Source organism: Mesorhizobium sp. USDA 3734, assembly GCF_056279665.1.
In genome coordinates, this window is record NZ_JBWCCW010000001.1 from 1,083,639 (window position 1) to 1,141,309 (window position 57,671).

At 61.1% G+C, this 57,671-nt stretch carries 49 protein-coding genes and 1 pseudogene (2 of these 50 cut by a window edge); 34 read left to right on the plus strand and 16 right to left on the minus strand.

Annotation, left to right across the window (positions count from 1 at the left end; genetic code table 11):
- The 5 genes in view from ACZ89F_RS05125 to ACZ89F_RS05145 are tightly spaced (each overlapping or abutting the next) and all read left to right on the plus strand, a layout consistent with a single transcriptional unit that may run on beyond the window.
- Nucleotides 1-1,236: the 3' portion of an ABC transporter permease gene (locus ACZ89F_RS05125; protein ID WP_476090691.1), read on the plus strand. It extends 879 nt beyond the left edge of the window; the window shows 1,236 of its 2,115 coding nt (coding positions 880-2,115); its start codon lies beyond the left edge, outside the window; it ends in the stop codon at nt 1,234-1,236.
- On the plus strand, nt 1,233-1,649 hold the full coding sequence (locus ACZ89F_RS05130; RefSeq protein WP_476090692.1) for a hypothetical protein: 417 nt from the start codon (nt 1,233-1,235) through the stop codon (nt 1,647-1,649). The genes ACZ89F_RS05125 and ACZ89F_RS05130 overlap by 4 nt, the downstream gene beginning before the upstream one ends.
- Complete coding sequence (locus ACZ89F_RS05135; protein ID WP_476090693.1) at nt 1,573-2,376, plus strand: hypothetical protein; 804 nt, start codon at nt 1,573-1,575, stop codon at nt 2,374-2,376. The genes ACZ89F_RS05130 and ACZ89F_RS05135 overlap by 77 nt, the downstream gene beginning before the upstream one ends.
- Nucleotides 2,373-3,875: a sugar ABC transporter ATP-binding protein gene (locus tag ACZ89F_RS05140; protein WP_476090694.1), complete on the plus strand. Its 1,503-nt coding sequence runs from the start codon at nt 2,373-2,375 to the stop codon at nt 3,873-3,875. The genes ACZ89F_RS05135 and ACZ89F_RS05140 overlap by 4 nt, the downstream gene beginning before the upstream one ends.
- On the plus strand, nt 3,875-4,729 hold the full coding sequence (locus tag ACZ89F_RS05145; protein WP_476090695.1) for a hydroxymethylglutaryl-CoA lyase: 855 nt from the start codon (nt 3,875-3,877) through the stop codon (nt 4,727-4,729). Before ACZ89F_RS05140 ends, ACZ89F_RS05145 begins: the two co-directional genes overlap by 1 nt.
- A 214-nt stretch (nt 4,730-4,943) precedes the next feature.
- On the opposite strand, the gene ACZ89F_RS05150 is transcribed toward ACZ89F_RS05145, so the two are convergent.
- Entirely contained in the window at nt 4,944-5,360 is a 417-nt protein-coding gene (locus ACZ89F_RS05150) for a MarR family winged helix-turn-helix transcriptional regulator (RefSeq protein ID WP_476090696.1), read from the minus strand.
- A 103-nt stretch (nt 5,361-5,463) separates the two neighbouring features.
- On the opposite strand from ACZ89F_RS05150, the gene ACZ89F_RS05155 reads away from it, so the two are divergent.
- The 9 genes from ACZ89F_RS05155 (at nt 5,464) to ACZ89F_RS05195 (ending at nt 14,794) form a co-directional block, all read left to right on the plus strand.
- Nucleotides 5,464-6,678 carry a substrate-binding domain-containing protein gene (locus ACZ89F_RS05155; RefSeq protein ID WP_476090697.1) on the plus strand — a complete coding sequence of 405 codons (1,215 nt, stop codon included), beginning with the start codon at nt 5,464-5,466 and terminating at the stop codon, nt 6,676-6,678.
- A gap of 325 nt (nt 6,679-7,003) precedes the next feature.
- Nucleotides 7,004-8,221: an urea ABC transporter substrate-binding protein gene (locus ACZ89F_RS05160; protein ID WP_476090698.1), complete on the plus strand. Its 1,218-nt coding sequence runs from the start codon at nt 7,004-7,006 to the stop codon at nt 8,219-8,221.
- A gap of 56 nt (nt 8,222-8,277) precedes the next feature.
- Nucleotides 8,278-9,144 carry an ABC transporter permease subunit gene (locus ACZ89F_RS05165; protein ID WP_476090699.1) on the plus strand — a complete coding sequence of 289 codons (867 nt, stop codon included), beginning with the start codon at nt 8,278-8,280 and terminating at the stop codon, nt 9,142-9,144.
- On the plus strand, nt 9,141-10,181 hold the full coding sequence (locus ACZ89F_RS05170) for an ABC transporter permease subunit (RefSeq protein WP_476090700.1): 1,041 nt from the start codon (nt 9,141-9,143) through the stop codon (nt 10,179-10,181). The genes ACZ89F_RS05165 and ACZ89F_RS05170 overlap by 4 nt, the downstream gene beginning before the upstream one ends.
- A complete protein-coding gene (locus tag ACZ89F_RS05175) occupies nt 10,178-10,900 on the plus strand; it encodes an ATP-binding cassette domain-containing protein (protein ID WP_476090701.1) in 723 nt (240 codons plus the stop codon). The genes ACZ89F_RS05170 and ACZ89F_RS05175 overlap by 4 nt, the downstream gene beginning before the upstream one ends.
- Nucleotides 10,890-11,624, plus strand: coding sequence for an ABC transporter ATP-binding protein (locus ACZ89F_RS05180; RefSeq protein ID WP_476090702.1), 735 nt, complete (start codon nt 10,890-10,892; stop codon nt 11,622-11,624). The genes ACZ89F_RS05175 and ACZ89F_RS05180 overlap by 11 nt, the downstream gene beginning before the upstream one ends.
- A 14-nt stretch (nt 11,625-11,638) precedes the next feature.
- The gene (locus ACZ89F_RS05185) at nt 11,639-11,938 is read left to right on the plus strand and encodes a putative quinol monooxygenase (RefSeq protein ID WP_476090703.1); all 300 of its coding nucleotides are present in this window, start codon (nt 11,639-11,641) and stop codon (nt 11,936-11,938) included.
- 218 nt (nt 11,939-12,156) lie between these two features.
- A complete protein-coding gene (locus ACZ89F_RS05190; protein WP_476097215.1) occupies nt 12,157-13,476 on the plus strand; it encodes an aldehyde dehydrogenase family protein in 1,320 nt (439 codons plus the stop codon).
- 70 nt (nt 13,477-13,546) lie between these two features.
- Complete coding sequence (locus ACZ89F_RS05195; RefSeq protein WP_476090704.1) at nt 13,547-14,794, plus strand: Zn-dependent hydrolase; 1,248 nt, start codon at nt 13,547-13,549, stop codon at nt 14,792-14,794.
- Nucleotides 14,795-15,843: 1,049 nt separating this feature from the next.
- Here the strand turns inward: ACZ89F_RS05195 and ACZ89F_RS05200 are convergent.
- The 7 genes and pseudogenes from ACZ89F_RS05200 to ACZ89F_RS05230 all read right to left on the minus strand — a co-directional run bounded on the left by ACZ89F_RS05200 (nt 15,844) and on the right by ACZ89F_RS05230 (nt 24,331).
- A complete protein-coding gene (locus ACZ89F_RS05200) occupies nt 15,844-15,993 on the minus strand; it encodes a hypothetical protein (protein ID WP_476090705.1) in 150 nt (49 codons plus the stop codon).
- 174 nt (nt 15,994-16,167) lie between these two features.
- On the minus strand, nt 16,168-16,629 hold the full coding sequence (locus tag ACZ89F_RS05205) for an RrF2 family transcriptional regulator (protein ID WP_126067885.1): 462 nt from the start codon (nt 16,627-16,629) through the stop codon (nt 16,168-16,170).
- Nucleotides 16,630-16,690: 61 nt separating this feature from the next.
- A complete protein-coding gene (locus tag ACZ89F_RS05210; RefSeq protein WP_476090706.1) occupies nt 16,691-17,155 on the minus strand; it encodes a group III truncated hemoglobin in 465 nt (154 codons plus the stop codon).
- Between the two features lie 132 nt (nt 17,156-17,287).
- Nucleotides 17,288-18,472: a glycosyltransferase family 9 protein gene (locus ACZ89F_RS05215; RefSeq protein ID WP_476090707.1), complete on the minus strand. Its 1,185-nt coding sequence runs from the start codon at nt 18,470-18,472 to the stop codon at nt 17,288-17,290.
- A 218-nt stretch (nt 18,473-18,690) separates the two neighbouring features.
- Nucleotides 18,691-21,729 (minus strand): annotated as a pseudogene (locus tag ACZ89F_RS05220) (efflux RND transporter permease subunit); the annotation flags it as partial.
- On the minus strand, nt 21,726-22,799 hold the full coding sequence (locus ACZ89F_RS05225; RefSeq protein ID WP_476090708.1) for an efflux RND transporter periplasmic adaptor subunit: 1,074 nt from the start codon (nt 22,797-22,799) through the stop codon (nt 21,726-21,728). The gene ACZ89F_RS05225 and the pseudogene ACZ89F_RS05220, both read right to left, overlap by 4 nt.
- The gene (locus tag ACZ89F_RS05230) at nt 22,799-24,331 is read right to left on the minus strand and encodes an efflux transporter outer membrane subunit (RefSeq protein ID WP_476090709.1); all 1,533 of its coding nucleotides are present in this window, start codon (nt 24,329-24,331) and stop codon (nt 22,799-22,801) included. Before ACZ89F_RS05230 ends, ACZ89F_RS05225 begins: the two co-directional genes overlap by 1 nt.
- A 317-nt stretch (nt 24,332-24,648) precedes the next feature.
- Between ACZ89F_RS05230 and ACZ89F_RS05235 the strand changes: the two genes are divergently transcribed.
- The 11 genes from ACZ89F_RS05235 to ACZ89F_RS05285 all read left to right on the plus strand — a co-directional run bounded on the left by ACZ89F_RS05235 (nt 24,649) and on the right by ACZ89F_RS05285 (nt 37,889).
- Complete coding sequence (locus ACZ89F_RS05235; protein ID WP_476090710.1) at nt 24,649-25,404, plus strand: response regulator; 756 nt, start codon at nt 24,649-24,651, stop codon at nt 25,402-25,404.
- Entirely contained in the window at nt 25,401-26,813 is a 1,413-nt protein-coding gene (locus tag ACZ89F_RS05240; RefSeq protein ID WP_476090711.1) for a sensor histidine kinase, read from the plus strand. Before ACZ89F_RS05235 ends, ACZ89F_RS05240 begins: the two co-directional genes overlap by 4 nt.
- Nucleotides 26,814-27,687: 874 nt before the next feature.
- The gene (locus ACZ89F_RS05245) at nt 27,688-28,803 is read left to right on the plus strand and encodes a porin (protein ID WP_476090712.1); all 1,116 of its coding nucleotides are present in this window, start codon (nt 27,688-27,690) and stop codon (nt 28,801-28,803) included.
- Nucleotides 28,804-29,155: 352 nt separating this feature from the next.
- Nucleotides 29,156-29,947 (plus strand): antitoxin Xre/MbcA/ParS-like domain-containing protein, encoded by a 792-nt coding sequence (locus ACZ89F_RS05250; RefSeq protein WP_476090713.1) that lies wholly within the window; start codon nt 29,156-29,158, stop codon nt 29,945-29,947.
- 476 nt (nt 29,948-30,423) lie between these two features.
- Nucleotides 30,424-31,383: an aspartyl/asparaginyl beta-hydroxylase domain-containing protein gene (locus ACZ89F_RS05255; RefSeq protein ID WP_476090714.1), complete on the plus strand. Its 960-nt coding sequence runs from the start codon at nt 30,424-30,426 to the stop codon at nt 31,381-31,383.
- Between the two features lie 305 nt (nt 31,384-31,688).
- Nucleotides 31,689-32,555, plus strand: a complete 867-nt coding sequence (locus tag ACZ89F_RS05260; RefSeq protein WP_476090715.1) for a MipA/OmpV family protein — start codon at nt 31,689-31,691, stop codon at nt 32,553-32,555.
- Nucleotides 32,556-32,852: 297 nt separating this feature from the next.
- On the plus strand, nt 32,853-33,341 hold the full coding sequence (locus ACZ89F_RS05265; protein WP_476090716.1) for a class I SAM-dependent methyltransferase: 489 nt from the start codon (nt 32,853-32,855) through the stop codon (nt 33,339-33,341).
- 355 nt (nt 33,342-33,696) lie between these two features.
- Nucleotides 33,697-34,869: a patatin-like phospholipase family protein gene (locus ACZ89F_RS05270; protein ID WP_476090717.1), complete on the plus strand. Its 1,173-nt coding sequence runs from the start codon at nt 33,697-33,699 to the stop codon at nt 34,867-34,869.
- A 52-nt stretch (nt 34,870-34,921) separates the two neighbouring features.
- Complete coding sequence (locus ACZ89F_RS05275) at nt 34,922-35,800, plus strand: DUF3313 domain-containing protein (protein WP_476090718.1); 879 nt, start codon at nt 34,922-34,924, stop codon at nt 35,798-35,800.
- A gap of 151 nt (nt 35,801-35,951) precedes the next feature.
- Complete coding sequence (lpxD, locus tag ACZ89F_RS05280) at nt 35,952-36,980, plus strand: UDP-3-O-(3-hydroxymyristoyl)glucosamine N-acyltransferase (RefSeq protein WP_476090719.1); 1,029 nt, start codon at nt 35,952-35,954, stop codon at nt 36,978-36,980.
- A gap of 735 nt (nt 36,981-37,715) precedes the next feature.
- Nucleotides 37,716-37,889 carry a hypothetical protein gene (locus ACZ89F_RS05285; protein WP_476090720.1) on the plus strand — a complete coding sequence of 58 codons (174 nt, stop codon included), beginning with the start codon at nt 37,716-37,718 and terminating at the stop codon, nt 37,887-37,889.
- A gap of 47 nt (nt 37,890-37,936) precedes the next feature.
- On the opposite strand, the gene ACZ89F_RS05290 is transcribed toward ACZ89F_RS05285, so the two are convergent.
- Together ACZ89F_RS05290 and ACZ89F_RS05295 are read right to left on the minus strand one after the other, a co-directional pair.
- Nucleotides 37,937-39,655, minus strand: a complete 1,719-nt coding sequence (locus ACZ89F_RS05290) for a dihydroxy-acid dehydratase (RefSeq protein ID WP_476090721.1) — start codon at nt 39,653-39,655, stop codon at nt 37,937-37,939.
- Nucleotides 39,656-39,703: 48 nt separating this feature from the next.
- A complete protein-coding gene (locus ACZ89F_RS05295; protein WP_476090722.1) occupies nt 39,704-40,414 on the minus strand; it encodes a GntR family transcriptional regulator in 711 nt (236 codons plus the stop codon).
- A gap of 267 nt (nt 40,415-40,681) precedes the next feature.
- Between ACZ89F_RS05295 and ACZ89F_RS05300 the strand changes: the two genes are divergently transcribed.
- The 9 genes from ACZ89F_RS05300 (at nt 40,682) to ACZ89F_RS05340 (ending at nt 50,238) form a co-directional block, all read left to right on the plus strand.
- Nucleotides 40,682-41,626 (plus strand): cyclase family protein, encoded by a 945-nt coding sequence (locus ACZ89F_RS05300; protein WP_476090723.1) that lies wholly within the window; start codon nt 40,682-40,684, stop codon nt 41,624-41,626.
- 116 nt (nt 41,627-41,742) lie between these two features.
- Entirely contained in the window at nt 41,743-42,651 is a 909-nt protein-coding gene (locus ACZ89F_RS05305) for an NAD-dependent epimerase/dehydratase family protein (protein ID WP_476090724.1), read from the plus strand.
- 9 nt (nt 42,652-42,660) lie between these two features.
- Nucleotides 42,661-43,422 (plus strand): SDR family NAD(P)-dependent oxidoreductase, encoded by a 762-nt coding sequence (locus tag ACZ89F_RS05310; RefSeq protein ID WP_476090725.1) that lies wholly within the window; start codon nt 42,661-42,663, stop codon nt 43,420-43,422.
- A 2-nt stretch (nt 43,423-43,424) separates the two neighbouring features.
- Entirely contained in the window at nt 43,425-45,029 is a 1,605-nt protein-coding gene (groEL, locus tag ACZ89F_RS05315) for a chaperonin GroEL (RefSeq protein WP_476090726.1), read from the plus strand.
- A gap of 95 nt (nt 45,030-45,124) precedes the next feature.
- On the plus strand, nt 45,125-46,249 hold the full coding sequence (locus ACZ89F_RS05320) for an ABC transporter ATP-binding protein (RefSeq protein WP_476090727.1): 1,125 nt from the start codon (nt 45,125-45,127) through the stop codon (nt 46,247-46,249).
- 65 nt (nt 46,250-46,314) lie between these two features.
- Nucleotides 46,315-47,514: an extracellular solute-binding protein gene (locus ACZ89F_RS05325; protein ID WP_476090728.1), complete on the plus strand. Its 1,200-nt coding sequence runs from the start codon at nt 46,315-46,317 to the stop codon at nt 47,512-47,514.
- A 64-nt stretch (nt 47,515-47,578) separates the two neighbouring features.
- On the plus strand, nt 47,579-48,496 hold the full coding sequence (locus ACZ89F_RS05330; protein ID WP_476090729.1) for an ABC transporter permease: 918 nt from the start codon (nt 47,579-47,581) through the stop codon (nt 48,494-48,496).
- Nucleotides 48,497-48,506: 10 nt separating this feature from the next.
- A complete protein-coding gene (locus ACZ89F_RS05335; RefSeq protein ID WP_476090730.1) occupies nt 48,507-49,364 on the plus strand; it encodes an ABC transporter permease in 858 nt (285 codons plus the stop codon).
- Between the two features lie 49 nt (nt 49,365-49,413).
- Nucleotides 49,414-50,238: a carbon-nitrogen hydrolase family protein gene (locus ACZ89F_RS05340; RefSeq protein ID WP_476090731.1), complete on the plus strand. Its 825-nt coding sequence runs from the start codon at nt 49,414-49,416 to the stop codon at nt 50,236-50,238.
- A gap of 285 nt (nt 50,239-50,523) precedes the next feature.
- On the opposite strand, the gene ACZ89F_RS05345 is transcribed toward ACZ89F_RS05340, so the two are convergent.
- The 6 genes from ACZ89F_RS05345 to ACZ89F_RS05370 all read right to left on the minus strand — a co-directional run.
- Complete coding sequence (locus ACZ89F_RS05345) at nt 50,524-51,786, minus strand: D-tagatose-bisphosphate aldolase, class II, non-catalytic subunit (protein WP_476090732.1); 1,263 nt, start codon at nt 51,784-51,786, stop codon at nt 50,524-50,526.
- Nucleotides 51,786-52,772 (minus strand): tagatose kinase, encoded by a 987-nt coding sequence (locus ACZ89F_RS05350; protein ID WP_476090733.1) that lies wholly within the window; start codon nt 52,770-52,772, stop codon nt 51,786-51,788. The genes ACZ89F_RS05345 and ACZ89F_RS05350 overlap by 1 nt, the downstream gene beginning before the upstream one ends.
- Nucleotides 52,773-52,809: 37 nt before the next feature.
- Nucleotides 52,810-54,018: an ROK family protein gene (locus ACZ89F_RS05355; protein WP_476090734.1), complete on the minus strand. Its 1,209-nt coding sequence runs from the start codon at nt 54,016-54,018 to the stop codon at nt 52,810-52,812.
- Nucleotides 54,019-54,190: 172 nt separating this feature from the next.
- The gene (locus ACZ89F_RS05360) at nt 54,191-55,204 is read right to left on the minus strand and encodes a substrate-binding domain-containing protein (protein WP_476090735.1); all 1,014 of its coding nucleotides are present in this window, start codon (nt 55,202-55,204) and stop codon (nt 54,191-54,193) included.
- Between the two features lie 44 nt (nt 55,205-55,248).
- The gene (locus ACZ89F_RS05365; RefSeq protein WP_476090736.1) at nt 55,249-56,217 is read right to left on the minus strand and encodes an ABC transporter permease; all 969 of its coding nucleotides are present in this window, start codon (nt 56,215-56,217) and stop codon (nt 55,249-55,251) included.
- Nucleotides 56,218-56,248: 31 nt separating this feature from the next.
- Nucleotides 56,249-57,671, minus strand: the 3' portion of a protein-coding gene (locus tag ACZ89F_RS05370) for a sugar ABC transporter ATP-binding protein (protein ID WP_476090737.1). Its footprint extends 101 nt past the window's final position; only the last 1,423 of its 1,524 coding nucleotides appear in the window; its start codon lies off the right edge, out of view; its stop codon occupies nt 56,249-56,251.

The window sequence follows — 57,671 nt, forward strand, 5'->3', positions numbered from 1 at the left end:
GTTGTCGTGCTCATTCTGACTGACAGCATGGTTCGCGTCGGTATCAGCGGCGGCATCAGTTCCATGATCCTCGGAATTGTTCTGCTCGTCGTGGTGGCCATCGACGTCCGTTGGCTGAAGAACCGGCACAAGCTTCTGAACAAGGTGTATGTGTCACCCGGGTATTTCCGTCTCCCGGCACTTCCAGAGACCGACGCGGGATCTGACAGTCCCTACGCGCTCAACGATCGGCTGAAGGATGTTTCGCTCATCGGCAAGGGCGAGATCGAAGGCCCGGAGGACGTCATTTTCGATCGGAACGACAATCTCTATTGTCCAAATCGGCACGGCGATATCGTTCGCTTCTTCGCGCCGGACTACACCAAGTGGGAGATATTCGTTCATATTGGCGGTCATCCGCTGGGGCTGGCTTTTGACGCCAACGAGAACCTGAATGTCTGTATTGGCGGGATGGGTCTCTATCAGGTTTCGCCGGATCGGCAGGTCACAAAGCTGACCGACGAGACCAAGCGGACGGTCCTTTCGGTGATCGACGATTCCCGTTTGAAGCTTGCCGACGACCTCGACATCGCGCCGGACGGCCGCATCTTTTTTTCTGAAGCAACCATCCGTTACGACATGCACGACTGGGCGACAGATGCGCTGGAGAGCAGGGGCAACGGCCGCCTGATCTGCTTTGACCCACGCGATCGTTCGACCAAAACGATCCTCAGAAATTTGCAATTCCCAAATGGGGTCTGCATGGCCGGCGACGGACAATCGTTCTTCTTTGCCGAGACCTGGGGCTGCCGTGTAAATCGATACTGGTTCGACGGTCCCAAGAAGGGCACCTGCGAAACGACGATCCCGAATCTTCCGGGGTATCCCGACAACATCAATCGAGCCTCGGACGGAAGTTTCTGGGTGGCTCTTGTCGGCATGCGATCGCCGGCTCTCGACCTGGCGATGAGAATGCCGTCGCTGCGCAAACGCATGGCCAAGCGTGTCGCCCGCGACGAATGGCTGTTCCCGAACATCAACACGGGGTGCGTGCTCAAATTCAAGCCGAACGGCGAAATCGTGGAATCCTATTGGGACCTTGGAGGCAAGAACCACCCAATGGTGACGTCGATGCGCGAGCACAAGGGATATCTGTATCTCGGCGGGCTCTACAATGATCGGATAGGTCGTCTCAAGCTGCCCGACGCTGATCCAACCTGGACGTCACAAGCGTCCTATTGGGGAGCAAACGCATGAGCATGTCTGGTCGCATCGGCAGTATCTTCGACAAGTTCATGGGTGGGCGCGGCGATCATTCCATCACGGTTCCGGTCATGGACGGCGCGCTCAAGCCCAACAACTACCTGGAGCGCATTGCCAGCGTCTCGATGATAGATGGAGCGGACAATCTGACGATTGCGAAGGGGCAAATGCTGCTCACCTCTGGCAACCGGCTGGTTGAACTTCACGACGACGGAAGTACCTCCATTCGGAGCACTTGCGATACCGAGATCACCTTCCTATCCGCATCACCGCAAGGGGCCCTTGCCGTGGGCTTGGACAATCTTGGTATCGCGATCGTCGGTGGTCGGCATGACGGCAAGCGACTTGCCGCGAATCTGTCCGGCCCAGCAGCTCAACTGTCCAACGGCAGCCGTTTTCCTGGATGAAGACACGCTGGTCGTTTGCAATGGTTCGAGCGCCCATTCGGCCCTCGAATGGAGTCGGGATCTCTTGAATCTTGGCCGCAGCGGAAGCGTCGTGAGAATTGATCTGGGAGCCGGAAATGCGAGCCTCATCAAGGGAGGCCTAGGATTTCCCTCGGGCGTCACAGTAGCCAGGGACGGCAAGCTGGTCATTTCTGAAGCCTGGAAACATCGCCTTTTGGTGCTGGACGTTGTCGACGGCAGCGTCGCAACGGTGCTTGCGGATTTGCCCGCATATCCCGGACGGATTCAGCCAGCCAGCCAGAATGGATACTGGCTAACGATGTTTGCGGTCCGCTCCCAGCTGCAGGAATTTGTGCTGCGCGAAAACCGCTACAGGCGCGAAATGATGGAAACCATTGCGCCGGAATATTGGATCGCACCTACGCTTTCGAGCGGACGCAGCTTCAAGGAACCGCTGCAAGCGGGTAGCGTCATCCGACTGGGCATCCACAAACCCTGGGCACCGAGCCGTTCCTATGGTCTCCTGCTTCGTCTCGATGACAGCTTTCAGCCAATTTGGAGCGCCCACAGCAGGGCTGATGGCCGCCGGCACGGCATCACATCCTGTGTTGAAATCCGCGATAGGCTGTTCATCGCCTCCAAAGGTCGCGGCGAAATCCTTGCGCTCGATCATCTCTCTCCGACCGAGCCGGACGACCTCTCGGTTCTCATGGGGTCGGCAGCATGACACCGATTGTCGAACTCAAGGCCGCTACAAAGGATTTTCGCGGCAATCCCGCTTTCTCGGATGTCGACTTTCAGCTGCTGCCCGGTGAGATTCATGCGTTGCTCGGCGAGAATGGCGCCGGAAAGTCGACACTGACGAAGATCATCGCCGGCGTCTATCCGCTCAGCAGCGGCAAGATGTTCATCAACGGCCGTGAGGAGAAGCTCGCAACCCCGGCTGAGGGGCTCGCGAAAGGGATAGCCATGGTCTACCAGGAAAACAGCCTGGTTCCGTCGATGTCGGTCGCTCAGAATATTTATCTGGGAAAAGAGAAGCCTCTGAACCGGCTTCGCGGCATTTACATTTCCGCTCAGCAATTCCTCCAGTCCCTGAACTTCCACGTCGATCCTTCAGCCATCGTGGGCTCTTTAGGCGCCGCACAGAAGCAGATGGTCGAGATCGCGCGAGCGGTGCATCACAAGGCAAAGGTAATCATCTTCGATGAACCGACGGCGACCCTTACGCCGGAGGAAAAGAGCTACTTCTTCAAGCTGATCAGGAAGCTGAAGGACGAGGGGGTCTCCATCATATTCATTTCGCATGCGCTTGAAGAGGCGCTCATGGTTGCGGATCGGATTACCATCCTGAGAGATGGCAGGCTGGTGGCCTCGGACAAGGCCGCCGCGTTCGATAGGCAGAAGATCATTCAGGCCATGGTCGGTCGAACGCTGACAGATGAGATCTACAGCGGTGCCTCGCGCATGCGCGCTCCAAGGCCGCGTGGCGCAAAAGTGCTCTCGGTCGAAAATCTCTCGATGGGCAACATGGTGCGCAACACGTCGTTTTCGCTGTATGCGGGGCAGGTGACCGGGATTTTCGGCCTGGTCGGCTCCGGCCGGACCGAGACGCTGAAGGTGGTATGCGGGGTTCTGAAACGCGATTTCTTTCATGGCGGAGAAGTCAAGATCGACGGCCAATCCAAGCGCTATCTGGTGCCCGCGCCGGCTGTGCGCGACGGCATTGTCTATGTGACCGAAGAGCGAAAGGCGGAAGGCTTCTTCGAGACGATGAGCATTGCCGAAAACATCTATATGGGCCAGCTCGGCGGACAATCCTTTGGCGGCTTCAACATCGTGTCCATGAAGCAAGCACGGTCCGTTGCCGAGGAATGGCGTAAACGTCTCAATGTGAGGGCCATCGACCCGGACGCGAAAGTCATCGAACTGTCCGGCGGCAATCAGCAGAAGGTCGTGATTGCCAAAGCGCTCGTCCAGAAGCCAAGACTTGTGGTCTTCGATGAGCCGACGCGGGGCGTCGATGTCGGCGCTATCGCCGAAATCCATACCTTCATAAACCAGCTTGCTGACCAGGGGATCGCAGTCGCGGTAATCTCGTCTTACCTGCCGGAGATACTCAGCCTTTCCGACCGCATCCTCATTGCCCGCCAGGGCAAGATCGTCGAGGAAATGGACCGCCGGATTGCCACGGAAGAAACGATCATGTACGCGGCCGTCCATTAATGAGCGGCGATCGCAAGGTCACGATTGTCGAGGTGGGCCCTCGTGACGGCCTGCAAAATGAGAAAAATATCGTCTCGACCGAGGACAAGCTGAAGCTCATCCGTTTGCTGGCAGATGCGGGTCTTTCTCGTATCGAGGTCACCGCGTTCGTCTCGCCAAGATGGGTGCCCCAGATGGCCGATCATGACGCGGTGATGCGACGGACGCCGGCGCGGAAAGGCTTGATACGCTCCGTGCTGGTGCCCAACGACAAGGGTGCCATCGCCGCGATTGCCGCGGGCGCTGACGAACTGGCCGTCTTTACCAGCGCCTCGGAAACTTTCGCGTCCAGAAACATCAACTGCACCATAGCCGAAAGCCTGGAACGATTCGTGCCGGCGATAAGCCTCGCGAGGTCGCATGGCATTCCAGTTCGCGGCTACGTGTCTTGTGCCGTCGATTGTCCTTACGAGGGCGAAATCGCACCCGAAGCAGCCGCAATTGTTTCTTCGCAACTGATGGACCTGGGTTGCCATGAGATCTCGGTAGCGGATACGATCGGCCGGGGATTGCCGGAACGCGTAAGTCTCATGCTGGAACGCGTACTCGACCGGGTTCCAGCACCGATGGTAGCCTGCCACTTCCATGACACTTCCGGGCGAGCTCGTGCGAATGTGGACGTCGCGTTGGATTGGGGCATCGCTACGTTCGATAGTTCCGCGGGCGGCCTAGGGGGCTGTCCTTATGCTCCAGGTGCTGCAGGCAACATTGGCACCGGAGTTATCAACTCCCATCTAACACAAAAAGGTTACGCGACGGGGGTTGATCCCGACGGACTTCGACTTGCTGAAGAATTTGCTCTTGGCTTGAGGTAGGGCAACCACCCGCTAACTGTTTGTTTTCGTTGAAGAGATGACCTCCCTCAGCGATCAGCATGATCGTTATCTATCAATAACTTAAGAAGCGGTTCGCCAATGGCGACACAAGAGGTGGTCCAGCCCCTCGCCGATCGCATTTTGGCAGCTTGCGCCTCATGCCGGACCTAGTCCGGCCATGCGGAAGGAGAGTTTGGAAACCTGCGCTTGGCCTCTAGCTGATCTGCTTGATAAACGTTTCAAGCATATCGCGAAGCCTCTGGGCGTCTTCGTTTCCATACGACCCTTCAACACGTGCTTCGTGGTCCTGCACGCGCCGATTCTGGCTTTCCAACAGGGCAGCGCCTTTATCGGAAAGAAACATCCTCACCTTGCGACGGTCGTTCGGATCAGGAACGCGGTAGGCAAGCGCCTCCTCGACCATGCGGTCGACGAGTTTCGTCAAGGTGGGATGATTGATCGCCAGCTCGTCGGCCAGCTTGCCCATGGTGGAGCCGCCGCCCTCGGACAGCGCCATCATCAGCCGCCACTGGTCGAGTGACACGCCTTCGGCGTTTAGCTGCCGGCTGATGTGCCGATTTGCCTGGGCCAGGAGGTGTGAGAGATGATCGGCGAGGGGACGGCGTTGCATGGTCTTTGATTCTGCAATTGTTTAATCGGAAACTATGTATATTATTTGCTGTGGAAGTGGAAGACGACCACTCCATGAACTGCTCGAAAAGGCAGCACGCGCAATGTCCCACGAAGGCAGGGGCTCCCCGGCAAGGCATGTCGACAGGCTCGAAGTCGACCGGAATATGCTTGTCCCAACGGATACTCTTGCCCGGCCGGCTAGGCCGGCGCCACGGCGATGGAATGTCGGGCATTCCGATCCGCGCTCTTTCCACGTCGTTTCGAAACGACCGGTCCGGGTCGGGCTGCTTGTGCCGTTCCAGGGCGCGGATGCGATCTGGGGTCCCTCTTGCCAATATAGCGCCGTCTTGGCGGCGGCCGAACTCAACGAGCGCGACGGGATTCTTGGTCGTCCGATCGAATTGCTCGCCGCCGATGCCGGCGGCAGCCCTGCCGCGGTTGTCGAGCGCGCGCGTGAACTGGTCGAGCGCGATGGCGCCGAAGTGCTGGTCGGGGTGCACCTGTCCTCGGTACGCGTGGCGCTGAACGAAGCCTTCGCGGGGAAGATCCCGTATGTCTTCGCGCCTCTCTATGAAGGCGGCGAGGAACGGGCCGGGGTCTTCGCGATAGGCGACGTACCCGAGCAGCAATTTCCTGGGCCTGTGCGCTGGCTGATGGAAAACCGCAAGGCACGGCGCTGGTTCCTCGTCGGCAACGACTATGTCTGGCCTCGTGCCTCGCACCAATGGGTGCGGCGGTTTGTCGAGGAAAATGGCGGCGAGGTCGTCGGCGAGGAATATGCCGGTATTGGCCAGGGCCAGACCGAACGCCTGATCGATCTCGTCGCGCGGGCCCGTCCCGACATCGTCTTCGAATCCCTGGTCGGCGCGGAATGCGTCCCGTTCAACCGCGGCTTCGCCAGCAGGGGCCTGAGCGAACAGATCATCAGGCTCTCCGGCGCGATCGAGGAAAACACCCTGATGGCCATAGGGGCGGACAACACAACCAATCTCTATTGTGCCGCGGGCTATTTCAACGCGCTCCGTACACCTGATAATCTCCGCTTCCTCAAACGCTATCGCGATGCCTTCGGTGTGACGGCACCGGTCCAGGGCGTGCTCAGCGAGGCCTGTTACGAGGCATTGCAGTTTTTGCATGCGCTGGCCAACAAAGCGCGAAGCCTGTCGATACCCAACCTCGCGGCCGCGCTCGAAGGATTGAGATACCGCGGCGCAAGGGGAGAGGTCGTGATCCGCAACGGGTCGGCCTGTGGCGCAACGTTCCTGGCGCGTGCCGACGGCACCGAATTCCAGATCCTGCAATCCTTCAATCTCTAACGCCGTTCGGCATCCATTGACCGGCCGACCGCCAAGCGCGGTGATGCCTGTTTGCGGGCGATGCCGAGGGCCCTCGTGCCCGTCTGCCGTCACTTTGGCGCGTCCATTTCTTTTTAGCCGACTGTCGCCGATGGACAGGTTTCGCCGCCTGGTTGACTCGTCAAAAAAGTACTTGAAAAGTGAAATATTGAATATATAACAAATCGGCACGCTTCTCTCTCGCAATTCAAGGCTGGGCCGACCAGGCCAGCCGCGGACGACATCATGTCGGCCGGAGAGGAGGCTTGTCCGATCGACGACAAGAAACAAGAAAAGAGGGTGAACAATGAAGATGAACAGACGTGGTTTCCTGGGCGGGACGGCATTGACCATCGCGGCGCCCTGGATCATGCGGGCGAAGGCCGAGGGCACCATCAGCGTTGCCAGCATCTACGACCTTTCGGGCGGGCTCGAGATCTACGGCCAGCCGATCGACGCCTGCCTCGATCTGGCGATCTCGGAGCTCAATGACGGCGGCGGACTGCTGGGGCGCCAGATTGCGCTGCAGAAATACGACCCTCAGTCCAACATCCAACTCTACACGCAGTTCGCCACCGAGGCAGCCACAAGCCTGAAGGCGTCTGTGGTGTTCGCCGGCATCACCAGCGCCTCGCGCGAAGCGATCCGGCCGATCCTGCGCCGCTACGAGACGCTCTATTTCTATTCGCCGCTCTATGAAGGCGGCGTCTGCGACCGCAACATTTTCTGCACCGGCTCCACGCCCGCCCAGACGATCGGCAAGCTGATGCCATTCGCCGTCAAGAACTACGGCAAGAAGGTCTATGTGCTGGCGGCGGACTACAATTACGGCCAGATCTCGGCGAAGTGGGTCAAGGATTATACCGGGCAGTCAGGCGGCGAGGTGATCGCGGCGGAATTCTTCCCGCTCGACGTCACCGACTTCAGCGCCGCGATCCAGAAGATCCAGGCGGCCAAGCCGGACGTCATCTACACGCTGCTGGTCGGCGGCAACCACATGTCCTTCTTCCGGCAGTGGGCAGCCGCCGGCATGGCCAACAAGATCCCGATCGTCTCGACCTCGTTCGGCGGCGGCAACGAGCACATCGTGCTGACGCCGGCGGAGTCCGATGGTGTCGTCTCGGCCTTCGGATATTTCCAGGAGATCAAGTCGGAAGCCAACGACGCCTTCGTCAAGCGCTACCACGCCAAGTTCGGCGACAAGGCGCCCTACGTCACCGAACATGCGTCGGCGACCTACAATGCCGTCCATCATTGGGCCAATGGCGTCCGAAAGGCCGGAACGGTCGACCGCATGGCCGTCATCGAAGCGATCGAGAGCGGCTCGACGGTGCAGGGGCCGGGCGGTCCCTCGACAATCGATCCCAAGACCCATCACTGCGCCACCGACGTCCACATCGCCAAGGTCAAGGACCACGCCTTCGAGATCCTCGAAAGCTTCCCCAACCAGCCGCCGGCCGACACGGCCGCGGTCTGTGACCTGACCAAGAACCCCGACGACACCCAGCAATACGTCATCGAGTGATCTTGTGCCGGCGGGGCTGCCGCGCCCCGCCGCCTCCGGCTTTGGGAATTTCAGCAGTGGATTTTTTTATTGTCGTCTTGCTCCAGATCGTGGGCACGATCGGAAACCTGGCTCTCGTCAGCGTGGGCCTCGCCGTCATCTTCGGGATGATGCGGGTCATCAATCTCGCTCATGGCGAGTTCATCATGCTCGGCGGTTTCGCGACGATCTTCAGCGTGCATGCCGGCATCAACATCTGGGTCGCCATGCTTCTGGTCGCCCCGCTCGCGGTCGCCTGCGTCGGCGTGGTCGTCGAGCGGCTGATCATGCACCGTCTCTACGGCCGCATGGTCGATACCATGCTTGCCAGCTGGGGGCTCAGCCTGCTGCTCATCGGGCTTGCCACGACTTTCTTCGGCAACCGGGTGGTGGGGGTCGCGGCGCCTGTCGGCAGCTTCCGCATCGGCGCCTACAGCCTCGGCGCCTATGACCTTGTGATTGCGTCGGTCAGCCTTGCCGTCTTCGTCGGCGGCTATGTCGTGTTGCGCTGGACGCCGTTCGGGCTCCTGGCCCGCGCCACGATGCAGAACCGCGAAATGGCCGCTTCGCTGGGCATAGAGCCATCGCGGGTCTACGCGGTCACCTTCGGGGTCGGGGCAGGCTTGAGCGGGCTCGCCGGCGGGCTCTTGGCGCCCCTGTCGGGCGTCGTGCCGACCATGGGCGTCGCCTATGTCGCCAAGGCTTTCATCACCGTCATCACCGGCGGCGCCAGCATCATTGTCGGCACGGCGGCGAGCTCGCTGCTGCTCGGCAGCATCAACACCGTGACCACCTTTCTCACCACTCCGGTCGTCGGCGATGTCGCGCTCCTGGTTTCGGCAACCATCTTCCTGCGCCTTCTGCCGACCGGCATCACCGGCCGCATCTTCAGGGGCGCGCCATGACCCGGTCAACGCCTGTGCAGGTTGGCCTGGCGGTCGTCATCGGCATCGCGCTGATGGTGCTGCTTCCGCTTGCGGCGCCGCTCTACACGGTCATCAACGCGACCCTTTATGTCAGCATGGCCATCTTCGCGCTGAGCCTCGCCCTGCTCTGGGGCTTCGGCGGCATCCTTTGCTTCGGACAATCCGCCTTCTTTGGTCTGGGGGCGTATGCCTATGCCATCGCCGCGATCAATTTCGGCGACACCACGATCGCCTGTGCATTCGCCGTCCTGATCCCTGTCCTGTTTGCCGCGGCACTCGGCTATTTCCTGTTCTACGGCCGCCTGAGCGACGTCTATCTCGGCGTCATCACGCTGACCGTCACCTTGATCCTGTTCAAGCTCATTAACAGCACGGGCGGCGATGCCTGGCGCATCGGCAAGGCGCGCATCGGCGGCTTCAACGGCATCCCCGACACGCCGCCGTTGCGCGCGCCGTTCACGGGCGAGATCCTGGGCCCTTCGCAGCTGTTCATGCTGGCGATGGCATGCCTGATCATCGTCTACGCATTCTGCAAATGGCTGACCGTGACCCGCTTCGGCCGGACGGTCGCAGCGGTGCGCGAGAACGAGGTCCGGGCGGAACTTCTCGGCTACAATTCGAAGCGGCTGAAGCTTGCCATCTTCTGCATCTCCGCCGGCATGGCCGGCCTCGCCGGGCTGCTGTTTGCCAACACGGTCTTCGTCAGCCCGACGATGTTCAGCCTGTCGATGGCGGCACAGGTGCTGATCTGGGTGGTGGTCGGTGGCCTCGGCACCTTCGTCGGGCCGGTCGTCGCCTGTGTCGCCCTGCAGATGCTGGCGGGCACTCTCGGCAAGCTTGGCTGGATCGACCCGAACATCGTGCTCGGCGCCCTGCTGATCGCTTTCGTCGTCTTCGTGCCGAGCGGCCTGCTGCCCGCATTGACAGGGGCCAGCGAGGCTCTTCTGGAGCGCCTTGGCAAAAGCCGGGGCAGAGGCGTCGGGCAAGGCAAAGTCGAAAGGGGCCATGTGTCGTGAGTGGGCCTATCCTCAGCGCCAGCGGCGTGGCAGTGCATTTCGGCGGCGTGAAGGCGCTCGACGGAATCAATCTCTCCATCAATCGCGGCGAGTTGCGCTGCCTGATCGGCCCGAACGGCGCCGGCAAGACGACATTCTTTCGCTGCCTGACCGGGGCGCAAAAGCCCAGTCTCGGCACCATAAATTTCGATGGCGAAAGCATCGGCGGCCATGAGCGCTATGAGATCGCCCGTGCCGGCATCGGCATCAAGACCCAGGTTCCCAGTCTCTTCGACGGCCTCAGCGTCGGGGAGAATTTATGGCTGTCGATGCGCAAGATTTCGGACGAGCGCAAGCGCCAGGCCCGCATCGGCGACGTGCTCGAGCGCATCGGCATCACCGAGCTTCGACAGATGATCCTTGGGCGCATGGCGCATGGCCAGCGCCAACTGGTCGAACTGGCAATGGTGGTCGCGAGCGATCCGGAGCTCGTTCTGCTCGACGAGCCGGCTGCAGGCATGACGAGCGCCGAGGTCGAGCGGCTCGCCAGTGTGATCCTCGACCTGAACCGGAACCATACGGTGGTGGTGGTCGAGCACGACATGCAGTTCATCCGCATGATCGCGAACATCGTCACCGTGTTTCACCAGGGCAAGGTGCTGGTCGAGGACCACGTCGAAAACATCCTGCGCAACGATCAGGTCCGCGATGTCTATCTGGGGAAGAAGAATGTCGCCTGAGATCCTCAAGACCACGGGTCTCCGCGCCGGCTACGGCCGTATTCCCATTCTGTTCGGGATCGATCTGAGCCTGCATGCCGGCGAGTTCGTCGGCATTCTCGGCCACAACGGCATGGGCAAGTCGACGCTGCTGAAGACACTGATGGGGCACCTGCCGGCCACGAGCGGCGCGATTGTCTTCGACGGGCACGAGGTGACACACATGTCGCCGGCACGCCGGGCACGCGACGGACTGGGCTACGTTCCGCAAGGCCGGCAGATATTTCCGGCCCTGAGCGTCCTCGACAATCTTCGCGTCGGCGCCGCTCAGCTCGGCCGCGTCGCTGGCCGCCAGGCCATCGAGCGGGTCGTCGAGGAGCTTCCTCGTCTCAAGCCGATCCTGACGCGCACGGGCGGCGTGCTGAGCGGGGGTGAGCAGCAGATCCTCGCGCTTGGCCGTTGCCTGTGCGCCGAGCCGAAGCTCGTCCTGCTCGATGAACCGACCGAGGGGATCCAGCCCTCCATCATCGAGGAGATGAAGGACACTTTGCGCCATCTCTCTCGATCGCGCGGTATGGGCGTCCTTCTGGTTGAGCAAAATCTCGACTTCATCAGCGATCTGGCCAGCCGCGTCCTGGTGATCCAGCGCGGCATGCTGTCCGCGCAGGTCGATCCCGAAGCCCTGCGCCACGCGGAAATGGCGGCCGGTTACCTGCCATCCGTACCCGAGATCATCCAATCCTAACGAACGAGGCCAAAATGTTGACCATCACCGCAATCATCCGGGCCCGCAAAGGCTACGAGCAGGCCATGTCGCAGGCGCTGCTGGAGGTCGCGGAACATGTCCGCGAAAACGAGGCGTCGACCGTTGGCTTCTTCATATCCCAGGACCTTTCCGACCCTTGCGTCTTCACCACCTACGAACGGTTCACCGACAAGGCCGCCATGGATACGCACAATGGCTCGCCGGTCGTCGCCCGCTTCTTCGGTATCGCCAAGCCCATCCTTGATGGCGCCGTGACGCTGGTCACCTCCCAGGAAGTTTCCGCCAAGGCCTGACTGTCTCGACGTCGCCCCAGTCCACGAGGAGATCGAAATGAACGCACCCATCACGCTGAAGCGCCTAGGCCCTGACGCCGAGACATTCATCGGCAAGCAAAAGAAGCTCTACATCGATGGCAAGTGGGTCGCGGCGGCATCCGGCGAGACGTTCCCGGTGATCGATCCGCGCCACTGGCCAAGTCTTCGACCATGTACCGGCCGGCGACAAGGCCGATATAGACCGCGCTGTCGTGGCCGCGCGACGCGCCTTCGACGATGGTCCCTGGGCGACGATGACGCCGGCCGACTGTGGCAAGCTGGTGTGGCGGCTGGGCGACCTGGTCGAGAAGCACGCCGATGAGATTGCCCAGATCGAGGCACTCGACAATGGCAAGCCGGTCAACGATGCCCGCTTCGGTGACGTCGCCTTCTCCTACGAGTTGTTGCGCTACATGGCGGGCTGGAGCACGAAGATCACCGGGCAGACGATCCCGCTGTCATCCGGCACGCCGTTCCACGCCTACACGCTGCGCGAGCCGGTCGGCGTGTGTGGTCAGATCGTGCCGTGGAGTTTCTCCTTCATGATGGCTGTGTGGAAGATCGCTCCGGCGCTCGCCGCCGGCTGCACCGTCATCTTGAAGCCGGCCGAGCAGACCCCGTTGACGGCGCTCAGGCTCGCCGAACTGGTCGAGGAGATCGGCTTTCCCGCCGGAGTGTTCAATGTCGTCACCGGCTTTGGCGAAACGGCGGGGGCTGCCCTTGCCGCCCATCCGGACGTCGACAAGATCGCCTTTACCGGCTCCACCGAGGTTGGCCGCAAGATCCTTGCCGCCGCGCAGGGCAATCTGAAGAAGGTGTCGCTCGAACTCGGCGGCAAGTCGCCAATGATCGTCTTTCCCGACGCCGATCTGGAAAAGGCCATTCCCGCCGTAGCGTCAGGCATCTTCTACAATATGGGCCAGACCTGTTCGGCTGGAACCCGGCTCTACGTGCACAAGAATGTCTCCGACGCCGTGCTCGACGGGGTGGCGCGGCTGGCTGAAAAAATGCCGATCGGCCCTGGCCTCGACCCGCTCAGCCAGGTCGGTCCGCTCGTCTCCGACGAACAGTTACAGAAGGTGCGCGGCTATATCGAGGAGGGGGTGAGCGAAGGCGCCGAGCTTTTTTCTGGCGGCAAGCGCGTCGGCGATGCCGGCTATTTCCTGCAGCCGACCATCCTCGCCAACACGCGCAACCACATGTCGGTCGTGCGCGAGGAGATTTTCGGGCCGGTGCTGTGCTCCGCCAGTTTCGATGATGAAGGCATAGACGCCGTCGTTCGCGAGGCCAATGACTCGATCTATGGGCTGGCCGTCGGCGTTTTCACCCGCGATCTCAGCACGGCCCACAAGGTCGCCAAAAGACTGAAAGCCGGCACGATCGGCATCAACACGCATCACGTCGTCGATCCTGCCCTGCCGTTTGGAGGCTTCAAGCAGTCGGGCTGGGGTCGTGAACAGGGGTACGAGGCGATCCAGCTCTACACGGAGGTCAAATCGATCGGGGTCGCGCTCTAGATCGATGCCTGTGCCGTTCCGGTCTGGAACGCCGCCGATTGCAAACAGGAAGTAGGAGAGCAAGGACGTCATGGGGTTTTCCCTCGCGCAGCGCATGAACGCGGACCGCTTCTGGTCGACCATCGAAACATCCTCGCAGATCGGTGTCGGCCGGGCAGGCGGCCTGTCCGGTCTCGCGCTCGGCGATGCCGACAAGACGATGCGCGACCTTTTCGTTCAATGGTGCCGGGAAGCGGGGCTCGCCGTGACCGTGGATGCGACAGGCAGCATCTTCGGGCGACGCGCCGGTGTGGATGACGACCTTGCACCGGTCATGATCGGCAGTCATCTGGACACCCAGGCCAACGGGGGACGTTTCGACGGCATCGCTGGCGTGCTTGCCGGGCTCGAACTCGTCCGCACTTTGAATGACGCGGGCCATGTCACCGGACGGCCGATCGAGATCGTCAACTGGACGAACGAAGAGGGTGCCAGATTTTCCCCACCGATGATCGCTTCAGGATGCTTTGCCGGTGAGTACGCGCTCGACTGGGTGCATGCCCGGCCTTCCGACGACGGCCCCACCCTTGGCGAGGCGTTGAAGCGCATCGGCTATCTTGGCGATGCGCCGGTCGGCGGCAGGAAGATCGACAGCTATTTCGAATTGCATATCGAGCAAGGCCCGGTGCTCGATGCGAAGAAGGTGCAGGTTGGCGTCGTCACCCATGGCTACGTGTCACATGGTGCGCTGGTGGAGTTTCGTGGTGAGACGGCGCATACCGGTCCGACGCCAATGGACAGGCGGCACAATGCCCTGTTGGCGGCTGCCCGACTGCTGGTAGCCGTGGACGACATCGGTTGGGAACACGCGGGAACAGGCGGCAAGGCCACGGCGGCAAGACTGGTCGCTTGGCCCAACAAGCCCGGCATACTCTCCGACTGGTCGCAGGCGGTCTGCGATGTGCGCCATGACCATCCGGAAACGGCCAAGGCGATGGCCGAGCGCATGCGCGCTGCAGTGACCGAGGCTGCCAGGCGTGCGGCGTGCGAGGCAAAGATCCTCGACATCTGGGAGTGGGGAGGCAGGATATTCGCGCCGGCACTGATCGATCTGGTCCGGCAGAAGGCGCAAGATCTCGGCTACAGCCATCGCGACCTGCCGAGCCAGGCCGGTCACGATGCCTATTTCCTGGCGCGCATTTGCCCGACCACCATGATCTTCACGCCGTGCAAGGACGGCATCACCCACAACAACGCGGAGTTCACGACCAGGGGCGAGATCGCGCCGGGGCTCAACGTGCTGCTGCATGGCGTTGTGACGCATGCCGATCGTGGGTGACCGTTTGGGTTTTGGCTTGTAGGATTACCGTTTCGACGCGACTATCGGGTCCCTGTCGATATTCTCAAATCGCCGTCCCAATGTTGAAGACATCCTCGGCAACCGACCTCACGGCCTTCGCCGAGCATTATGTTAGGCGCCTCTCTTCCATTCTTGTCGCCGCCACGTTTCTTCGTGACCGTGGAATGTCGAGGCCGTGGCCGGAACCTGAATCAGCAGCTCGTTTCGCAACGCCGCCAGGCATTGCTCCGACCGCATAGACCGCGATCGAACTCAAAGACCGTCTATCTTGCCGATGGGTAATTCGGGAGAACGCTCGCACCGATAAGCAGCTCCTTCTGAAACTCCGAACCCAAAAGCAGCCGGTCGGCATACGGCCCCAATGCGGCCACGCTCATAGCGCTATGGTCAATATGCACTGATTGACCTTCTTTGTGGATAGAACTGAGGCACCCGCGTGCATGGAAACCAGTCCTCCTCCTGGTCGTTCAGTTCGCCAGACCATACGAGAGAATACGAAGGAAGCGGCTTGGCGAGCCATCCGCTAACATATTGATTTTGTTTAGAAAACTCTAACCCACCGGGTCCGCCATTGTCGTTATTTGTCAATGGGTTATGAGGTGATTCGCCACGCGGTTCGCCAATAGGAATCTCGTCATCCCGCAACGGGCAGGACTTGAAACGGGCAGGACTTGAACAGTCGGCCAGCGTGGTTCGGCTCAACGTATCGAAGCGTGTTCGTCGAACGACATGGACCGGAGCCTCGCACACATCGCCCCAAGACCAAACCTTTCGCCATATGCGGTGGAAAAATTAGGCTAATCGATCTGTGCCGCAGATCTGGCGCGGTCCATATCGCCGTGGACGCCGAGTGCTCCGCGGGACGGCGTTAGACCGCCGATGGATGTTGGCATTCAGTTCAGACAGAGGCTTTAGGAGTTTGCCGATCTCTCGCCAACCCCAAGAAAACCGGTCTTCAACTCCCCGAAACAGCAGGCTCACCGACAGTGCGCGGCACAGCACCCGTGGGCGCCTATGCCATTCCGAAACTAGACGAACATCATGACGATGACCGCGCCGATGACGATCAGGACAAGGCCGCCGATCAGCATCGGCAACAGACTGTTGTCCGGATCGATGCCAGACTCAAACTGCCTTGTTATCGGCATCGGCTTGTCGTTCTTCTTTGGTTCAACCATGGCTCGTCTCCGTGCGAGAGAAATCGGCATGCGTCCGGCAAAAGGGGCAACGCCTGCGTGGGTGACTGTGACGACTGTCTGCTCCGTTCTCAAATCGATCCGGCGACAAGATGGTGCGGCTCTTGATCCTTAGTGGCGCAACATTTTGTCTCCGATCGTAAAGAGATGTCGACCTTACCCGCCGCTTTGCGCCACGCCGGAAACTTGGAGTGGTGAGGGCCTGCCGAGGAAATCCTGAGGCATCAGTGTGACGTCGGCCAGCGTGTAGCGGTCAAGGGTGCTCTGGAAAGAGGCAATCGCTTCGCCAAACATCCTTGAAAGCTTGCAGGAGCCGGTGAGCACACATTGGTTTCCGGTGGCAAAGCACTCCACAACCGCGAAATCCGGCTCGGTCAGCCGTATGACATCGCCGATTCGGATCATCTCGGGCCGGAGCCCCAGAACAAGACCGCCGGAACGGCCGCGGACCGCCTTCAGGTAGCCGCCGCGTGTCAGCGTATTGGCGACTTTGTTGAGGTGTGTCTTCGACACCTTGAAGGTGCGAGCCGTCTCCTCGATCGTGATCAAGCGATCGCCGGCGGAGGCCGCGTACATCAACATCCTCAAAGCATAGTCCGAGAAGTTGGTCAGCCTCACCGGTGGTTCCTCTCTTGGGTTGGCGTGCTGTTATGGGAACCGCTAACAAACCAATTCGGCATCACAGGTCTTTCTCGGCAATCGGGTCGATCCCAATCGTAGCCTCGCCACGGCTGAAGGCGACCGCGAGACGGAAACTGTGAGCGATGCGCAACGCGCGCTCCATGAAGAGCGCCGCCACCTCGGGCGGGCAAATGCGGCGTACCGTTGCGCGAAACAACTTCAACCAGCGACGGAAATGCGCCTCGCCGAGACCGGCTATAGCCAGGTGTGGCGGCAGTGGCCGGCCTTCATATCGCGAAGTCCGAAGTAGCGTCGCGGACCAGAAGTCGCACATCTTCGCCAGATGCTGCGGCCACTTGTCGGGCTCAATCCGGTCGTGGAAAATGGGGCCGAGAATGTCATCACGACGAATTTCGTCATAAAAACCGTGGACCACGCCGCGGATCATTGTCTCGTCGAGCACGTCCGGCAACGGGACGCCGTCGACGACGATAATTCTCCTACTCCGACGGTTCTCGCTCATCTGGACACTCTTGTTTTTCCCCAATGCAAGCGGGCTCAAGCCTTGGGTTCGCTCGTCGATGGATGCGACATAAAAGATAGATTGTCAATCTATGTTATAGCGCGACAAAACACACATGAAGTGGGCCCGGGCTTAGCGACTCGGTATTGCCTTGAGCGTTTCGACCTCAATCAGGTCGAGCGCAGCTCGGGTGACTTCCGCGATACGCAGGTGGTGAACGCAATACACCGCACCTGGATTGTTTGGCTTGCACAAGTTGGGAGCAATGCATTGGCAGGGCAGCCGAGGCGCCACGATCCGATGCGGAACTCCGAACGGTCCCCATATGTCCGGCGGTGTCAACCCGTAAAGTCCGACGACAGGAGTCCCCACTGATGCCGCCAGATGCATGGGGCCACTCTCATTTCCCAAGAAGATGAAGGCGTCGCCAAGCAATGCCGTCAGTGTCTCAAGCGAGACTTTCCCGACCGCAGTCGCCACGGGTGACACAGCCAATGAGAGTATTGTCTGCTCGGCTGTTGTCTCATCCGGTCCACCAATCAGCAACGACCGAACACCTGTGGCGGCATAGATTTCATCGATTGCCGCGGCAAACCGCTCGGGTTGCCAGCATCGCCCCTCAAATCGCGCCCCGGCATGCACGGCGATGTAGGCATTTTTGCTCAGCCCTCTTTGCGCCAGGAGCTGCGCGCTTTCCTTTTGAGCGCCTGGTGTCGGCGCAAGCCTCGGTGTGACATCAGCGACATCAAGGTTGAGAGCCTTCAAAGGAGAAAGGTATCGATACACGTAGTGGGTGCCGCCCTGGCCAAGGGGTGCCGCAAAGACATTTGCCGGCTGACTCTCCCAGAATTTCATTGGCCGATCAGTAGGATGGAATCCAACCCTCAGCGGCGCGTCGATCGATCGGTGCAGAATCCTAGATGTCTTGGAGTCACTCAGGTCAATGGTGAGGTCAAACCTTCGTTGGCGGAGATCTGATACCAGGCTCCGAAACTCTACTAGCCGCCGGAACAGGCTCTTTCCCTTGCCGCGGCGATCGAACCCGATTGCTTCATCAGCGATGTTTTGGCTGGTGACGAAATGCCGAAGCCCGGGTGTGCAAAGCATTACTATCCTGGCATCTGGGTAGGCGAGACGTAGATTGCGCACCAGCGCTGACGTCAGAATAACGTCACCAATGTACTTAGTCTGAATGACAAGAATGGAACCGATGGCCGGCCGGTCCTTCGTGGCAAGCGCCGGTTCCGATCCGTCCCCACCATTTCCGAGGCGGAAAGCGCGACGGATCGCCACCTCGGCTGAAGTGCTGCGACCCATCGGCGTCAATTCCGACGCGCTGGACGCGCTGGTCGTTCGGCAGCAGGAGACGAAAGTCCGTCCGCTGGCGTGGCCGCTGAATTAGATGCCTCATATGGTTCACGCCGGCCGGATCCTGGTGGAGATGCCTCCCAGGACCGTTCTCCCCAAAGCGGTGCCTCGAACCGTCCTCCGTCTTCAGGTTCAGAAACCGGCGAGGGCTCAGGCTGTCTTGGGCGGACAAACTGCTTGAGAAGCCTAAGAAAGTCATCGACGAAAGTGAAGATGACGGGAATGGCAACGAGACTGAGGACGGTGGAAGTCATCAGGCCGCCGATGACCACAATTGCCATCGGCTGACGGAAACTGGAGTCGCCGCCGCTGAGACTGAGGGCTACGGGAAGCATGCCGCAGCCCATCGCGATCGTCGTCATGACGATCGGGCGAGCGCGCTTGTGGCAGGCGTCGACAAGGGCGTCAAAGCGCGAGAGACCGGAGCGGCGTGAGATGATCGCGTATTCAACCAGCAGGATCGAATTCTTCGTCACCACACCCATCAGCATGAGCAGGCCGATCACCACTGGCATGGAAAAGCTCGTCCCGGTCAGCACCAATGGCAGCAGGGCGCCGCCAAGAGACAGTGGAAGCGCCATAAGGATCGTGACCGGCTGGAGGAAATCATGGAAGAGAAGGACCAGCACGGCGTAGATGCAGAAGATTCCGATCCCCATGGCGATGGCGAAACTGCCGAAGAGCTCGGAGCTGCGCTCCAATTCTCCCTGCTCGACCAGCTTGACGCCTTCCGGGAGGCTGTGAAGGGCGGGCAAGGCCCGTGCTTCGCCATAGACGTCGCTGAGGATGCGTCCATTGAGTTCAACCGACAGCGTGACATTTCGTGAGCGGTCGATGCGGCTGATCTCCGATGGGCTGCCGCCGATGCTGATTTCGGCGACCGAGCCGAGATCGACGCTGCCCCTGGCGCCGGCAACGCGAAGGTTGGCGATGTCATCAAACGTCGTCCGATTACTGGGATCAAACCGGACGCGGATAGGGAGCTGGCGCTGCGGCAGGTTGAGCTTTGCGAGCGAGGAGGAATAGTCGCCGTTGGTCGCCACGCGAACCGCCTCGGAAATCGCTTCCGCCGTTACGCCGAGAGCGGCCGCTCGGTCGAGGTTCGGGACGATCTGGATTTCGGGGGCCTGCAGGGAGGCACTGGAGGTGACGGCGCCAATTCCCCGGAGGGTTCGAAGTTGCTCCTCGAGCGCACCGGCTGCCTGGCCGAGCGCATTGGAATCGTCGCTGGCCAGCGTTATTTGCAGTGTCGTGCCGTTGCCGCCCGTACCTACAGCGATCCTCGCGCCGGGAAGAACGGCGAGTGCCTGCCGGATGTCGTTTTCGATTTCGGTCTGCTTGCGGGTACGTTCGCCGATCTTCTTCAGATCGACGACAAGCGAGGCTGCCGCCGTGTCGACGGTCGTCGAGGAATCCATCAGGTCAGCCGAGGAGACGCTTCCGACGGAGGAGAACACATGCATCACGTCCGGCAGTCGGGAAACGATCTCTGCGGCTCGCCGCGTAATCGCCTCCGTCTGCTCAATGGTGCTGCCCGGTTGCAGCGTCAGAGTGACTTGTGTCTGCGCATCATCCGAAGCAGGCAAGAAACCATAACTGAGGAACGGGATCGTCGAAATCGAAAGGCCGAGGAACAGGCAGACGCCAAGGATCGTCAGTTTGCGACGCTGCAGGCAGGTTTTAACGACGGCTATGTAGGCGCGCATGATCCGGCCGTCCTTTGCCTCGACGGGATGCGCTTTCATCATGTAAGCGGCCATCATCGGCGTCAGCAGGCGCGCGACGACCAGGGAGGCGAGAACCGCCACGGCTGCCGTAACGCCGAACTGGCGGAAGACCAGGCCGGGAATACCGATCATGAAAGCAGTCGGCAGGAAGACGGCAACGAGCGTGAAGGTTGTGGCGATTACGGCAAGGCCGATCTCGTCGGCGGCTTCGAGCGCGGCCTCCTTCGGCGGTTTGCCCATTTGCAGGTGGCGCGCGATGTTCTCGATCTCGACGATCGCATCGTCGATGAGGATGCCGACCACGAGCGAGAGCGCGAGCAGCGTCACCGTGTTAAGGCTGAAATCCGCAAAGTACATCACAAGGAAGGTCGGGATGACCGATAGGGGCAGCGCCACCGCCGAAAGGAAAGTCGCCCTCCAGTCGCGCAGGAAGAGCCAGACCACCACGATCGCGAGCAGCGCACCCTCGTAGAGCATGTGCATGGAGCCGTCATAGTTTTCGATGATCGGCCCGGTCGTGCTGTAGGCCTCGGCGATCTCAACATCAGGCTTGGCGGCGGCGAAGTTCTGCATGGCAGCGTGGATGGCCGTCGCCACGCCCGTATCCGAAAAGCCGTTCGAGCGTTTGACCTGCACTGCGATTATCGGCTCGCCGTCGAGATAGGCGATGGACGACCGGTCGGCGAAGCTGTCCGTGACCGTGCCGAGTTCATCAAGACGCACCAGAGCGCCGCTCGGGAGCGGGATCGCGAGCGCCCTCAACGCCTCGATTGACGAAACCGCGCCGAGCGTGCGGATCACCTGCTTGCTGCCGCCGATTTCCGCCCGGCCGCCTGAAGCATCCGACTGCATGGATTTGAGCCGCGCGGAAACGGTTGCGGCGCTGAGGCCGAGCGAACTCATGAGTTGGGGATTGAGATCGATATGCACCTCACGATTGATGCCGCCGATCCGGCTGACCTGACCGACGCCGGGCACGACAAGCAGGGCCTTGGTCATGTCATTGTCGACGAACCAGGACAGTTCCGTCTCATTGAGGCGAACGGAGCGCACGGCGTAGGTAACGATCGGCGAGCCCTGCACCGTCGTTTTTGTCACGCTTGGTGTCTGCATCTGTGCGGGCAGGTCGCCGCTCATACCGTCGACGGCATTGCGCACCTCGTTCAGCGCTGCCTCACTGTCCTTCTCCAGCTGAAATGAGACATTGATGCTGACGGCGCCGTCCGTGATCGTGGTCGTGACGTGCTCTAGGAGGCTCAGGGAGGCGAGCTTGTCCTCGATCTTGCGCGCGACTTCGGTTTCGAGCTGGGCCGGTGCGGCACCTTCAAGCGCGGCGTTGATCTGGACAGTCGGCAGCACCATGTCGGGGAAGTTCTGTACCGCCAAGCGGTCGAAGGCGAGGAGGCCGCCAACGGTGAGCAGGATGAACAGCAGGATTGCGGGAACCGGATTGCGGATGGACCAGGCGGAAAAGTTCATCGTGCGTCCTCCTCTGCCCGGACAAGCGCCCTATCCGAAAGGAAAGCGCCGCCCGTCGTCACCACGTCGGCCCAGGGATCAAGGCCCGAGAGGATTTCCACTTCGCTGCCATTGCGGCGGCCGGTTTCAACGCGGACGCGTGACGCACGCCTGGCTGCATCCACGGTGAAGACGTAAGCGATGCCGTCACGCATCACGAGCGCCGTCCCGGGCACGGTGACGGCCTCCGTGGTCGCAAGCTCGATCTGGCCGGTGACGTAGAGGCCGATGGGTGGGTGCGCCTCCGCCGGCAGCGCCACATAGGCGAGCACCCGTCCGGTATCGGTGCTGACCGTCGGCGCGACGAGCCGCACGGTCCCTTTGACGCGCCGCCCCTCCGGACTGACGATCGTGGCGGTCAGGCCTTCCTTGATGCGCGGCAAATAGCGTGCGGATACTTCCGCCTGCCACTCGACGCGCTGCTGGCGCACAAGACGGAATAGCTCCGTGCCGGACGAGACGACAGCGCCGAGTTGGACCGAACGGGCGGTGATCAGCCCGTCGTCCGGGGCCATTATGGTCGCCTGCGCAAGCTTGATCTTCTGGCCTTCCAGCGATGCTTCGGCGGATTCGACACTCGCGATAGCGGTCTGCTCTGCGATCAGGTATTCGGTGATTTTCTCCTCGGAAAGCGCACCACTTCCTTGCACCTTGCGTGCTCGGTCCGCGCTCGCCCTGGCCTTGGCAAGGTCTGCCTTCGCACTTGCCAGCACAGCCGCTTCCTTGCGCAGTTCGGCGCGCACCGTTTCGTCGGCCAGCCGAACGAGGGGCTGATCCTTCGAGACGATCGAGCCAACGTCGGCAAGGACGTCGGTCACACGCAGGCCGCCGATTTCCGCGGCAATGACCGCTTCGTGCCAAGGCTTCAGCCAGCCGCTGGCGGGTATCGTTTCAGGCCACTGGCGTTCCGCTGGCTTTGCCACCGCGACGGTAAGAGCTGCCGCCTCGTTCTGTTGCGCGAGTGCGGGCTTCGCGGCGAAAACAGCGGTCCCGCTCAGGAAAGCGGCGAGGAGAAAAGATGAAGATCGCATCAGAACAGGTTTTCTTTCGATTTTTGTGGCAGGTCCTTGGGAGAGGGGGCGCTCGCATCCCAGCCGCCGCCGAGCGCCTTGTAGAGGGCGATCCAGTAGCGCACGGAGTCACGACGGATTTCGATGAGTGAGACCTCCGCTGACTGCGCCGAACGCCGGGCGTCCTCACGGTCGAGGAGGCTTGCGCCACCAGCCTTCCAATTCGAATCCACGGCTTTGAAATAGGCGCGGTAGTTGCGTGCCGCGCTGCTGGCGTCGCCAATGCGCCGACGCGTACTGTCGATCCGCACGAGGGCGGTCTCGACTTCGGCGACCGCGTCCAGCACGCCTGATTTGTAGGCGGCCACCGCCACCTTGTATGCGGCAGCCGCGCTGCTCACTGCCGCCCGGCGCGAGCCGCCGTCGAAGAGCGGGATCGAGATGGCCGGGCCGAAGGACCACGGCAGAGACGTTCCCGTCAGCGACGAAGTGCCGATCGTGACCGAGCCGCCGAGGTTGAGGCTCGGATAGAGATCGGCTTTTGCCGCGCCGATCTCGGCGAGCGATGCAGTGACCTCGAGTTCCAGGGCGCCGATGTCGGGACGCTGCCGTAAGGCGTCGGCAGGCACGGCGGATAGCTTGAGGATCCTCGGCGTGGGTAACCCTTGCTTGCCCATCGCCAGGATATCGCGAACGCGAGGCTCGTCACCGCCGGTAAGACGAGCGAGGGATTTGACGAGAACCTCGCATTCGGCACTCTGGGCGGTCCGTGTCGAGGCCGAGGTAGCAGCACTCGCACGCCCCAGCGCAAGGTCGGCGTTCGACGTAAGGCCGGAGGTTGCGGCCGTTTCCATTGCCCGGATCGTCTCGCGTTGCGAGGCGAGTTCGGTGGCATAGACACGCTCCAGCTGCCGGCAGGCACGGTATTGCACATAGTAGTCCGCCACCTCCGCCGCGAGGGAGACGCGCGCATCGTGCCAATCGGCGGTTCGCTCGTGGATACGTAGCCGCGCAGCCTCGCTCCTCTGCCGCGTCTTGCCGAACAGATCTATTTCCCAGGAGGCGTCGAGGCCGCCGCTGGTCGTTGTGGCGGCAGCAATCTGGTTGGCTTTGTTGCCGCCCGTTCCTGCGCGGGCGACTGACCCCGAGCTGCTAATCGCGGGGAACAGGCTGGCCTGTGTTGACGCAAGAGTGGCGCGCCCCTTTTCGATCTCTGCCGCGGCGGACTCGAGAGTGGGGCTCTCTGCCTGCGCCGACGCAATGAGGGCCGTCAGCGATCGGTCGGAAAACGTCGACCACCAGGACACGAGATCGCCAGTTCGGCCGCCATGCGGAAGTGTCGCATGCCAAGCATTGGCGATTTTGAGATCAGGTTCTTGTACGCTGGCGATGGTGGTGCAGCCTGACACCACCAAGCACGCCGCAATGCCGATTGTGCCTACAGTCCCACGATAGGTTGCCTTTGTCCGGGCCTTCAATAGGTGGGCGATGTGACCCGGCGTGAAACGGCCAGCGAGAAAGGCCATCATGACAATGGCCATCAGTCGATGCATGTTTACCGCCTTATCCGGGCCACCGCCGGGAGGAGCCATCGAAGTCTCCGTCCGGCGATCGGCATACCCCGCGACCGTTCCTTGCAGTCGCGTCTGGCGGCATTAATCCCGATTTGTCATTGCCGTGGATTATGTATTGTTAAGAGTTGCTAAGGCGCACCGGCTGGAAACACCGGCTGGAAACACGGATCCGTGCCACGCGCAGGATTGCTGCCGCTGACGTAGGGACTGGGACCGGCGGCAACAAAATTAAACACAATTGTTGCTGACAGCCATGATGTGCAGCGTGCTATTCCGAAAGGGAAAGGGCAACGAAAATGGCCAAGCCTATGGATAACGTCGGATGCAATGTCCTTGCTCAGGCTTCAGCCCGAATCCTCGTCGTCGAGGATGATCGGGATATAGCGACTATGCTGATCGAGTTGATGAAGGATGCTGGGTATGCTGCCGAGACGGTCGGATCGGCCATGGAGATGGACCGTGTCCTAAAAAAGAGAGAGTTCAACCTGATTGTGCTGGATGGAATGCTGCCGGGAGAGGACGGTTTTAGCATTTGCAGAAGGATCAGGGCATCCGATACTACACCCATCCTCATGCTCACCGCGCTCGGGAAAGAGGTGGACAGGGTTGTTGGACTGGAAATGGGTGCAGACGACTATGTTACAAAACCGTTCAGCTCAAGGGAACTTATGGCGAGAATAAAGGCGCTGTTGCGCCGATCGTCGTATTCAAGCCAAGTCAAGCCAAGCCAGGACCCGATGACGTTCGCGGGCTGGCGCATTGACCCTGTCACTCGCGAATTAACTGACTTTGACGGTGTGCATGTGCCGCTCACGACGGCGGAATTCGATGTGCTGCTTGTGTTCTGCGAGAATCCTCGGCAGGTGATGAACCGGCAAGACATTCTTGCCCGCACCCACGCTGGCGCTGCCGGACCTGTCGAGCGCAGCATTGATGTGCATGTGAGCCGTATCCGGCAAAAGATCGAGCCGAACTATAAGGAGCCCACTTTCATCAAGACAGTGCGGCTGGGCGGTTACATCTTCACTCCGGAGGTCGCGCTAGCCATATGATCGGTATGATCGGTCGGTTCAGACGGGCGCCCATTCGCCTCCAGTTCGTCGTGCTCGCTGCGATCCCTATTCCGGCAGTGCTCCTTAGCGTTATCGCCCTCTTGCCGGCGCCGTACATCTTCCAGGCTGAGCAAGTGGTTGCGGTCAGAAGCACACAGATCAAATTGATCGTAGAGCAACTCAAAAACACCGCGAATGACGCCGACACCGAGAAGCTGCTGCGAGCGAGCGCTTCCATCGGTCTGGAGATGAGGATCTTGCCGTGGCGTGATCTTAACGTCGGAAGCAGCTACCAAGGGAACATACAATTCATCGCCAATGATCTCCGCGACGTGCTGCCCTCTGAATTTGAGGCCACAGTTCTTCCGCAGGACGCTGAACACAATGCCTTGGCGGTGCGTGTTGACGCCAAGCGCGGCCTCCTGGTCCGGTTCTCTGACGCCGATACCTATCCAGCCGTCTTCGGCACGATTGTTGAACTCATTGCCAAGATCCTGATGTTGATCCTGCCGATGCTTCTGCTGGTGCTTTACATAGGCAGTGTGATCACGTCGCCTCTCGTCCGCTTTGCCGAAGCGGCAAAGAGCTTGCGGCTCGATGGCAACGAGGAGCAGTTGTTCACTGACGCAGGCGCCAAGGAGCTTCGCACCCTCGCAACGGCGCTCAACGATATGCGGCGTGGAATTCGCAAGATGGTTGATGACCGTACGCGGATGCTGACCGCCGTAAGCCACGACCTGAGAACGCCGCTAACACGGCTTAGAATGCGCGTGGAGCGATCAAAGGAGATCCCGTCCAAACAAGCGATGCTTGACGATATCACCACATTGACCGCGATGATCGAGGAAAGCCTTCAATATCTGAGCAGCACGGCCCGCGACGAGCCGCTTCGAAAGGTTGATATCGCGGCCCTAATGAAGACAATCGTTGCCGGGTTCTCCGATGTTGGACACACGGTGATTTACGTCGGTCCTGAAAGATTCGGATACTCGTGCAAGCAGAAAGGGCTGACGCGGGCAGTGACCAACATCGTGGAAAATGCCGTCAGGTTCGGAAAGATCGTGCATGTCCAATTGTCCAATTTCCCGCCAAGCAAAGTGTCCATTGTTGTGCAGGACGATGGCCCCGGCCTTGCAGAGGGTCTCCACGAGAAGGCCCTGGAGCCATTTTTCAAGGCAGATCAGGCTCGGTCCTCGAATACCAACAGTGGTTTTGGACTGGGTCTTTCGATCGCAGATGAGATCGCAAAGAGCCATGGTGGGTCGCTGTCACTCGAGAACATATCGCCACATGGGCTGCGAGCAACGATATCGTTGCCGCCGGCACGGGTTGTTCCCTTGAAAGGCGGCAAGACTGACGATACGCACGGGCAGGCTTCAGCGCGTCAGGCACTCGCCAAAGGCAGATAGTCGACCACATAGCATGACGCAGGGCACGGGATATTGGAAGCGGCGTCCAACGTCTCAGCGCGGCGAGGGCGGCGTCTCCCGGGGCGCAAAGGCTCATCCTTGCCATGACGGCGTCGCGACCGCGTCGCATCCTGCAGCAGCTTCTTCATCTCTCTCAAAGAAACCCGGTCCGCGCGCATCTGTCTGATGAGTGGGTCCTTCAGGATGTCTGCCCGCTTCAATTCATCATGGGCCATGAGAGTCTCCGTCTTGAATGTGTTAGGACCGGCCGCGTCCGAAACTCTGGCGATGTCAAAAGCCGGACAAGACTAGGGCACTTGGTGAAGTTATGTTGCCGACCACTGTGGCGGCTTGGCTTCACTCCGCAGGACTATCGGCAAGCCGATAATCGTGCCGATTGACATGGTTGCCTCATGGTGACGGCAGGTGTTGCGGGGACCATCAACCGCTCTCGTCGCCACCCAAAATTGCCGCGTCGCCGTTTCGGCCGGACCGAGCACCGACGAGCCGCGATTGCCACGAAGTCCTCCTAGAAACGCGCATCGGGAAATCGTGTGGCAATAAATCCTAGCCACGAAATTGGTAGCGGGAGACGGCCGCTCCGCAATTCTATGTCAAAAAATCGTAACATATGTCTCAAACGTGCCATTAGTTTCAAATGAACCACAAGTACAATGTGTCTCAAAATTGGTGATATTTGCGCAACATGAAGTGACATATCGAATAGATGTCATCATAGGATCGAAAAATACCATTGAACAATTCGACCTCATCGACAATCCATTGCGAAGAGGTGGCGCGTCGCGCTGCTTCTTGGACGGGGATTGAGGCTGAAACCTTAGCCAGCCCCTTTAACTTCACTGGAGGTCAGAAAATGAACATCAAGAGCCTTCTTCTTGGCTCCGCTGCGGCACTGATCGCAGTTTCCGGCGCGCGCGCCGCCGACGCCGTGTTCGTCGCCGAGCCGGAACCCGCTGAATACGTCAAGATCTGCGACGTCTACGGCGCTGGCTACTTCTACATCCCCGGCACCCAAACTTGCCTGCGCATCGGCGGCTACATCCGCTACGACATCGGAGTCGGTGACCGTGAGGGCGCGCAGAACGTTCCGGATCATCTCAAAAGCGGCAAAACAAACGATACCTACTTCAAGCAGGCCCGCTTCACGCTGAAGACCTGGACCGGCGAAGAAACTGAGCTCGGCACTTTGAAGACCTACACCGAGACCCGGTTCAACTTCGGCAACAGCGGCGGCGACTATGCTGACCCGGATGGTGCTGGCCCGTTGGTTGGCGGCGCTGGCTGGCAGGCAGGTAACAAGGCGGTTTCGCTGAACTTCGCCTGGATGCAGCTCGGTGGTCTTCGCGTCGGTAAGGATGAATCGGCCTTCGATACGTTCATCGGCTACGCCGGCAACGTCATCGACGATACGATCGTTCCGTATGGCTCGTTCGACACCAACGTCATCCAGTACTACTTCGACGCCGGCAACGGGTTCTCGGCCGTGGTCTCACTCGAAGAAGGCTCGGGCGCTGACACGATCGACAGCTACGTCCCACATGTCGTCGGCGGCGTGAAGTACACGCAGGGTTGGGGTGCGGTCACCGGCGTCATTGCCTATGACAGCAACTATGAGGAAGTGGCGGGCAAGGTTCGTTTGGACGTGAACGCCACCGACGAATTGTCGCTGTTCGTCATCGGTGGCTATGGTTCGGACTCGAATGTTGCTCACAACTTCTACAAGCTGTGGGACGGCAGTTGGGCAGTCTGGGGTGGTGGCACCTACAAGTTCAACGAGAAGACCTCGTTCAACCTCCAGGCGTCGTATGACGAAGGCAAGACCCTTGGTGTCGCCGCCAACGTTGCCTACGACGTCGTCCCCGGCTTCACGGTAACGGCAGAAGTTGACTACTACAACAAGGGTGCCAGCGTGTATCACGCCAAGACCGACGGCGTCGGCGGCATCCTTCGCATGCAGCGCTCGTTCTAAATCTCGCCTGGTTCGGCATGGTCCGCGGCGTCCGCCGCGGGCCATTTTCTTTTCGGCTTTTCGCATGATCGCCGGACCGCATTACCTCAGCGGCGCGGTGTTGAGAGAAAAGGTAGATCTGCGGTGGCGCTCGACTGAGGTCCGGCCCCTCGTTCATCGCCGCAAAGCAACGGCATCTCAGACGCCTAAGCCAGGGAAGGGGTAGTGGTGGAAGCGTTCCGCTAAAAGATTGGACGGACGGAAACATTCAGAAATATTTCAAAATATGTCCAAACAAATTATTGCTATCAAAATCGTTGGCCGCCGTTAGTTTAAGCATGTTTTTATAATAAATCGTAACAGGGGTCTGATTATGCACCATCGTAAGCTGATCGTGCTGACTAAAGCTTTGTTTGGATCCAGCGACGATCAATGCGCGGATTTATATCGCGACAAGGTGATGAAAGTTCCAGGTGTTATCAGCGCGGACAGTTTCCGTTGCGCAGATCATCAGGAAGGCCCAAGCCCGTATCGCTGGGGTTATATGGTGACCTATGATCACGAGACTACGGACATCAGGCAGGTGATAGAAGGGGTGATGGCAAGCCCGGGCAACGAAAGCGAGCTCGGTGGCGCCACGCACGAACCGGACTCCGTCACCTACTTCGAGCCTGTAGCCGAATTGAAGCGCAAGACGGAGTTTGTTCGTGGCCATGTAGGCAAGGGCACAAGGCCGTCTGAGGAAAAGAAAGCCGATTTGGCGCGAGCGAATGCGGGGCGAGAGTCTGAACCCTATTTGACGCGGTGGCGACTGGCCGATGTTGCCACGATGCGCCTGGAAGACTGGGCAGGCGCGGTTGCCGGGCCAACATATCTCGAAGAAAATCTGCAGATTCCGAGATCGACGTTGCACCGCTGGCAGAAGCGTAACCAGGTCATCGCCTTGCGCAAGGGCCTCGGCCGGCACGTGTTCCCGCTGGCCCAGTTCGTTGACGGAAGACCCGTCGCCGGAATACCGGAGGTGTTCGCGCTGGCAAAGCAGCCAAGGCTTGCGTGGTCATGGCTCGTTCGCCCGTCACCCTATCTCGAGGGCAGTGTTCCCATCGACTTGCTGAGACGAGACCTTGTCGATGAAGTCGTGATGGCTGCCAGGCGTTCGTTCTAGCCGAACATTGGTCGAACGCGAGAGTTGAAGCTTGGGGACTCCTGGGTGAACTCCTTTCCAGCAGCCGGCTCCCTGAGCGGGAACCAGTGTCTGCGGCGCGCGCCGAAGCAAGAGATGTCAGGTGAGTCGTCGGTCGGCCAGGGCAGGCACATCGCCAGCCATCGCAGAACCATTTCTCGGCATCATGGGGTTTGACCTCGGCCGGGTCATTCCACGCCAGCCAGATGGTCGTCCGGCGACCATCATGATGATCAACCGTCAAGAGCCGCGGATGACCGACAGCGAGTGCATGCCGTGGGACGACAACAACTCTTAACAATACAAAATCCAAGGCAATGACAAATCTGGATTAATGCCGCCATCCGGAGCGCGTGAGCGCGCCTCGGATGAAACCATCCTGAAGTGTCTGACTTGCATCGACGCAACGGTACCCATCCATCAACATCGCGGCAACTGGCGCACTCAGGACAAATCTCATGCTAATTCTCGTCGTCATGGTCACGCTTGTGGCCGCGAGCATCGTGTATGTCTACCGCTTCCGGGGTGAAGCTCGCTACGAAAGCCTATCTGAGTACTTCCGCAAGGGATGGCCAATATTTTCGCCGTTGAACTGTGCGTTGTACATGACAACGCTGCCGCACGGATCAAAGGCTGTTCTCGACCCCGCCGATTTTCCGGAACTCGACGTGCTGCGTCAGAACTGGCAAATCATTAGCTATGAAGGCATCGAACTGCTGCGCCAGAACTACTTCGACGCCAGCAAACGGCCCGGCACCGCAGGGACCTACGACGTCGGCTTCCGAACGTTTTTCAAGTATGGCTGGAGCCGCTTTTACGTCAAATGGTACGGGTATGAGCATCATTCCGCAAGACGTCTGTGCCCCACGACCGTCAAGATACTGCAGGGCGTGCCGAGCATACGTGGAGCGATGTTCGCCTATCTACCCAAAGGAGCCCAGTTGACCCGGCATGCCGATCCGATCGCAGTATCTCTGCGCTACCACCTCGGTCTGGTCACCCCGAACTCCGACGCCTGCTTCATCAATGTGGATGGTCGCAATCTAAGTTGGCGCGATGGCGAGGTTGTCATGTTCGATGAGACCTACCTGCACTTCGTGCGCAACGATACCGACTGCGACCGCCTCATCCTCATGTGTGATGTGAAAAGGCCCTTGAACCCGCTGGGTGCGGTGTTCAATTTCTTCTATGAAGGCCTAACACGGGCCACGGTGGTACCCAACACGCCGGAAGACCATCGTGGCTTGGCCAACAGGGTCTTTGCGGGGCTCGCGCCTCTCCTGGCGCGCAGCAAGGCACTGAAGTCGACGAACCGTCCCTTGTATCTCGTCATCAAGTGGTCGGTGAATACCTTGCTGTTGCTACTACTGTTGGGGCTGATTGCGGGTGTGGCGTATTTGCTCAGCCGACTTGTCTAAAAGCGTAGCGACAGTATTGCCGATGCCGATCCGCGGTACGCCTTGTCGATCATGGGCCTTGCAGGATCGTGCCTGTTTTCGGGTACATGACGCGCTTTGATTCACTCTAGATGCGCTCCGCGCAAAGCCGGGTGCTGGCTGCGCCTCCAACCAATCCCGCGGATCGCGCCGCAACATTTCTTAACATCACAAAATCCAAAGCAACCTTGTAGTCCGAGACAGTGCGCCCGCTGGAGGTGCGACTGCGTCGGGCTTCCCCTTCGCAGTCGTTGAATAATATCGACCATCCCCAGGAGCCGCTTCGCATGTCTGCAACAAAGTCTCTCTCAACCCGCTCGCGGCATGCCGCTGTCGCTACGAGCCTCTCGGCGGTCGCTTTTCTCCCGCTCCAAGCTGGCGCCGCCGAACTCTTCGAGAACGAACCGGCTGCGACAGCGCCCTCGGCGGACGCCGTCGACGAGAGACGGTACGGCCCCATACGCCAGAAGCTTGCGGACTGGAACGTGATGGTTGCCGCTGGAGCGATGTACGCGCCAAAATACGAAGGATCCGATGAGTTCCAACTCGTCCCCATACCGATGATCTCCGCAACCTTTGGCCGTCTCACCATCGATCCGGGCGGGCTGAGCATGGACGTGCTGGAATCCAACGGGTTCAAGGTCCTGGTGAAGGGCGGCTATGACATTGGCGGAGGGCGTGAAGAGGACGATTCCCCGCATCTGAAGGGCCTCGGTGACATCGACGCCGGCGGTGTCGTCGGAACGCGGCTTTCGTATGAAGTGGGGCCGATGGAACTTTATGCGTCAGTCGACAAGACATTTGGCGGCAGCGACGGACTGACCGGTGGAGTAGGTGCAAACGTTTCCCATCACTACAATGCATTTATGCTTTCGGCGGGCGTGTCCGCCACATTCGCCGATAAGAATCACATGCAAAGCTACTTTGGGGTTACCGCTCTCCAATCAGCAAGATCGGGATTGCGGCAATATGAGGCCGGCGCGGGGCTTAAACGCTTCGATATCGAAGCTTCGGTGACCTACATGGCGTCGCAGAACTGGCTTATCCGCGGCCAAGTAGGGGCCGGTTTCCTCACCGGCGACGCGAAGGACAGCCCCATCGTTCGGAAAAAGGTGCAGCCGTCCGGGATGCTTTTTGTAGGCTACAGGTTCTAATAATCCAGCAAGGCGCACATGCGTCGGCCCAGGCATGAAAGTCGGCTGACTGGCGCCTGACGGGCCATTGGCCAACAGACAGGGCAATCCCGACGACGCGTTCCGGCGAGCGACGACTTCACCATCTCTTCAAACCCTAGCTGGCGTTTCCGGGTAGGGCTCATTCACAAATGAATGTTCTTTCTAGCAATGCGGAGTTGCGCAATGTCGGATTCGACTACTCTCTTCCGAACATGGATGTCGGATCCTTTTCGGACCGCCTTGCTCGTGCCTTCCGGAAAATCTCTGGCGGTGGCAATGACTCGCGAAATCACCTCCGCGCAGTCTCCGGTTGTTGAGCTTGGCCCCGGAACCGGTGTCTTCACCCGACAGCTTATCCTTCGCGGCGTGCCTCAGGAGCGCATAGCGCTCATAGAAAGCGCCACTTCCTTTGCCCACATGCTACGTCGCCAGTTTCCGGCTGCCGCCTTGTTGGACATCGATGCGACGGAGTTGCGCCGATGCGATCCTTTCAATGGCGAGAAAATAGGCACGGTGATCAGCAGCCTTCCGCTTCTCACCATGCCGGCTTGGCGTGTCTTCGCCATCCTGTACGGAGCCTTCCACATTCTTCGTCCGCAAGGAGCCTTCTATCAATTCACCTACGGCTGGCGGTGCCCAGTACCTGACTCTGTTCTCGAGCGGATCGGGCTTGAAGCGACGTTTACTGAATGGGTTTTCGCAAACGCGCCGCCTGCGCAGGTTTACCGGATCGCTAGGCGGCCGGACGCGATCGGAAGAGCGTGATGGACTTCTGGCTTCAAGGCGGGGTCGCTCGCGCGGATAAGCGGATAAGAAGTCTCCTGGGCAAACGGGTCGCCAAATCCAATTTTGGGGAGTCCCAGTTAAAGTGTGGCAATGCCAAAGCCAAACCGTTGGCGACCGAGGCTTTCTCCCCGGCGCGGCTTCTTCAGGCAGGGGGTATCGCCGACGCGTGTCGGGTTGGGGTGCAACAACTCTTAACAATACGTAACCCACGGCAATGACAAATCGGGATTAATGCCGCCAGACGCGATTACCAAAAACGGTCGCGGAGTATGCCGACCGCCGGTGGAGACCTTGATGGTTCCTTCGGGCGGCGGCCCGGGACAAGGCGGTAGACATGCATCGACTGGTGGCCATTGTCCTGCTGGCCTTCCTTGCTGGCTGTTTGGCGCCGGATCGCATTGTTTATGGGCCGAAGGCTGCGACGGTAGCCAGCATCCAAGGGTTCAGCGACATTCGTATTTATGCAGATTCGGCCCGGAAACTGCCCGAGGCGCACGCCTGGCTGCCCATCCCGAGACATAAGGAAATCAATTACCTAGTCTTGTCGAGCGGAGGTGGCGCGGGCGCATTCAGCGTAGGGGCGCTCAAGGCTTGGTCGGACAATGGACAGCGGCCGGAATTCGACATGGTCAGCGGTGTCAGCACGGGTGCGCTGATCGCGCCCTACGCCTTCCTCGGCTCCGCCTACGACCAGCCTCTCGTGGACCTCTATACCAGCGGTGTCGCCAAGGAGTTGGTCGATGCGGATTTCCTGCCGAAGGGCCTGTTGGGGGCAAGTCTCCTGAAACAGGAGCCGCTTCGAAAAATGGTCGAGCGTTATCTGACACGCGACATACTGGAAAAAATCGCGGCAGAGCACCGCAAGGGGCGACGACTGCTTGTCTTGACCTCGAATCTCGATTCTCAAAGAGCGGTGATCTGGAACATGGGCGCCATCGCCAACAGCGGGCGGCCCGGTGCGCTGAAACTCTTCCAGGACATACTCATCGCCTCGGCAAGTATCCCCGGCATCTATCCGGCCGTGCTCATCAAGGCCGAAGCTGGAGGGGAGGCGTTTGAAGAAATGCACTCCGACGGCGGTTCGGCTACCCAAATCCTGACGATCCCAGAGGGGTGGATAGCAAATTCGGACAAGAGCGTGCGACCTGAGAACCTCAAGTTCAACATGTACATCATCATCAACAATGCGCTCATGCCAGAATTTACCACGACAACGAACAACACGTTTGCTGTCATGGCCAGGGCGAATTCCACCCTCGTCAAGGCACAGACCCGCAGTGCGCTGCTGGCCACTTACGTTTACGCCCAAAAGAACGGCATTCGATTCCGCGTCGCCTCGATCGACAAGCAACTCCCCTACAGCATGACCGATCCGTTCAACACCGACTACATGCGCGCCGTTTACAACCTCGGGTACACAAAAATGGCGAGCGGCAGCCTGTGGCAAGACAGGCCCGTCTTCACCGACAAGGTTGATGCCGCTCAGCTAGCGGAACAGAGGCAATAGCCGCCCGCCCGCCTGCCTCCCTCCATACACGAAGCCTCAACAGGAGAACGAAGTGCCAAATCCCCGTACAAACCAGGCTGCCGGTCGACGGCAGCATAGATCGATCGGTTTCGCGCTTCTGCCGTCCCTGCTTGTATCGGCAGTTGTCGGCTGCACCTCGGTGCCCCTCCAACCGGATAACTCGCTGGCCTCCTATGACGGTCTCACCAAGGTCGATGGGCGAATAAGGAAGGCAGAGTACAAGGCCGTCCCGGCGGATCTCAACGTAAGCAAAACAGTGTACATTGAGCCTACGCTGGTTTCGCCCACCGCAGCGCAATCTTCCATAAAGCCCGCCGATCAGGCCTTGGTGGCAACCGTGGTCAGCCGCGCGCTTTGCATTGGCGTCAGCGATCGTTTCGCGGTCACGGACGACAAAGAAAACGCCGATCTAGTCGTTCACGCAACGGTCACCCGCATTGTGCCCACGAACGCTACAGCCGCCGGCCTGTCGACCGTGGCGTCGATCGGGGCCTCGTTCGCGTCCTCCTCCGTCCCCGTTCCGAGAATTCCACTGGGACTGGGCGGGCTTGCGGTCGAGGCCGAAGCAACCACCAGGGACGGAAAACAGGCGGCTGCGATGGTGTGGTCGAAGGGCGCGAATTTCGTGACCACAGGCGCGCGGATGTCGCAGATTGGCGATGCCTACTCTCTGGCGGAGAGTTTCGGAAGTGACTTCTCCAAGATGCTTGTCACGGGCAAGACACCGTTCAAGTTTGGTTTCCCGAAGCTTCCGTCCTACCAGAAGCTGAAATCCGGGCTCGGCGGCAAACCCAAATATCAGGCTTGCGAAAGGTTCGGTCGGGCGCCTGGACTGAAGGACTTCGCAGGGTCACAACTCGGGTTGCCGCCGTCCTGGACCGACAAGCCAGTTCGACCGCAGAGCCAGTAGAGTAGAATTTTGTATCACAGCTGGAAATCCGGCTTTATGGACTGCGCGTCCGCATGCGGACGCGCAGTAAGTCGGTCGGCCTGCACTCCCCAACCCCCGGCAGGCCGACCGACGCACTGATGAATGCAAATCCAACCAAATCAGTCCTCTCATGAACCGAGCCCCGGGCGGACTAGCTTTAGCCGAACTCGCGGAAGAGGCGGGAGTGCCGCTGCCGGCATCTGCCGATCCAGGCATGCTTCTGCAGAGTGGGGCGAGCCTCGAGATGGCACAGTCATGGCACATCGCCTACATTGATCATGCCCGCTATACGAATGCCTTGCGCACCACCAAGGCCGGTGCTTGCTTTGTCACGGAGCGCTTCGCCCATCTGGTACCGCCCGGCACCGTTCCCATCACCGTACGGAATCCCCGCCTGGCTTATGCCAAGGTGCTTGCCCGGCTTCACCCCGAGGCGTTGCGAGCCGCACCGCTTTTGGGGAGCGCCAATGTCACCGAGGGATGCTTTGTCCATCCATCGGCGCAGATCGGAGCCGGCGTCGTGCTCGACCCCGGTGTTGTTGTCGGTGAGCGGGTGTTTATTGGGGCCGGCACCACAATCGGTGCCCATGTCGTGCTGGGGCCAGACGTGGTCATCGGCTGGGATTGCTCCATCGGCCCCAGCGTCACCATCGCCCATTCCCACATCGGCGATCGGGCGATCGTTCATGCGGGAGCCCGCATCGGCCAGGATGGTTTCGGCTTCGCGATGAGCGTTTCGGGGCATGTGAAGGTGCCGCAACTCGGCCATGTCACAATCGGAAACGACGTCGAGATCGGAGCCAACAGCACTGTCGATCGCGGCAGCGGGGGCAACACCGTCATTGGAGATGGGACGAAGATCGATAACCTCGTCCAGATTGCGCACAATGTGCGGATTGGACGCCATTGCGTGATCACTGCCCAGGTCGGAATCGCGGGCTCGACCGTGCTGGAGGACTGGGTTGCGGTGGGCGGCCATAGTGCCATTGCTGGCCATCTGCACATCGGCCGGAGCGCTCAACTTGCCGCGGCATCGCGGTTCATGAGAGACGTGCCGGCAGGCGAACGCTGGGGCGGAATGCCCGCCAGACCTCTGCGAGAATGGTTTCGCGAACAGACGACCCTCAAGAAACTGGCGAAGCATCGCACCGGTTCTTGAACTCTGGAGTCACGCCAATCCCGACTGTCCAGAGTTGCGTGAGCGTAGATACGGCCGCGTATTTCGGCCTGTCGTCGTCGACCCAGCTCGCTCCGGATCCGCGAGAGGGTCCCGGAGCTGGTCCCCACAGTTATTCGACCCAGGGGAGGGAGAGCCTGGCCTTTTTCAATTCCTAGTTCTTCAGCTGGCAGCTGTGGTTGACGGCTTTGAGCGCAATCGAAGGACATCCCATGCATCGTGTGATTTTTCATGCCGTCATTCTCTTGGGCGCCCTGGCCTTGCTCGGGTGCGAACGAAGCAGCCCATTCGGCAAACCTGAACAGCCGGCCAAATCCTCGGCTGAAGCAGCGCGGTCGCCATAACACCTAACGCACTGCGGACCTCATGGCCGATGGAATGTGTTGCTTCCATGGTTTCGACCTGCCGAAAGCGTTCCATGTGCATGTGGGCGTTTAGGGAGTCGCGCAGAGCGAATGGCTGCTCCCAGCGTGTCGCCGTGCTCCACAATTCGCCGAACCATCCTTCCGTGCCGACCGAACCGCTGGCCGATGACGAGCTGTTTCTGATTGGACCGGTCTTATCCGAGCGCGCGCTGCCGCGCGGGCCGGTCGGCCTCGACATCTTCGCCGAGCTGCCGATGATCCTGCCCAGCCGCCCGCACGGGCTGCGACGGCTTATCGACACACCCTGGCGGAGCATGGCATCTATCCGCGTGTCGAGATGGAGCTGGAGGCAATGCCTTCAACCTTGCTTCTGGTCGAGGAGGGCACTGGCTATACGGTTCTGCCCTATGCTTCCGTCCATCTCCTTGTTGAGGCTGGCCGCATCGAGGTCTGGCCGTGCGGTGCGCACGGACTGAGGGACATCATTTCCACCCACATCTGGAAACCGACAACTCATCTTGAATAACCGTGCGAAGAAGCGAACTCCGTCGAGACGAGGCTTTTGCGTTCTGCCTACGCGTTCTCGGTCGATTTCGTCAGGAACCTGAAATCGCAGCCGTGCTCGGCCTGCATCACCTCCTGCCGATATAGCCGTGCATAGCCACGTTCGGGAATCGGCGGCGGCGGCGGCATGGCAGCGCGGCGGCGCGCCAGCTCGACGTCGTCGACGAGGAGATCGATGCGCCGGTCGCGAACTGACAGCCGAATGCGATCATGATTGCGCACGAGGCCGAGGGGGCCGCCTGACGCCGCATCGGGGCTGACGTGCAAGACGATCGTACCATAGGCCGTGCCGCTCATGCGCGCGTCCGAAATGCGCAGCATATCCTTGACGCCCTGGCGGGCGAGTTTGGCGGGGATGGGTAGGTAGCCTGCCTCGGGCATGCGAGAAGCGCTGGTAGGTCCGGCGTTCTGGAGAACCAACACGTCGTTTGGAAGCACGTCGAGATCGGGATCGTCGATGCGCTTGGCAAGATCCTCGACAGAGGTGAAGACGACGGCGCGTCCTTCGCTCTCGAACAGGGCGGGGTCCGCGGCAGCGCGCTTGAAGATGGCACCATTGGGTGCAAGCGATCCGAACAGCGCGACCAGCCCGCCGACCGGCTGCAACGGGGTTTCAAGCGTATGGATGACGTTGCGGTCGACATAAGGGGAGGCTTCGTCGGCAAGCCGCTCGCCCAGCGTTGTGCCAGCTACGGTCATGCAGTCGAGGTGAAGAAAAGGCTTCAGTTCGCGCAGTACGGCTCCGATGCCGCCCGCGGCAAAGAGGTCCTCCATGTAGTAGGAGCCTGTTGGCTTCAGATCGACCAGGACCGGGGTCGTATCGGACAATTCGTTGAGACGGTCGAGGTCGATCTTGATTCCCGCCCGTCCGGCGATGGCGGTAAGGTGGAGGATGGCATTGGTGGAGCCGGATATGGCCAGAAGCACCCGCAGTGCATTTTCGATCGACTTCGGGGTGATGATCTCGCTTGGCGTCAGTCGCGACTTCGCCACTTGCATGGCGGCAACGCCGGAGGCTTCAGCTGCGCGGATGCGGTCGGCATGGACGGCAGGGATCGCGGCCGTGCCTGGCAGCATCATGCCGAGCGCTTCGGCAAGTGCGGCCATGGTGCTCGCCGTGCCCATCACGGCGCAGGTTCCAGCCGTCGTCGCAAGCCGGCCTTCGATCTCGTCGATCGTCTCGCTATCGAATTCGCCGGCCCGGTGGCGGGCCCAGAAACGGCGGCAGTCGGTGCAAGCGCCGAGCTTCTCGCCACGCCAGCGTCCGGTCATCATCGGTCCGGTGACGAGCTGGACGGCCGGAATGTTGGCCGAGACTGCACCCATCAACTGAGCCGGAACGGTCTTGTCACACCCGCCGATTAGCACGACCGCGTCCATCGGCTGGCCGCGGACCATTTCCTCGGTGTCCATGGCCATCAGGTTGCGGAAGAACAGACTGGTCGGATTGAGAAAGACCTCGCCGAGCGAAATGGTGGGGAACTCGAGCGGCAGGCCGCCGGCTGAAATGACGCCGCGCTTGACGGCGGCGACGAGCTCCGGGACCAGACGATGGCAATTGTTGAATTCACTGTAGGTGGTCGCGATGCCGACGACCGGTCGCGCCAGCATCTCGCTCGAATGCCCCATGGAGCGTGCGAAAGACATGCGCAGGTAACGGGAAAAGTCCCTATCCCCGTAGTTGGTCAGACCGCGAGAAAGACCTGTCTCCGACGGTTCAGTCGTCATAGTTCGCCTCGAAATGAATGAAATGCTCTTGGAAGAAGCGGCTGCCGATCAGTCGATCAGGGCTCCGAAGGTCCGCAGATAGGCGTTCTTCGATGCGGGCAGATGGTTGCGGCAGAGTTCTATCAGCGCCGCGCGATCCTGCCGGCTGATCGCGTCGATCATCATATGATGCTCGTCGCGGGCCTTGCGGCGCTGCTCGGGGCTTATCAGCACATGAAAGCGGATGCCGTGGGCGCGCTGCGCGTAGGTCTCGATCGCCTCGGCAAGGAAGGCATTGCCGCACAGGCTGAACAGCTTGCTATGGAAGCGCTGGTTCGAACGGAACACCATGACGAGATCGCCCTGTTCGACGGCATCATCATGCTGGGACTGGATCGATTTCAGTTCTTCAAGATCGGCCGGCTTCGCCGGAAGCTCGATCTGCGCCGCGGCGGACGTTTCGAGCATATCGCGCAAGAAATAGAGCTGATCGACATCGCGTGCCGCGAAGGCCCGCACCAGCGCCCCCCGGTTCGGAATCCGCTCAACCACGCCCATGCGGCTGAGTTCGGCAAAGACCAGTCGCAAAATGTGGCGGGTCACGCCGAAGCGTTCGCAAAGGTCCTCCTCGATCAACCGCTCGCGCGGGTGCAACTTGCCGAGGACGATATCTTCCTCAAGTGCCGCGACGACGCGTTGCAGAATGGGGAGCTGGCGCAGCTGATCGTCCTGCATTTGCCCCGTCGCCGTCGGCGACTTTGCCACTGTTGATGTGCTCAAGATGTTGATCCCGCCATGCTGACTCCACGGAATGGATCGCCTCTGACTCGATCCATGCACTCACCTTCGCACGGTCGGACAAGATTGTCGAACAAATTGTCGACAATATCGTTGACATTTTCATCGACAGTCCATATCGCTGTCTTCCAGCAAGCTAATGGAATGCGCCGAACCGGCTCTCGGCGGGTGTGTTTCGGCTTGTCCGGCGGCGAAACTGTCCAGTGGGGTATGGGAACCATGTGTTCGGAGTGCTTTGTAACGGCAGCAATGAAATCGCGTATTGCCGCCCATGGCGCAGCCTTCCGCAAGGCCACGGCCAGCCCATTCGGTTCCAGTGACGAAATCGGCATGCTGAACCTGATCGACGCCGCCTCGCGCCAGGCAATCATGGATCGCGCCGATCCCACCAAGGTCTACGATCTTTCGGTCGACAATTTCGTCGGCATGCCCGGCTGGTTCGGTGCTGAGGATCAGCCCTACCAGATATGGATGACCCACACGCCGCGGGGCGAGAAGATCGATGACATCATGCGTGTCGGCGGGGCGGCGAACGATCTCGTCTCCTATTCGGGCGACTCGATCTCCATGTACACGCACACCGGCACGCATATCGATGCGCTGAACCATTTCGGCTATGACGGCAAGATCTTCAACGGCTTCTCGGCCGATGAGCATCTCGGCAGCCGCGCCTGGCGCAAGTCCGGCGCGGACAAGCATCCGCCGATTGTCGCGCGTGGCATCATGCTGGACGTGGCGGCACTGCTGGGGGTTGATGTGCTGCCGCCGAGTCACGGCATCGGCGAGGCTGACCTACGCGGTTGCCTGAAGCATCAGGGCGTCGAGCTGCGGCCCGGCGATGTTGTCCTGATCCGCACCGGGCGCATGCGGCTGTGGCCCGATCGCGCTACCTATCTGCCCAATCCTCCCGGGCTCAATCGCCAGGGAGCGGAATTCTTGGCCAAGGCGGGCGCCATCATCATCGGAGCGGACAACCACTGCCTCGAACAGGCGCCATCGGCCGATCCGGAGAATTGGCAGGTGGTGCATACCTACCTGCTGGCCGAGGCCGGCGTACCGATCCTGGAAATCGCGAATCTGGAGGATCTCGCGGAAGACCGCGTCCATGAGTTCGCTTTCTTCGGAGCCTGCATCCGGTTTCGCGGTGCCACCGGGTCGCCGATGCGGCCCATCGCCATGCCGCTGCGGCCGTAGATTGCGGTTGTGGAACGGAATGGCGCGTGCGTAGCCGCGGGCCGGTGCTGTTCGACTGACGGCCAGACTGGCAGCGGCGTTTTCGACGCAAAAATTTCAAGGACGGCAGTGTGGGCATGAAGGTGCATTTGGTGACAGGGGCAGGCGGTCTGGTGGGGCGCGGCGTTGCGGCGCATCTGCGCGGCCGGGGCGACCGCGTCATCGGGATCGACCGCGCGGCCTCGGGTGTGGGTGACGAGCGGATCATCGACTGCGACCTGCGCGATACCCATCGCCTGCATCAACTGGCTTCGGACCCCGATCTGGATGCGATCATCCATTGTGGGGCGCATTCCGGGCCGATGGTGGCGCGTGACAATCCCTATGACCTTGTCGCTGTCAATGTGGTCGGAACGGCCAATGTGCTCGAAGTCGCCCGCACTCGCCGGTTGCGCCGTTTCGTCAATTGTTCCTCGGTCAGCGTTTACGGATCGACGACTGCCGGGCCAGTCCCGGAAAATGTGCCGCTTCATCCGTCGACCGTCTATGGGGCGACCAAGCTTGCGGCCGAGCATCTTGTGACAGCCTATGCGCGCGAGCACCGGCTGGATGCCGTGTCGCTGCGCCTGTCATGGGTATACGGGCCGAATCGGACGACAAGTTGCCTGCTGCGCCGCATGCTGGTCGACGCGATCGAAGGGCGGCCCACTGATGTCGAATGGGGCGCCGACTTCCCACGCCAGTATATCCACGTGGACGACGCAGCCGCGGCACTGGTTTTGGCGGTGGACGCTCCAAACGTTGGACAGCGTGTCTACAACGTCACTGGTGGCAATTATCAAACGCTTTGCGATACGGCTGACGTGGTGCGCCGCGTGCTGCCGCAAGCCAAAATCAGCCTCGGCAATGGCGCTGATCCCGGCGACGATGTCCAGCACCGTTTCGAAATCACGGCCGCCGAGCGCGACCTCGGCTACGTGCCGGCCGTCTCGCTCGAAACGGGAATTCGCCGCTTTGCCGAGGCCATAGAAACGCAGAGGCACTAGGTGAGCAGCTTGGGTACGGACATCTTTTCTCTTGCCGGCCGCACGGCAGTTGTCACCGGCGGGAGCCGTGGCATCGGCGCCGCCATCGTCGAGCTTTTCCTCCACTACGGGGCGAAGGTCGTCTTCTGCCACTCTCATGACGCCGCCGAGGCACAGGTCTTGACGGCGCGGCTTGCCGGTGAGGGCCTCTGCGTGTCCAGTCAGGAATGCGATGTCGCCGACGAGGCGGCGGTCGCTGCTTTTGCGCGGTTCGCGCTGGATCACCTGGGTCACGTGGACATTCTGGTCAACAGCGCAGGGGTAAGCGGCGACAAGGCCTTCGAGGCGATCACAGTCGCGGATTTTGACCGCATGACCGATGTCAACCTTCGCGGAACTTTCCTGATGGCGCAGGCATTTTTTCCCGCAATGGTCGAGCGTAAATACGGCCGGGTAATCAATCTGGCCTCACAACTCGCCTACAAGGGCGCGCCGGCAATGGCGCATTATTGCGCCTCCAAGGGTGGCGTTGTCGGCTTCACGCGTGCGCTTTCCTATGATGGCGCTCCCCATGGGGTGACGGTCAACGCCATCGCCCCCGGTCCGATCGAAACCGCGCAGCTTGCCGGGATGACGGATGAGTGGCGCCTCATGAAACATGCCGAGCTTCCCATCGGCCGTTTTGGAAGCGTGGACGAGATCGCGCCGGTAGCGCTGCTGCTTGCCTTGGCGGCAGGTTCCTATTTTGTCGGCCAGACGTTGTCGCCCAATGGCGGCGACGTGATGCTCTGACCATGCTGCGACGCCCCCCAGCATTCGAGAGCCGAACGCCGCGACGCATCCTGCGCGGCGCGGACCGGCTTGCCGATCTGGTCGAGCTTACGCTTGGACCGGTCGGTCGCGCCGTGCTGATCGATCGCGGGACGGCGGCGCCGCTTGTCGGTGGCAGCGGCTACGCGGTTGCAACGCATTTCGAGACGGCCGATCCGGTTGCGCAGTGCGGCGTCCAAGCCCTTCGCCAGCTAGCCTGGGAAATGTCGCGCGATTTCGGCGATGGAGCGACGACGGCGATCGTGCTTGCCCGAGCCGTGTTGGTCGGCCTGGTCAATATGATGGATGCAGGGCATGACCCGCGGCATCTGGGCGAAGCTGTTGTTCGCCATGCACAGGCGATCGCGGTGCAAATCAGGGCAGGCGCCGTTCCTGCAGAGGACATCGGTACGCTGTCGGCGGTCGCGACGACCGCAGCCGGAGGCGCTGCCGATCTCGGTCGAGCGATCGGTGAGGCGTTTCATGCTGTTGGCAGGGCAGGGACTGTTATCGTCGAGGCCGGGCACGGCGTCGGTGACGAGGTCGAGACGCGGCCGGGGTTGCATTTTGACACCGGCTGGCTTTCGCCGGTCTTCGTCACGGACGAAGCACTTGGCAAGGCGATCTATAACGACGCCTACATCCTCGTCGTCGGTGGCCGCATCGATCGGTTCGACGATATCCTGCCGATCCTGGAAGTGTTCGCCCAGCGCAAGAAGCCGCTTGTCGTCATTGCCGGCGAGGTGGCGGGCGAAGCATTGGCAACGCTGGTGCTCAACCGGCGCAAGGCCGGCGCACTCGTCTGCGCGGTGGCGGCGCCGGGGGTGGGTGACTGGAAGGCCATGAACCTGGGCGACATCGCCGCGGCCACAGGCGCCACTTTGATCGATGACGAGACCGGCCACCGCCTCGCCGACATCAAGCCCGCCATGGTCGGTCGTACCGGTCGCATCGAAATTGGCCGTGCCCACACCGCGATTGCCGGCGGCGCTGCCGACCGGTGGGCGCTCGAAGCGCGCATGGCCCACATACGGGGCGCGATCGCAAGCGCGCGGCATCTTGCCTATGACCGCGAGCAGCATGAGCGAAGGCTGGCTCGCCTTTCCGGCATGATTGCCACCGTTCGGGTCGGCGCGGTGACAAAGCCCGCTCTCGACCAGCGTCTGGAGACCGCCAAATGCGCGGTTGCCGCGACAACGAGCGCGCGCACTGGCGGTGTCGTGACGGGCGGCGGGACGAGCCTTTTGCGCGCGGCCATGCAGGCGGCCCCGGCTGCGAGCGCCAGCGAGATCGAGCGGGCAGCCGCCAGCGTGCTGACGAAGGCTCTGGCTGCTCCTCTGCTCGCCATTGTCGGCAATCGTGGGCGCGACGCGACGCACATTGCGGGCCTCGTGGCTGCCGCGTCCGATGTCGCCAGCGGTTATGATGCCGCCAGCGATCGGGTCACCAACCTGTTCGCGGCGGGTATCATCGACCCATGCGAAATCACAGTCGGGGCCTTGCTTCGCGCCGTCTCGACGGCCGCCACGCTTGCCTCGGTCGCGGCTGCGACCGCGTCATCGAAACGAAGCAACCGGGGGGCGGCATGATGCCAGGACCGTCTCGTCACACCATCACTCCCACGGCCGGTGAGGCCACCGGGTGTCAGACGCGTTGGCGTTCCGACGCGCAGAAGGAAGCTACGATGCCGGAAACCAGATCATCCACATTGCCAAATGACGCCGGCGAGCCGGCCAAACCGCCCATGCTGGAGGTTATCGAGGCGACCCATCGCTATGGCGGGGTGGTGGCGCTCGACGGTGTGACCGTGGTTGCGCGACAGGGTGAGTTCCTGACGATCCTTGGCGAAAGCGGCTCCGGCAAGACGACACTGCTGCGCATCATCTCCGGACTGGAACGGCCGACCGCCGCGAAGGCGGTCCGCATCGGCGGCGCCGATGTGTCGGAGCTTGGCGCCAGTGATCGCGACTGCACGACAGTGTTCCAGCACTACGCGCTGTTTCCCCACATGTCGGTGCGGGAGAACGTGGAATACGGGCTGAAAGTGCGCGGCGTTCCAGCCGGCCAGCGCCGCGAGCGGGCGATGGATGCGCTTGAGCTCGTTCGTCTGGCGCGTACCGCCGAGCGCCGTATCCATCAGTTGAGCGGTGGCGAGCGCCAGCGGGTCGCATTGGCGCGCGCCTTTGTCACCCGGCCTGCCATCCTGCTGCTCGACGAGCCGCTCGGCGCGCTCGATGAGAAACTGCGCCTCGATATGCAGGAAGAGTTGATCGCCATCCAGCGCAATCTCGGCATAACCTTCGTCTACATCACTCACAGCCAGGAAGAAGCCCTGACCATGAGTGATCGTGTCCTTCTCATGAAGTCGGGCAAGATCGCCCAGGAGGGCCCGCCGACCGAGCTTTTCGACCGCCCGAACAGCGCTTTCGTCGCCCGGTTCATGGGTGTGGAGAACATTCTCGAGGGCATCATCGAGAGGGTCGCACTGCCTTACGTGACGCTGGACACCGCAGGCCATTCCATCACCGGTCATTGGTGCGGCAAATCCAACCCGCGCGTCGGTGCGACGGCGGTGGTCGGCGTGCGCGCCGAACGCGTGCGCCTTTCGGACAAGCCGCAGGGCACCAAGTCGGCCAACGAATTTCCATGCCACCGCACGGCCTCCGTCTACAAGGGAAAGTATCTTGATCTGACGCTGGACACTGCGGTGGGGCCGATCCGGTCCCGTCTCTGGGATGTCGGCGCCGCATCGGTCGAGCCCACATACATCCATTGGTCGCACGATACCTGCACCGTCATGGATCTCTGATCTGATCCATCCACAATTCCGCGACCGTCAAGGCACGGGAACAACCAGAAAAAGGGAGAGAACATATGCCTGCATCAGAAAACCCCATGTCCGGCATGAGCCGGCGTTCGTTCATGAAATCCGCCGCCACCGTCGGCGTCGCCTTTGCCGGATCAAGTCTCGGCTTTGCCGGGCTCGGATTTGCGCAGGAGATCGTGCTGCACGCCTATGGCGTCACCACTGCACAGATGGAAGATCCGACTCTCATCACGAAGGCCACGGGCATCAAGCTGGAATTCACGCCGACCGATGCGGATATCGGCGTGTTCATGCGCGACGCGCTCGCCAACAATATCGGCGAGACGCACGATATCTTAATCTTCGACGGTGGCACCCAGAACATCCTCGGGCCGCAGGGCTTCTATGCGGAAATCGACCAGACCAATCCGGCGCTCGACCTGTGGGACCGGACGCCCGATTTCTGGAAGAAGTCCGAAATCAGCATGTATGACGGCAAGACCTACGGCGTGCCGATCCTCGGCAATTGCGATGCCTTCGCTTATTTCCCGGACGCCATCGGCGCCAATCCCAACGGTCAGGACGCAATCCCTTATTCGGTCTTGTACGAAGACGACAGGACGCGCGGTCGCGTCGCGCTGGATCGCGTTTTCTCGCAATCGCTCGCCTGCATGGCGAATTTCCTGCGGGTCAATGGCCGTCTCCAGATCGAGGACCCGGCGAACCTGACGCCTGAGCAGGCCAAGGCCGTGGTCGACTATGCGGTCGAGCGCAAGAAGGCCGGCACGTTCCGTACGCTGCACAACAGCTTCGAGGAGCAGGTGCAACTCATCCAGAACCGTGAAGTCGACGTCCTGGAATGCTGGGAGCCAGCGGTGAAGGAAGCGGAGAAGACCATGAAGGACAAGGCTCCGGTCTATGCCTACGCGGTCGAGGGCGGCAAGAAATGGGGCCATGGCGCCTATATTCCGGCGCAGGCGTTGGCGCGGGGCAATGGCGAGGCCATTTATCGCGTCCTCAACTACTTCCTTGGCGGTGAATTCAGGGCATTCCAGGCGCGCGATCGGTCCTATGCTGGTCCGAACATGGATCTGGGCGTGGAATACGCCGAGAAAGCCGGCTGGAGCAGCGATCAGGTCGAAGCCTTGCGTGCAACCGACAAGAAGATTTCGCGCAAGATGTCGAATCCGAATGCGTTCTGGGCCAAACCTACGGCGCCCAACGCCGACGCCATGGAACAGGAATGGCAGCGCTTCCTGAGCGCCTGACCATCACCAACGAAGACCCAAATCGATCCCGCCGGGCTGGTCCTCGGCGGGGAAAGGTTGAGGCATGACCGCCGCTCTCGCTCCATCATCATCGCCCCGCCGCCGTTGGCGCCTGCCAGGCACCGCCACCGGTTGGTTTACCGGCTGGTTCCTTGTGATGTGGATCGGCGTGGTCGTGCTTCCTCTGCTGATCATTTCCGCGTTCAGCTTCTTCAGCATGCGGCAGTACCAGATTGTCTACCATCCAACGTTCGCCACATGGGTCAGTCTTGCCGAAACGGGGCGCTGGGTGGTCGTGCTGCGCACGATACGCTTTGCCGTGAGCGTCACCTTCCTTGAAATCCTTGTAGCGTTTCCCTTTGCGCTCTGGCTGGCCAAGGACTGCCGCTCCAATGCCGTCCGAGCCGGCATTATCACGCTTTTGACCATTCCATTCTTCATCGATACCTCGTCGCGGATCATAGTCTGGCGTTCGATCCTCGGCACCAACGGCGTCGTCAACAACCTCCTGGTCGGCAGCGGTATCATCGACAAGCCGTTGACCTGGCTCCTCTATTCGGATTTCTCCGTCAACTTCGGCATGTTCGGCAGTTACTTCCCGACCGCCGTCTTCCCGATCTTCCTGACGCTGAGCCTCATCGACGACGATCTCATCAAGGCCAGTTCCGATCTGGGCGGCAGCCGCTTGCAGACCTTGCGCTTCGTCATCCTGCCCTTGGCAATGCCCGGGATCGTCGGCGGCATCGTGTTTACCTTCGTGCCGCTCATGGCAGCCTGGATCGAGCCACAACTGCTTGGCGGTGGCCAGGTTAACCTGCTCGGCCAATCCATCCAGAGCGCGCTGACGAACCTCAACTATCCAGTCGCGGCGGCGCTTTCGACCATCGTCATCGCGGTGCTCGTCCTGATGCTCGCGGTGTTGATCGTCAGTTTGCGCGGACGCTTCAAGATGTCGTCCCTGTTCCAGAGCCTTGACCGTTAGGAGGCCGACCATGACCAGCGCCGCGGAAATGAACGCAATGTCGTCGCCTCTCGGAACCCGGGTGCGGCGGCGGTTCCTCGACCGAATCGCCGAATCGTCGGGATGGAATGTGGTGGCCATCGTGCTGGGTTGCGGTGCTCTCGCGCTCATCTATGGACCGCTGATCTGGCTCGGCGTGATGTCGTTCAGCGCCGAGCCGCTGTCCGGAAAACCTTATCCCCTGACCTTCGCCCACTATGGGGCGCTGTTCGCGAACGACAAGTGGCACGCGCCCTTCATCAAGAGTGTTGTCTTGGGACTTATCGTTGCCTTGGCCTGCATGATCGTCGGCACGTTCTTGGCGCGCGCGCTGGTGCGGCTAAAAAGGCCGGGCGGCGTGTTGTTCGTGGCGCTCTTGCCGCTATTCGTTCCGGGGCTGACGATCGGGGCCGCGCTATTTGTCTTCCTGCGCACGACGCTCGGCCTGCGCTTGGGCATGTGGTCGCTGTTCATCGGGCATATGGTGTGGGCGTTCCCGTTTGCGCTGCTTTTGATCCTGATCGTCACCATTCGCTTCGACGTGAAGCTGATCCAGGCCGCCGAAGACCTTGGCGCCAAGCCGCTGCGCTGCTTCCTCGACATCGAGCTGCCATTGCTCATGCCGGGCATATCGGGAGCGGGGATTTTCAGTTTCCTGTTGTCGTTCAACGAATTGCTGCGCTCGACTTTTCTGCGCGGCAGCGAGACCACCATGCCGGTCTACAACTGGGCCATGGCCTCCGCGCAGCAATCGCAGGTGCCTATCGTCTTTTCCCTCTCGACGCTCATCCTGGCGGTCACCCTGCCGGTGATGGGATGCCTGTTCTTCCTGCTGTTCGCGCGCAAGTGAGGTCGGAAGGGCCCGACACAATTTCCCCGAAACGATTCCGGAGGCTCAATTGACCAACATCGTAACCGTCGCCGTCGCACAAGTCCCCGCAAAGCTCGGTGACGTGCGCGCCAATCTCGACGCCATGGACGGCCATCTGCGCGATGCCGCGGCTCGAGACGCAAAACTGCTCATTCTGCCTGAGTGCTACCTGTCGGGCTATATGTTCGCCGACCGCGCCAGCGCCGCCGCCGGCGCTATCTCGGCCGGCAGCTCCGAGATGCGCGAGATCGTCGCCTTGTGCGGCAAGCACGATGTCGAGGTGATCGTTGGCTTCCTCGAGGCGGACGGGGACAAACTCTACAATTCTGCCGCTGTCGTGGGCGCATCGGGCGTGATCGGCGTACACCGCAAACGCCACCTCCCGTTCCTCGGCGCCGACCGCTTCGTCGACGAGCCGCCAGGCACCGAATTGTCGCTGTTCGAAACGCGCGTGGGCAAGGTCGGCGTGGCGATCTGCTACGAGATCCGCTTTCCCGAAATCATGCGCTCGCTTGCGCTGGCGGGTGCAGACTTCATTGCCCTGCCTACCAACTGGCCAGTCCAGTCGGCGATCTTGGCCGAGCAGTTTACGCGGGTCCGCGCGGCGGAGAATTTCATCTACCTCCTCGTCGCCAACCGGGCCGACGCCGAGGGCGACGCCACCTTCCTCGGTCAAAGTCAGATCATCGATCCGCTCGGCACCGTGATCGGCAATTTCGGCCGCTCGGAAGGCCTTCTCGTCGCCAGCGTCGATGTTGAGCGCGCCCGCAACAAAACAATTGCTGTCAAGGCGGGAGAGTTCGAACTTTCTCCCTGGAAGGACCGGCGCCCGGACACCTACCGGATTTCGTAAAGTGCGTTCATCCCCCTCACCGTGAGGATGTCACTCTATGGCGGCTTCGACGACTTACCTGGGGTGTCCGCGACAGTCGCAGTACCGGGTCTCGTTATTGCGACCGGGATGAGTGGCCACGGCTTCGGCATAGGACCCGGCATGGGCCGCATCCTGTCCGATCTGATCCAGGGCAACGAGACCGGGCACAATCTCCAAAGCCGATCCGATTGAGGCCATCGCTGTAAGCGTTCCAGCCGCCCGCCCAGCCCGTCGGCTCTGGCCTCGAGGGGCCGGCCGCGGGGTTCAGGTGCCGCATGCCCGAGCGTAGACCTCGATGCTTCGCTGGACGTGATCGATCGCGATCTTCTCGCCGTGGCAGGCGCGGTCAGCCCAGGTGACTGCCGAAGGCAGGTGCTGGAGAAACAGCGTCACCGGCACCTTCCGGCCCTTCAACGTATCGAAGAGCCGGTCGCAGGCGGCACGGGCTTGCGGGGTCGCCCAATAGTATCGGATGCGGTCCGAATAGGAGTAGTGGCGCAGCGTCCGCTTGTCGGCATCGCTGCCGTGATAGTGGCTTGCCCAATTCTTGGGAGCATCGAGCATCAGCTCTTCCATGGCGTGGTAGAGCGGCCGCTCGCCATAGAAGGGTACCAGATCGGAAGCGATCAGGTCGAGCGCGTACAGCGCCTCGCGCAGTTTGAAGGTCAGCTCTGGGCCGACCTTGAGGATGGCGAAGCCGTCCTCGACGAGTTCACGCAACGGCCTCTCGCCCTGATAGTCCGTCGAATGGGCTTCGAAAATGAGCGATGCGTTCAGAGTTGCCGCCAGATCGCGGGCCTTCGCCCGATCGTAGAAAATCACATTCTGGTTGCCGAACTCGACGCCCGGCTGCACCACAAGGCCGATGACGCGGGAAAACGCGCTTTCAAGCCCGGCGGCCTGGAATGCTCTGGCGTGAATGGCATGTGTCTGGCGAGCGGCCTCCGGACTGGTCGGGGTGATCGCATCCAATGCGTGATCGGCGCCGCCGGGTGGCGGCACTTCCGTGCCGATGATGTAGACCGGGCTTGCCCCGCTGCTCTGCGCTGCCGCCTGTTCGGCGACGCCCGCCAGCCTGGCCGCACGCTCGGCCACCGTGTGGTCGTCGAGCGCCGCCGGCTCACCCGCGCAGCCCATAGAAGCATCGAGGTGGATCTTGCGGAAGCCGGCGCTGACATAGGCATCGACCATGGTCCCGGCCTGCGCCATCGCCTCCTCGGCAGGTCGGTCTTTCCAGGGATTGGGGCCGAGATGATCCCCGCCAAGCACGATCAGCTCTTTTGGACATTGCTCGGCTACCGCTAGCGCGTCCACCATCGCCGCGAAATCGGCCGGCGTCATGCCTGTATAACCGCCGAGGTGATTGACCTGGTTGCACGTCGCCTCGATGAGGACGGTGGTACCGGTTTCCCGGCCGTGGCGCAGTGCAGCTTTCAGCACCAACGGGTGTGCCGAACACACCGAGGTCACCCCGATTTTCTTTCCTTCCCTGTGCAGGGCCGGCAATTCTTCGATCGCCACACGCATCAGATTCTTCTCGCCGTTCTTGCCATGAAATCTTCCAGTTCGGCACGCGTGCCGGCTCCCTCCATGGGGCCGAGGCGTGTGACGTTGCGCGCCCCTGCCGCGTTGGCGAATTCGAGCGCGGTCTGCAGCGGCATGCCCAGCCGCCGGCATGCGACATAGGCTCCGCCGAAACAGTCGCCGGCGCCAGTGGGGTCCGTTTCCTCAACGATAAGGCCTGAGCAATCGGCGCGGGCGCCGGTGTGTTGACGGGCCGACGCGCCATGTTCGCCGCGCTTGACGGCGATCTCCTTGACCCCTCGTTTGAACAGCGCCTCGATCGCGCGTTCCTCGCCGTCCATGCCGGCGGCCAGGAACAACTCGTTGCCCGACGGCAGCAGCAGGTCCGCCTTGTCCACCAGATCCGCGAATTTCTCCTCGGTCTGGCCGTGCGCCAGCAATTCCTTGCGCAGGTTCGGATCGAGCGACATGGTGCCGCCGCGAGCCTTGACCAAGGGGATCGCCCGTTCGGTGATCGCCCAGGCGGCGGGGCTTGCGAACACCGTTCCCATGACGTGGATATGCCCGCAACGCGCGATCAACGCCTCGACCTGCGGGGTCCATTCCAGCCGAGCAGCGGCGGATTTGGCGATGTTGTAGACGAAATCGCGGCTTCCGTTCTCGCGGTAGCGAACAAAGGCGCTGCCCGTCGGATAGTCCGGGGAAACAGCGATGGCGGAAATGTCGACGCCGTCCCGCTTCAGGCGCTCGATGTTGACGAAGCCGAAATCGTCGTCGCCGATCACGCCCACCATCGCGGCCGCTCCGCCCATGCGCGCACATTGATCGATGAAGATGGCGGGCGCGCCGCTCGGAAAGGGACCAATGAGGTCGATAGGTTCCCGGAAGCCGGTACCGATCTCTCTTGCGACGATCTCTACCAATATTTCTCCAATGGTCACGGTTGGCCCGAGCGAGTCTGGTGCCAGCGCTTTGGGGGTGTCGTTCATCAAGCGTCCAATCCTGGGTGTGGTGTCGTTTGCGATTTTACGAGGCTGAGTCGGAAACCGCGTCCTTGTTGAGCATCTGGTTGTCGAGTGACATGAAGCGCTGATGCATCATGCAAGCGGCTCCGAAGGCAGCTCCATAGATGGCGCTCTCGTTGAAAACGATCTCGGGGATGGGAAAGGTCGCAGCCTGAAGCTCGCGGATATGCGCGTCGACGCGTGCGGCGACCAATGGGTACAGTTCCGCGACCGACCCGCCCAGCACGATGCGGTTTGGATCGATCAACCGCGAAATCTGAACGACTGCAAATGCGAACAAGGCAGCCCATTCCTCGGCGAGTTGCACCGCATGAGGAACACGATCGCGGACGTCACGCAGGAATATGTCCAGATCGGCGTCCGGATCGTACTGGCGATAGGACGACAAGATGCGGTCGCGCCCGAAGGCCTGCTCCAGATTCCGGTATGCCGGGTTCCGTGTCTTGAGGTGGCCGATTTCGCCAGCCAGGCCATTGCCGCCCCGGAACAACTTGCCGTCGATCACGATTCCGCCGCCGACACCGTTTTCGATGACCATGAAGAACGTTACGCCGCTCGCCGCTTCCGGCTGGCTGTATGTGATGCCTATGCCAAATGCATTGCCGTCATTTTCCGCGGATACCGGGATCTCGGCCGGAAGAAGGCTGCGGGCAAGGCCTGTGAGATCGACATTGCGCCATCCCAGGATCGGCGCGACGTGGATGAAACCGTTCTGGTCCATTTGTCCGGGCACCGCGATGCCGAGGCCCTGACATCGCGCCAGGCCATCCTTCCGCATTTCAAAAAACGTCTGGTCGATCGCCATGCGGACCGCGACCTCCGGATCGCTGTCGTGTCCTTCGAAGCGGGTCGTGGTGCTGCGGACGATCTTGCCAGCGAGATCGATCTCGACGCATGTGATGTGTTCGACGCCGATCTCTATGCCGGCGAAGAAAACGGCTTCAGGCACGATTTCCACGAGGATGCCCGGTCTTCCGGCCCTGGGCTGGCCTGGCAAATTCGCGACATCGTTCTCCGATACTTCACGAACGAGTCCGGCCTCGACCAATTCCAGGACGATATTGCCGGCGGACGAGCGGTTGACTCCCATATGCCTGGCGAGATCGGCCCGGCTCAAGGGACCGAGGCGGTGGAGCGCGTTCAGCGTTGCCACCGAATTGCTCTGGCGGATCCTGCGAGGCGAGCTGCTGGCGAAGGTTGCATGGTTCATGGCGGACTCCGCATGTTCGTTCCCAGCCTATACTTCACCCGAGCCTGTTTCTCCTGCGGCAACGCAACGTCCTCAAAGAAAGAATGAATCGCCCGATGTCCAAGGCAAGCCGTTCCCCGCCGCGCCGGACGCAAAGGAGGATGCCGCGAGCGGCATCCTCACCGTTGCAGCATCAATTGCCGACAAGCACCTTGTCTACATTCTCAGAGGTCACCGCCAGCCACGGCACGTAGTAGTGCTGCTCCTTGCCGTCGTTCCAGGCGAGTTTGCCGCCGTTGACGTCCCAGACGGCCGCGCGCGGCTTGTAGCCGTCGCCGACGATCTTGTGCAGCGCAAGGTCGATCGCCCCTTGCGCCTGTCCGTTGGCATCCTGGAGGATGGACATCGACTGCTCACCGCGCTTGACGGCTTCAAGTGCGTCCTTGATGCCGTCCACACCGGCGACCGGGACCGTCTTGGGATCCAGGCCGTGGTTGCGGATGCCCTCTATGGCGCCGACGGCCATCTCGTCGTTTTCAGCCAGGACGCCCTGGATCGCATCGCCATGCGAGGTCAGGAAATTCTCCATCAGCGTGATGGCCTCGGCGCGTGACCAGTTGGCGGTGTTCTGCTCCAGGATGATGACTCCGGGATTTTCCTTCAGCACCTTCTGGATCCCTTCAAGCCGCTGCACCTGGGCGGACTGGCCCAGCATCCCTTCCAGGATCACGACCTTGGCCTGTGGGCCGGCCTGGTCGATCACGGCCTTGGCCAGCATTTCGCCTGCCTCGACATCGTTGGAGTTGATGTAGGCGTCGTAGAGGGCGGTATTGGAAACCATCGTGTTGGAACCGAACACCGGGATGCCGGCTGCCTTTGCGCGCTCGATAGGTTCGTTGCCCGCGTCGATATCGACCGGGATGAAGATGATCGCGTCATACTTGTCGGTGATGGCTGTGTCGAACAGGTTCGACTGCGTCAGCACGTCCTGGCGACCGTCGAGAACCGTCAGTGTGGCGGTACCGTCTGCGAACGCGGGGTGCGCCTTGGCAGCATCCGCCCACAGAACATTGTACTCGGTGTTGAGGCTCTGGACGATGGCCGCGATTTTCAGCGTCTTGGCGTCGGCCGAACTCCCGCCGAACGTCATGCCTGCAAGTGCAAGGCCGGCCGCTGCTCCCATCAGGAAGCGTCTTGTCATTCTCATGTGCATTTCCTCCTTGTTGCGTGCGGCCGCGCCGCTTACGCCTGTTACTCTCTCCCGGCTCGGGAGCGGTCGATCAGCACCGCGAGGACGATGATCGAACCCTTGATGATCTGCTGGTAGTATGAGGACACCCCCATCAGATCGAGACCGTTGCTGATCATGCCGATGATCAGCACGCCAACCAGCGTGTAGCCGATGCGGCCGATGCCTCCGGTGAGGCTCGTTCCGCCGATGACCACCGCCGCGATTGCATCGAGTTCGTAGCCGATGCCCGCCTGTGGCAGGGCGGACGTCGTGCGGGCCGTGAGCATGACACCCGCGAGACCGGCCAGCGCGCCCATGATGACGTAGACTGAAAATATGATGCCGGTGGTGTTGATGCCGCTCGTCTTCGCGCTGCGCGGGTTTCCACCCACCGCATAGACACGCCTTCCGTAGATAGAGTAGCGAAGGACGACCGCTGCGACGGCGAAGACGATGGCGAAAATGATCACCGGTACCGGTATGCCGAGCACGAGACCCTGGCCGAGCCAGCGGAATTCGAGGCTGAGATTGGGAATCGGGCGGCCGCCGCTGTAAAGCAGCGTTGCGCCGCGCGCCACGCTCAGCATTCCGAGCGTGGTGACGAAGGCCGGCACCTTGAAGTAGGCGATCAGCCCGCCATTGAGGGCACCGCAAAGCGCGCCCACGGCCACGCCAGCTGCAACCGCCACGAGGGGATTGAACGCATCCGCGCCCGTGACCAGGCTGGCCGCCACGGCACCGGCCAGCGCCAGGAGCGAGCCGATGGACAGATCGATGCCGGCCGTGAGTATCACGAAGGTCATGCCGACAGCCAGCACGCCGTTCATGGAGACCTGCCGCAGCACGTTCAGCAGATTGTTGGTGGACAGGAAGTTCGGCGACGCCAGCGACAATACGACGAACAGCAGGACGAACGAGATGACGATGCCATAGCGGGCGATGAACTTTCCCAGGCTCATGCCGCTCATGTCTTGACTGGCGGATATCATTGACTTCTCCTCCACGAAATAGGCCGTCTGGCTAGGAAGCCAGATGAACGAGGGTTTCCTGGGTGGCCTCGGGTCCGGCGACCTCGCCGGCGATGCGGCCACGGCGGAAAACGACGATGCGATCCGCATTGGCGAGGATCTCCGGCACCTCGGACGAAATCATCAGCACGGCGTTTCCCGCCTTCACGAAATTGGCAAGGAAGGCATAGATCTCGCGCTTGGCGCCTTCATCGACGCCGCGTGTCGGCTCATCGCAGATCAGGATCCTGGGGTTGGTGTCGACGCAGCGCGCAAGGACAACCTTCTGCTGGTTGCCGCCGCTCAGGGATTGCACGGGCAGGTCCGGCGACGCCGTCTTGATTGAGAAGCGCTTGATGTGCTCGACCACGCTCCTGGCTTCGGCCGGTCCGTTCATGAAGCCCTTGCGCGCATAATGCGGCAGGTTGGCCACGGTGATGTTGTGGGCGACCGATGCGGTCAGCGACAGGCCCGTCTGCTTGCGGTCCTCCGTGACCAGCGAAATGCCGGCGCCGATGGAATCGGCGGGCGTCTTGAGATCGATGGGCTTGCCCTCGATCAGCACCTGGCCGGAATCCCGCGGCTCGTTTCCGTAGAGCGCATTCACGAACTCGCTGCGGCCGGAGCCGAGAAGCCCGTATATGCCGACGATCTCTCCCGCATGCACGGTCATGTCGATGTCGGCGAACTTTCCCTTCGACGCAAAGCCTCGGGCTTCGAGCAAGGGTTTCTGCCGGCCGGTATCCTTCGGCTCGCGATGATGGTCCAGCAGGTCCCGGCCGACGATCGACCGGATCAGACCCTTGCGGTCGATTTCGGAAATCGATCCGCCGCCCACGAAACGGCCGTCGCGGAAAACCGTGTAGTCGTCGGCGATCTCGAAGATCTCGGTCAGGCGATGCGAGACATAGATGATGCCGACGCCTTGCGCGGTCAGAGTGCGGATCGCGTCGAACAGCATCTGCGTCTCGCGCTCGCCAATGGCCGAGGTGGGTTCGTCCATGATGAGGATGTCGCTGCGGCGGCTGATTGCCTTGGTGATCTCGACGAGTTGGGCCTGCGCGATCGAAAGATCGCGCAGCCGCGCACCAGCGGGAATGTTGAATTTCAACCGCGCGAGGATCGCCTGCGCGTCGCTTAGCATGCACTTGTCGTCCACGAAGAAGCGGCCGCGCCGCTGTTCCCGGCCAAGATGAAGGTTCTCGGCGACGGTCATGTCCAGGAAGGGGCTAAGCTCCTGGGTGATAATGGCGATACCCGCATCGAGCGCCTCGGCGGGGGACGAGAAATTCACCTCTCGGCCTTTCACCACGACAGATCCGGCGTCGCGCCGCAGCATCCCCATCAGTACGCCGAGGAAGGTCGACTTGCCGGCACCGTTGCCGCCGCACAAGGCATTGACCGTGCCGGCGCGGAGCCGAATCCGCCCATCGACC

Bases quoted from the DNA above. Each gene is read 5' to 3' on its own strand.
- ACZ89F_RS05130 (WP_476090692.1), top strand. From the start codon at position 1,233: ATGAGCATGTCTGGTCGCATCGGCAGTATCTTCGACAAGTTCATGGGT.
- ACZ89F_RS05135 (WP_476090693.1), top strand. From the start codon at position 1,573: ATGACGGCAAGCGACTTGCCGCGAATCTGTCCGGCCCAGCAGCTCAAC.
- ACZ89F_RS05140 (WP_476090694.1), top strand. From the start codon at position 2,373: ATGACACCGATTGTCGAACTCAAGGCCGCTACAAAGGATTTTCGCGGC.
- ACZ89F_RS05145 (WP_476090695.1), top strand. From the start codon at position 3,875: ATGAGCGGCGATCGCAAGGTCACGATTGTCGAGGTGGGCCCTCGTGAC.
- ACZ89F_RS05150 (WP_476090696.1), bottom strand. From the start codon at position 5,360: ATGCAACGCCGTCCCCTCGCCGATCATCTCTCACACCTCCTGGCCCAG.
- ACZ89F_RS05155 (WP_476090697.1), top strand. From the start codon at position 5,464: ATGTCCCACGAAGGCAGGGGCTCCCCGGCAAGGCATGTCGACAGGCTC.
- ACZ89F_RS05160 (WP_476090698.1), top strand. From the start codon at position 7,004: ATGAAGATGAACAGACGTGGTTTCCTGGGCGGGACGGCATTGACCATC.
- ACZ89F_RS05170 (WP_476090700.1), top strand. From the start codon at position 9,141: ATGACCCGGTCAACGCCTGTGCAGGTTGGCCTGGCGGTCGTCATCGGC.
- ACZ89F_RS05180 (WP_476090702.1), top strand. From the start codon at position 10,890: ATGTCGCCTGAGATCCTCAAGACCACGGGTCTCCGCGCCGGCTACGGC.
- ACZ89F_RS05185 (WP_476090703.1), top strand. From the start codon at position 11,639: ATGTTGACCATCACCGCAATCATCCGGGCCCGCAAAGGCTACGAGCAG.
- ACZ89F_RS05195 (WP_476090704.1), top strand. From the start codon at position 13,547: ATGGGGTTTTCCCTCGCGCAGCGCATGAACGCGGACCGCTTCTGGTCG.
- ACZ89F_RS05200 (WP_476090705.1), bottom strand. From the start codon at position 15,993: ATGGTTGAACCAAAGAAGAACGACAAGCCGATGCCGATAACAAGGCAG.
- ACZ89F_RS05210 (WP_476090706.1), bottom strand. From the start codon at position 17,155: ATGAGCGAGAACCGTCGGAGTAGGAGAATTATCGTCGTCGACGGCGTC.
- ACZ89F_RS05215 (WP_476090707.1), bottom strand. From the start codon at position 18,472: ATGGGTCGCAGCACTTCAGCCGAGGTGGCGATCCGTCGCGCTTTCCGC.
- ACZ89F_RS05225 (WP_476090708.1), bottom strand. From the start codon at position 22,799: ATGCGATCTTCATCTTTTCTCCTCGCCGCTTTCCTGAGCGGGACCGCT.
- ACZ89F_RS05230 (WP_476090709.1), bottom strand. From the start codon at position 24,331: ATGCATCGACTGATGGCCATTGTCATGATGGCCTTTCTCGCTGGCCGT.
- ACZ89F_RS05235 (WP_476090710.1), top strand. From the start codon at position 24,649: ATGGCCAAGCCTATGGATAACGTCGGATGCAATGTCCTTGCTCAGGCT.
- ACZ89F_RS05240 (WP_476090711.1), top strand. From the start codon at position 25,401: ATGATCGGTATGATCGGTCGGTTCAGACGGGCGCCCATTCGCCTCCAG.
- ACZ89F_RS05245 (WP_476090712.1), top strand. From the start codon at position 27,688: ATGAACATCAAGAGCCTTCTTCTTGGCTCCGCTGCGGCACTGATCGCA.
- ACZ89F_RS05250 (WP_476090713.1), top strand. From the start codon at position 29,156: ATGCACCATCGTAAGCTGATCGTGCTGACTAAAGCTTTGTTTGGATCC.
- ACZ89F_RS05255 (WP_476090714.1), top strand. From the start codon at position 30,424: ATGCTAATTCTCGTCGTCATGGTCACGCTTGTGGCCGCGAGCATCGTG.
- ACZ89F_RS05260 (WP_476090715.1), top strand. From the start codon at position 31,689: ATGTCTGCAACAAAGTCTCTCTCAACCCGCTCGCGGCATGCCGCTGTC.
- ACZ89F_RS05265 (WP_476090716.1), top strand. From the start codon at position 32,853: ATGACTCGCGAAATCACCTCCGCGCAGTCTCCGGTTGTTGAGCTTGGC.
- ACZ89F_RS05270 (WP_476090717.1), top strand. From the start codon at position 33,697: ATGCATCGACTGGTGGCCATTGTCCTGCTGGCCTTCCTTGCTGGCTGT.
- lpxD (WP_476090719.1), top strand. From the start codon at position 35,952: ATGAACCGAGCCCCGGGCGGACTAGCTTTAGCCGAACTCGCGGAAGAG.
- ACZ89F_RS05285 (WP_476090720.1), top strand. From the start codon at position 37,716: ATGCCTTCAACCTTGCTTCTGGTCGAGGAGGGCACTGGCTATACGGTT.
- ACZ89F_RS05290 (WP_476090721.1), bottom strand. From the start codon at position 39,655: ATGACGACTGAACCGTCGGAGACAGGTCTTTCTCGCGGTCTGACCAAC.
- ACZ89F_RS05300 (WP_476090723.1), top strand. From the start codon at position 40,682: ATGAAATCGCGTATTGCCGCCCATGGCGCAGCCTTCCGCAAGGCCACG.
- ACZ89F_RS05305 (WP_476090724.1), top strand. From the start codon at position 41,743: ATGAAGGTGCATTTGGTGACAGGGGCAGGCGGTCTGGTGGGGCGCGGC.
- groEL (WP_476090726.1), top strand. From the start codon at position 43,425: ATGCTGCGACGCCCCCCAGCATTCGAGAGCCGAACGCCGCGACGCATC.
- ACZ89F_RS05320 (WP_476090727.1), top strand. From the start codon at position 45,125: ATGCCGGAAACCAGATCATCCACATTGCCAAATGACGCCGGCGAGCCG.
- ACZ89F_RS05325 (WP_476090728.1), top strand. From the start codon at position 46,315: ATGCCTGCATCAGAAAACCCCATGTCCGGCATGAGCCGGCGTTCGTTC.
- ACZ89F_RS05330 (WP_476090729.1), top strand. From the start codon at position 47,579: ATGACCGCCGCTCTCGCTCCATCATCATCGCCCCGCCGCCGTTGGCGC.
- ACZ89F_RS05335 (WP_476090730.1), top strand. From the start codon at position 48,507: ATGACCAGCGCCGCGGAAATGAACGCAATGTCGTCGCCTCTCGGAACC.
- ACZ89F_RS05345 (WP_476090732.1), bottom strand. From the start codon at position 51,786: ATGCGTGTGGCGATCGAAGAATTGCCGGCCCTGCACAGGGAAGGAAAG.
- ACZ89F_RS05350 (WP_476090733.1), bottom strand. From the start codon at position 52,772: ATGAACGACACCCCCAAAGCGCTGGCACCAGACTCGCTCGGGCCAACC.
- ACZ89F_RS05355 (WP_476090734.1), bottom strand. From the start codon at position 54,018: ATGAACCATGCAACCTTCGCCAGCAGCTCGCCTCGCAGGATCCGCCAG.
- ACZ89F_RS05360 (WP_476090735.1), bottom strand. From the start codon at position 55,204: ATGAGAATGACAAGACGCTTCCTGATGGGAGCAGCGGCCGGCCTTGCA.
- ACZ89F_RS05365 (WP_476090736.1), bottom strand. From the start codon at position 56,217: ATGATATCCGCCAGTCAAGACATGAGCGGCATGAGCCTGGGAAAGTTC.